Here is a 55,547-nt window from a genome sequence, read left to right as displayed (position 1 = left end):
CGGGGAGCCGCGGCCCGCCTTCACCTCGGAGTTGATCGCGCGGGCGACCTCGTCACGGGGGAGCAGCTCCGGTGGACGCCGGTTGTTGTCCGGGTCCTCGTACCAGCGGTCGCCCTCCTCCTCCGACTCCGCGTACTTCTCCTTGAAGACGTCCGGGATGTAGTCGAACATGAAACGTTTGCCCTCGGAGTTCCTGAGCACCCCGCCGTCGCCGCGGACCGACTCCGTGACGAGGATGCCCTTCACCGACGGCGGCCAGACCATGCCCGTCGGATGGAACTGCACGAACTCCATGTTCAGCAGCGGCGCCCCGGCCAGCAGCGCGAGCGCGTGCCCGTCGCCGGTGTACTCCCACGAGTTCGACGTGACCTTGAAGGACTTGCCGATACCGCCCGTCGCGATCACCACGGCAGGGGCTTCCAGGACGAAGAAACGGCCGCTCTCGCGCTCGTAGGCGAAGACACCGGAAACCCGGCTGCCTTCTTTGAGGACCCTGGTGACCGTGCACTCCTGGAACACCTTCAGCCGCGACTCGTAGTCTCCGGTCTCGCGGTGGTCCTCCTGCTGGAGGGAGACGATCTTCTGCTGGAGCGTGCGGATGAGTTCGAGGCCCGTACGGTCGCCGACGTGCGCGAGGCGCGGGTACTCGTGGCCGCCGAAGTTTCGCTGGGAGATCTTCCCCGACTTCGTACGGTCGAAGAGAGCGCCCCAGGTCTCCAGCTCCCAGACCCGGTCCGGGGCCTCCTGGGCGTGCAGTTCGGCCATCCGCCACTGGTTGAGGAACTTGCCGCCGCGCATGGTGTCGCGGAAGTGGACCTGCCAGTTGTCGTGCTCGTTGACATTGGCCATCGCCGCCGCGATGCCGCCCTCGGCCATCACCGTGTGCGCCTTGCCGAACAGCGACTTGCAGATCACGGCCGTACGGGCACCCCGCTCGCGCGCCTCGATGGCCGCACGCAGTCCGGCGCCCCCGGCGCCGACCACGACCACGTCCCATTCCTGGCGGTCGACCACGGACATCAGAAGGCACCCCTCATCAGAAGAATCGCGGATCGTCGAAGGCGCCGGACGCCACCAGATAGACGTAGAAGTCGGCGAGCGCCACGCTCACCAACGACGCCCAGGCGAGCAGCATGTGACGGGCATTCAGCTTCCCGACGAACTGCCACGCCTTGTAGCGCACGGGATGCTTGGAGAAGTGTTTGAGCTTGCCGCCGACGATGTGCCGGCAGGAGTGGCAGGAGATCGTGTACATCCAGATCAGCGTGATGTTGATCAGGAAGACGACCGTCCCGAGGCCCATGTGGCCCCAGTTCTCGTCCGTGTCGCGGAAGGACAGCACCGTGTCGTACGTCAGCACGCCCGCGACCAGGATCGCCGCGTAGAAGAAGTACCGGTGGATGTTCTGCAGGATCAGCGGGAAGCGGGTCTCACCGGAGTACTTCTTGTGCGGCTCGGCCACCGCGCAGGCCGGGGGTGAGGCCCAGAAGCCCCGGTAGTAGGCCTTGCGGTAGTAGTAGCAGGTCAGGCGGAAGCCCAGCGGGAAGATCAGGATGATGATCGCCGGGGAGATGCCCCACCAGCTGCCGAAGAGGTCGGCGTTCGGGCCCGAGGGCATGTTCTTGCAGTTCTCCGCCAGACACGGCGAGTAGAACGGGGAGACATACGGCGCCGAGTAGTAGTCCGCATTCGCGAAGGCCCGCCATGTCGAGTACACGATGAAGGCCAGCAACCCGGCCGCGGTGGCGGCCGGAGCCAGCCACCAGCGGTCGGTCCGCAGATGCGGGGCGTCGATCGCGGCGCGCGTACCGGTGCGTACACCGCCGCTGTTCAGATGTGGTTCCGTACCAGTGGCCAACTCATGACTCCGGTCGGGTTCAGGGGGCGTGGCGGTCGCGGGCGCCGAGTCCTTCGTCGTCCGTGTCGATCCACAGCGAGGGGTCGTACGGGGTGTCGGGGATGGTGACGAGTTCCGGCTTGCGCGGTGCGCTCGGACTCGACGCCGCCTCGCGCAGGAGCGCGAGGCTCTCCCGCAGGTGATCGGCGTCGGCGCGGACGCGGCGCATGTCCAGCCCGCCACTGCCCAGCTGCTTCTCCAGGCGGCCCACGGACCGGGACAGGTCGTCCAGGCAGCGCTGCATTGTCGTCAGGTCGTCTTGCACGGACATGACGTGACCTCACTTCCATGGGCCGTCAGGCCCCAGGTGGCAACGTTCATGCGCCTGCGAGTGTTGCGCGTCACACCAGCCGGTGGGAAGGGATGTGCAGCGATTGGCGGATTGCACGCCTCCAGTGCACGCCTGCAAGCGCTCTGTGTGCGCGGGGGGCGCACATTCGGCCACACGGGTGGGGCTCTCCGGCTGCGTCGCCGTGTCGCCCCCGGTGGGCGAACCCTTTCCTCTTCAGTGGGGCCGTACATCTGATCAACTCCAAAATACGCCCAAATGTGAACAGACCCCCACCCGTGTCACCGGCTGGAGCGGCCTCGGAGGTAGCGAAGATGTCCCACGACGGGAGACTGAGGGCCAGGCCCGGTGCGGTCGCGCGTTCGGTCGCCTTCCTCGCTGCGGGCGTGCTCGTGGTGCCCCTGCTCGCCGGCTGCGCGTCCGAGGACGAGGCAGGCAAGCCGCTCGCCGGGCCGGACATCGCGCCCGCCGGCCGCGACCTGGTGGCCGACGGCGGCACCCTGCGCTGGGCCGTGGACGACGTGCCGGAGACCCTGAACACGTTCCAGTCGGACGCCGACGCGGTCACGAACCGCGTCGCGCAGGCCGTCCTCCCGTCCATGTACCGGCTCGACCGCAGCGGGCGGCCGCAGCGCAACGCCGACTACCTGGAGTCCGCCAAGGTCGTCCAGACCGAGCCCAAGCAGGTCGTGCTCTACAAGCTCGCCCAGCAGGCCGTCTGGAGCGACGGCCGCGAGATCGGCGCCGCCGACTTCGCCGCCCAGTGGCGCGCCCTGTCCGGCAAGGACACCGCGTACTGGACCGCCCGCAACGCCGGCTACGACCGCATCGAGAAGATCGAGCGCGGCGCGAGCGACCTCGAGGTCAAGGTCACCTTCGCGCGGCCGTACGCCGACTGGCAGTCGCTGTTCTCGCCGCTGTACCCCAAGGACGTCATGGGGACCCCGGACTCCTTCAACGACGGGGCGCGCAGGACGCTCAAGGTCACCGCCGGTCCCTTCGCCCTGAAGGGGGTCGACCACAAGAACAACCAGGTCAGCCTGGTCCGCAACCCGCGCTGGTGGGGTCAGCCCGCCAAGCTGGCAGAGATCGACCTGCAGGCCGTACCGCTCGACAAGCGGCCCGCCGCGCTCGCCGACGGGAAGATCGACCTGGCCGAGATCGACCCGTCCGCCGCCCAGCGCATCGACCTGGCCGGCCGGGCCAAGGGCTCCGCCCCGCTGCAGGGCCCGGGCGCCGCGCGCGCCGCCGCGAAGGCCCTGCCCGCCGACGCCGAGGACCTGGGCGGTTTCGAGGTGCGCAAGTCGCTGGAGCCGGTCTACACCCAGCTCGCCCTCAACGGCGCCGAGGGTCCCCTCGCGGACGAGCGCGTCCGCCGGGCCGTCGCCCGCGCCCTCGACCGCAAGGCGCTCGCCGAGGCCGTCCTCAAGCCGCTCGGGCTGCCCGACATGCCCGTCGGCAGCCATCTCGCACTGTCCGGGCAGGCCGCCTACGCCGACAACAGCGGCGCGCTCGGCGGCCAGGACACCGCCGAGGCGCAGGCGCTGCTCGCGGACGCCGGGTGGGTGCACGGCGGTCCGGTCAAGGAGGAGAAGAAGCAGCAGAAGGGTGAGAAGGCCGCCGGAGCCGAGGGCCGGAAGGCCGACGAGTCCGAGGACGGCGACGACGGGACGTACATCGTCGGCGAGGACGACAACGGCGGGGACAGCAAGAGCGGCCACCACAAGGACCCCAAGGACCACACCAAGAAGGACGAGAAGGCCCACGGCGGCGGCACGCACCTCGCGGACGGCAAGCAGTACGCCGGACGGCAGCCTGTGCAGGGCGGCGCGCCCGGAGCCTACGCCCCCAAGGGCACCGCCGCCCCGGCCGGCGCCACCGCCGGGCTGCTGGCCAAGGACGGCAAGCCGCTCACTCTCCGCTTCGTGCTCCCCTCTGGCCCCGGCTCGCAGGCCCTGCGGACCGTGGCCGACCGGATCAGCGCCATGCTGCAGCGGGTCGGCATCGGCACCCGGATCACGAAGGTCTCCGACGAGAGCTACTTCAAGGACCACATCGCGTCCGGGGAGTTCGACCTCGCCCTGTACTCCTGGCCCGCCTCCGCCTTCCCGGCCACCGACGCCCGGCCCATCTACGCCAAGCCGGTACCGGCCGCGGACGGCTCCCTCGACGTCGAGCAGAACTACACCCGCGTCGGCACCGACCAGGTCGACCACCTCTTCGACCAGGCGGCCGCCACCCTCGACGCCGACGAGAACCTCTCCCTGATCCGCAAGGCCGACTCCCGCATCTGGGCAGCCGCGGGCTCCATCCCGCTGTACCAGCGCCCGCAACTGATGGCCGTGACGAAGAACCTGGTGAACGCGGGGGCCTTCGGGTTCCAGACGCCGGTCTACGAGGACATGGGCTTCCTGAAGAAGGGGGCGAAGCCGTCGGCGAGTGCGAAGTCGGACGGCTGACGGGGTGGTTGCTCAGAGGTAGCTCAAAACGCTTGTGGTGGGCGCCCGGCGCACGCAGCATGAATCGACCATTGATCATGTTGCGGGCGCCGGGCGCCCACGTGCGGGGAGACGGGGCGGCACATGCGGGGGATCACGCGGGGGTCGTGGGTTGCGGTGCTGACCGCGGTGACGGTGGCGGCGGGGCTTGCCGGGTGCACCGGTGGGGGGCACGGCGACAAGGCGGCCACGAGCAGCGCGCCGGCCGTGGCGAAGGCCTGCGCGAACGGGACCTTCAGCTGGTCGGGTGTGAAGAAGGCGGACCGGCTGACCGGCGTCTCGGCGCCGGAGCACAGCGGTGGCCGCACCATCACGACGACGAACCCGATCGAGCGGGTGTACACCCCGAAGCCGGTGGTGCGCACCGAGGGCCCCGCCCTGTCCACGGCTGAGATCCTCTTCTCGTTGGGCAAGAAGATCGGCGAGATCGACTCCGACGCCGCCACTTTGGCTGACGTGAACGGCGAGACCTGGGCATTTACCGACGTGCACCAGAAGGCTCCGGACCTGGACAACCGTCTCTCCAAGGTGTCCGGCCCGGGCGAAACCGTGCAGTACGCCGGGGTCCGGGAATGGGAGGGTGACTTCCGCTACACCTGTCCCGGCGGTGGGGCGACGACAGGCCACGCGCGGAACTGGACGGTCGACATGCAGGGCGTCCTGTCCTGCGACGAGTCCGTCGACAGCCGGATGGCCCGCCAGGCAGCCCGTCTCTCCTGCGACGCGGGTTCCCCGGCCACCCGGAACACCTGACCCCGTCGCCCGGCGAGCCGCCGCCGCAGCGGCCCCGTACCATGGTGTAAGGCCGTGGCGTGTTCAGCCCGGCAGGGTCCGCGTAACACAGACGTACGCGTCGGCCTTCCTCACACTCCAGGAGTACGCCTTCATGGCCACGCGCCACGACATCCGCAACGTCGCCATCGTCGCCCACGTCGACCACGGCAAGACGACCCTCGTCGACGCAATGCTGAAGCAGGCCGGTGCCTTCGCAGCGCACGCCGCCGAGTCGCTCGACGACCGAATGATGGACTCGAACGACCTGGAGCGTGAGAAGGGCATCACGATCCTGGCCAAGAACACGGCCGTGAAGTACCACCCGAAGGATGGCGGCGACGTCATCACCATCAACATCATCGACACCCCGGGCCACGCCGACTTCGGTGGCGAGGTCGAGCGTGGTCTGTCGATGGTGGACGCGGTGGTCCTGCTGGTCGACGCCTCCGAGGGCCCGCTGCCCCAGACCCGCTTCGTGCTGCGCAAGGCGCTGCAGGCCCGCCTGCCCGTCATCCTCTGCATCAACAAGACGGACCGCCCCGACTCGCGGATCGACGAGGTCGTGAACGAGGCGTACGACCTCTTCCTCGACCTCGACGCCGACGAGGACCAGATCGAGTTCCCCATCGTCTACGCCTGTGCGCGTGACGGTGTGGCCTCGCTGACCAAGCCCGAGGACGGCACCGTCCCGCAGGACAGCGACAGCCTGGAGCCGTTCTTCTCCACGATCCTGTCCCACGTCCCGGCTCCGGAGTACGACCCCGAGGCCCCGCTCCAGGCGCACGTCACCAACCTGGACGCCGACAACTTCCTCGGCCGTATCGCGCTGCTCCGCGTCGAGCAGGGCGAGCTGCGCAAGGGCCAGACCGTCACGTGGATCAAGCGTGACGGCACGATGTCCAACGTGCGCATCACCGAGCTGCTGATGACCGAGGCGCTCACCCGCAAGCCCGCCGAGAAGGCCGGCCCCGGTGACATCTGTGCCGTCGCCGGTATCTCGGACATCATGATCGGCGAGACGCTCGCCGACCCCGAGAACCCGATCCCGCTGCCGCTGATCACGGTCGACGAGCCGGCGATCTCGATGACCATCGGTACGAACACCTCGCCGCTGGTCGGCCGTGGTGGCACCGGCAAGGGCGCCGACAACAAGGCGGCTGTCAAGGACCGCAAGGTGACCGCCCGTCAGGTCAAGGACCGCCTCGACCGCGAGCTGATCGGTAACGTCTCCCTGCGCGTGCTCGACACCGAGCGTCCCGACGCCTGGGAGGTCCAGGGCCGCGGTGAGCTGGCGCTCGCCATCCTGGTCGAGCAGATGCGCCGCGAGGGCTTCGAGCTGACCATCGGCAAGCCGCAGGTCGTCACCAAGGACGTCGACGGCAAGGTCTACGAGCCGGTCGAGCGCATGACGATCGACGTGCCCGAGGAGCACATGGGCGCGGTCACGCAGCTCATGGGCGTCCGCAAGGGCCGCATGGACAACATGTCGAACCACGGCTCGGGCTGGGTCCGCATGGAGTTCGTCGTCCCGTCCCGCGGTCTCATCGGTTTCCGTACCGAGTTCCTCACCGGTACGCGCGGCACGGGCATCGCCCACTCCATCCACGAGGGCCACGAGCCCTGGTTCGGCCAGCTGCAGACCCGTAACAACGGCTCGCTGGTCGCCGACCGCGCCGGTGCCGTCACCGCCTTCGCGATGACGAACCTCCAGGAGCGCGGCGTGCTGTTCACCGAGCCGGGCACCGAGGTGTACGAGGGCATGATCGTCGGCGAGAACTCGCGCTCCGACGACATGGACGTGAACATCACCAAGGAGAAGAAGCTCACGAACATGCGGTCGTCCTCGGCCGACACGTTCGAGGCGATCGTCCCGCCGCGCAAGCTCTCCCTGGAGCAGTCGCTGGAGTTCTGCCGCGACGACGAGTGCGTGGAGGTCACCCCGGAGGCGGTCCGCATCCGCAAGGTGAACCTGGACGCCCGCGAGCGCGCCCGCGCGGCGAGCCGGGCGAAGCACGGCTGATATCAAGCCACTTGAGGCCCGGGTGCCCCCGACTTGGGGGTACCCGGGCTTTTCAGTTGGCTGTGGGGGCTGCCTGCTTGAGGGCTTCGATGAACGGGGTGAAGGCCCCGGTCGCGAACGTGAGCGTTGCCCCCGCCGGAGCCTTTGAGTCACGGATGGCTATGTGGGTGTCCAGGTTTGCGACTTCGACGCAGGCGTCGCCCTGGCCACCACCGGAGAAGGAGGACTTCTGCCAGGTGGCGGGGGTCAGCATGCTCACAGCTCCTTCGACAGCCGGTGGATGAAGTCACGCGAACGGCTGGGGTCGAGTGACACTGCCTCTACCCTACGGAAGAGCGTTCGATATCGGTTGAGCTGGGCTTCGGCATCGATGAAAACCGGGCCGTTGGGGCCGTCCCGGACAACGGTGTCCAGCTTCGGGACCGGTCCGCCCGCGTACACCATCGCGCTTCCCGCCCCGCCGAAGTCGTCCAGGTCGAAGGGGATGACTCGTACGGTGACGTGCTCGGACTCGGAGAGTTCCAGGACACGGGTGAGCTGAGCCCGTGACGTGGTTCGGTCGCCGACCCTGATGCGCAGTGCCCCTTCGTGGATCACCGCTTCGTACGGCACCGGAGCCGGGCGCTCGAGGATGACTCTGCGCCTCATCCGGTGATCGACCCACCGTTCGACATCGCTCTGCGGGAACTCCGGGTTCACGTACGAGAAGAGAGACCGAGCGTAATCCGCAGTCTGTAGAAGGCCCGGGACGTGCAGGAATTCCACATCCCACCGGAAGTGGGCGTGATGTTCCAGCTCGGGCAGGTCCATGAACGGCGTAGGCAACTGACCGCGGTACTCCTCCCACCAGCCACGGGTCCGGTCGGTCGTCATGGACACCAGCGCATCGATCAACTCGTCGTCCGAGCAGGCATAGTTGGCGGCAAGTCGGCGCACGCGCTGCCCGCTGACGCCGGAGATCCCTGATTCGGTCTGACTTATCTGAACCGAGGTCACGCCTAGCAGGCTTGCCGCTTCGGTCGCCTTCAGGCCGGCGGCTTCGCGTAGTTTCCGCAGTTCAAGACCCAGACGCAGTTGGCGTGCGGTGGGCTGCTGGCGACGCCCCATCGGGTTCCTCCCCACCTCCCAACTCCCGGGAGTGTGTGACTCGTTCGGCGTCAGATTACGGCAACAACTTGCGTGGTCCTAAATGTAGGTCCTACCGTCAGTGACGTGACGTGACGCGCACGGTGCGGAAGCGCACTGCTCCGTCCTTCCATGACGGCTGCGGCAATGCCACCGCACGTGAAATCCCCTCCCTCTGAACGGAGCTGACGCATGCCCGAAACCGAGTCCTGGGACTACACCCTCTACATCCCGAACGACCTCAGAGCCGTGACCGTCTGCCGCCGCACCCTGCGCCTGATCCTGACCATGCACGGACTCATCGGCCTCGTGGACACCGCCGAACTCCTCGCGACGGAGCTGGTCGCCAACGCCGTACGCCACACCAAGGGGCCCGCCGCTCTCAGAGTCCGCCGGTCCCCGGAGGGCGCGGTGTGGATCGGGGCGTGGGACACCGACCCCGAACCGCCGGAGCCGCCACGGCGGTTGGACCAGGTCGGGGACCTGGAGGAGGGGCGGGGGCTCGGGCTGGTCGCGGCCTGCGCTGACAACTGGGGCTGGCGGCCGTCGGCCCGGTTCGGGGACCGAGGCAAGTTCGTCTGGTGTGACCTGGCTGTCTCGTAGCTCGTTGATCACGCGGGAAAGATCAGAAAGAAAGGAGAGCCGGTGGTCAGCTCGACGCATGAGGCGATGCACCGGATCTTCCAGAAGGACCCGGCGCTGCTGACGCGGGCCCTGCAGCAGGTGCTGGGTGTCGCCTTCCCCGAGCCGCGGGAATTCGCCGGCCTGAACATCGACCTCACCGAGATCGAACCGGTCGAGCGGCGCGTGGACACGCTGTTACGTGCGGAGACGGACGAGGGCCCCTACCTTCTGGTCGTCGAGTCACAGCGGAGGAAGGACGAGGCCAAGCGCGGCAGCTGGCCGTACTACCTCTCGTACCTGTACGAGAAGTACCGCTGCGAGCCGGTGCTCATCGTCACCACGCAGTGCGGCTCCACGGCCCGCTGGGCGGCCGAGCCCATTCATCTCGGCGTGCCCGGCCGGCCTTCCCTGACGGTCCGGCCGTTCGTGCTCGGTCCGGACAACGTGCCCTTGATCGCCGATGCGCAGGACGCCGAACGGGACGTACCTCTTGCGGTGCTCTCGGCCATGACGCATGGGCGGGGATCGAAGGCGGCCGCCATACCGGAATCGCTGGCAGCCGCCCTCAAGACCATCGACGGGGACAGTGCCGCGGCCTTCGTGCAGTTCGTCGACTCATGCCTGGCCGACCCCCAGGTGAAACAGATGTGGAGGGATCTGATGACGGCGATGCAGTACTTCTGGCGGCATCCGCTGGCGGAGCAGGTGCGTGAGGAGGGCCGTATCCAGCACGGCGTCAAGACGATTCTGCACATCCTGGAATGGCGCAGCATCCCCGTGCCCGACGCCGTCCGGGAGCGGGTGGAAGCCTGCACTGACCTGGACCAGCTGGAGGTCTGGACTCAGCGGGCTGTGCATGCGACGGACGCGGCGGAGCTGTTCGTCGATGAGTGACCGGGGGCTGATGAGGCAAGCGGGTTCGGCAGTCGTAGTCCACTGCGAAAGGGCCTGATGATGGCGATCCAGTACTTCTGGCGGCACCCGTTGGCCGAGCAGGTGCGTGAAGAGGGCCGCGTAGAGGTGCGTACCGAGATGGTCCTGCGCATCCTCGAATGGCGCGGCATGCCCGTGCCTGCCGCCGTCCGTAAGCGGGTGATGGCCTGTTCGGACCCGGACCAGCTCACGGAATGGGCCCAGCGCGCGGTGCAAGCGACGGATGTCGCGGAGCTGTTCCTGGAGGGGTGACCCCGATGTGAGGAAGGCCCGCGCTCGGGAGGCGCGGGCCTTCCTGTGTGCCCGAGGGTAGGGAAAACCCTTGTTCTCGTTCTGGATCGGCAAAGGGGGATCGAACCGCACTATTCTTCGGCCAGCGTGCATCCCATCAGCCCCCTGTGAGAGGGGCGTGAACGGCCTTGCGGCGCGGACCCGTTGGCCCGCCGAAGGCCCATGCATAGCCGCGGTGGATCCGCAACTGAATTTTCATGCCCTTCGCGTTCGGTATACGGACATGCAGGTCCGATAGGTGTGTAACAAGTCCGTTTCGCAGGGATCTTTCGGCAAACCCTTTGTCCGGATTTTGGAAGATGTACGCGTCAGGTGTGATCGAACCGAGACCTTATGAGTGTGGTTCGGCCATGGCGCATGGCAGATAGTTAGGCGCGTAGAGCTCGGATCAACGGGTCAACACGCTGCAGGCGGCGTCGACTCACGAGCGCGGGGGCATCTGACCGTTTCAGGCACCGGTGACGGTGACGTGTCATGTGCCCCTCCATGCGGTGAACCAATGGACTCATGAGGAGGAGCCCCATGCGTGGTGCCAAGAGCGCCAAGTGGGTTGCGATAGCCGCCGTTGTGGCGCTGGGTGCGACGGCCTGTGGTGGCGGCGGGGACGACACCAGCTCGGGCAAGGGCAAGGGCAATGGCGTCGTGTCGGTGGAGATCGGTGAACCGCAGAACAGCCTGGTTCCCACCAACACGTACGAGACCGAGGGCGGCCAGGTCATCAACGCCCTCTTCACGGGTCTGACCAAGCTTGACGCCGACAACAAGGTCGTCAACGCCATGGCGCAGTCGATCGAGACCAAGGACAACAAGGTCTGGACGATCAAGCTGAAGTCCGGCTACACCTTCCACAACGGCGAGAAGGTCACCGCCCAGTCCTTCGTCGACGCCTGGAACTACGGCGCCAACCAGACCAACGCCCAGCAGACCAACCCGCTGTTCAGCCACATCCAGGGCTACAGCGACCTGAACCCGGGCGAGGGCAAGAAGCCCAAGACGGACAAGCTGTCCGGTCTGAAGGCCGTCGACGACAGCACCCTCCAGGTCACGCTGAGCGGCGCGTTCTCGGCGTTCCCGTCGCAGCTGTCCTTCACCGCGTTCGTCCCGCTGCCCAAGGCGTTCTTCAAGGACCCGAAGGGCTTCGGCGAGGCCCCGATCGGCAACGGCCCCTTCCAGATGAAGGGCAAGTTCAAGCACAACGAAGAGATCGACACCACGAAGTACGACAAGTACCCGGACGCCTCGAAGATCGAGGTCAAGGGTGTCAACTTCAAGGTCTACTCGAACCTCGACACCGCCTACAAGGACGTCGTCGCCGGCAACCTCGACACCCTGCTGACGATCCCCACCTCGGGTCTGCCGACGTACCACAAGGACCTGCCGGGCCGCTACATCGACGAGGCCGACTCGGCCGTCGGTTACATCGGGTTCCCGATCAAGTACAACAAGGCCTTCCAGAACGCGGACCTCCGCAAGGCCATCTCCATGGCGATCGACCGCAAGACGATCGCGTCGAAGATCTTCCTCGGCTCCCGTACGCCCGCGGACGACTACATCAGCCCGATCATCGACGGCTACCGCAAGGGCGCCTGCGGCGACGCCTGCACCTACAACCCGACCAAGGCCAAGGAGCTCTACAAGCAGAGCGGTGGTCTGCCGGGCAACACGCTGGAGATCGGCTACAACGCCGACGGCGGCCACAAGGAGTGGGTTGAGGCAGCGTCCAACCAGATCCAGCAGGCCCTCGGCGTCAAGGTGACGGCCAAGCCGTTCGAGCAGTTCCAGACGATCCTCAACGACCTGGACGCCAAGAAGTACCAGGGCGCGTTCCGGATGGCCTGGAGCATGGACTACCCGGATGCGGAGGACTACCTCCGTCCGGTCTTCTCCAAGGAAGCCATCGCCAACGGCTCCAACTACTCCGGCTACGTCAACGAGGACTTCGAGAAGCTCCTCGTCCAGGGCGACCAGGCCCCCACGCACGAGGAGGCCGTGAAGAAGTACCAGGCGGCGGACGACATCCTTCTCAAGGACATGCCGTACATCCCGGTGTACTTCTACACCCTGAACACCGGCTTCAGCGACAAGATCAAGTCCATGAAGATCGCCGGTCACCAGATCCTGTGGGACACGGTCAAGCTCAGCTGACCAGGTTCTGAGCAGTTCTGACACAGCATTACGGGGTGAGCAGGGGGAGGAATACCCTTCCCCTGCTCACTCCTGCTGCCGTCTCCCGTCCGACCGTGCCATCCCCTCGGCCACGGTCGGGTCGAGCACCCCCTCTGGAGTACCCATGGGCCGATACGTCGTGCGCCGCCTCCTGCAGGTGATCCCTGTGGTCATAGGCGTCACGTTCATCATCTTCTGCCTGGTCTTTGCTCTGCCCGGCGACCCGATCCAGGCACTGGCCGGCGACAAGCGCGCCGACCCCAACATCGCGGCGATCATCCGCGCGCACTACCACCTGAACGAACCGCTCTACCAGCAGTACTGGCACTACATCAGCGGCGTCTTCACCGGTGACCTCGGTGAGACGTACAACGGCCGTGCCATCTCGGACATCGTCTCGGAACGGTTCCCCGTCACGCTGAAGCTCGGTCTGACCTCGTTCGCCGTCGAGGCCGTGATCGGCATCGTCGCGGGTATCTTCTCCGCCCTGAAGAAGGGCAAGTTCATCGACAACGTCGTGCTGATCTCGACGTTGGTGCTGATCTCGATCCCGGTGTTCGTGCTCGGCAGCGTGCTCCAGCTGGAGTTCGGCGTGAACATGAAGATCACGCCGGTCGCCGGCATCGAGAAGGGCTGGCCGCAGAGCTACATCCTGCCCGCCATCGTGCTCGCCACGACCTCCATGGCCTATATCGCGCGTCTGGTGCGGGCGAGCATGGGCGAGTCGATCCGCGCCGACTACGTGCGTACGGCGATAGCCAAGGGCCTGCCGACCCGGCGGGTCATCGGTGTGCACGCGCTGCGCAACTCCCTGATCCCGGTGGTCACCTTCCTGGGCTTCGACCTCGGGGCCCTCATGGGCGGTGCCATCATCACCGAGCGCGTATTCAACATGCCAGGTATCGGCGGTCAGTTGGCCCAGTCGGTCTATCTGCGCGAACGGCCCGTCGTGGTCGGTCTGGTGACCCTGCTCGTACTGATCTACCTGGTCGCCAACCTCCTCGTAGACCTGATGTACGCCGTGCTCGACCCGAGGATTCGCTATGAGTGAGAAGACGATAGAGAGGCCCACCACCGACGAGGCCGCCCTCTCCAAGGAGATCGAGGCCGAGGAGAAGGCAGCGGCCCGGCAGGCGAGCCTGCTCAAGGACGGCTGGGTGGACCTGCGCAAGCGGCCCATGTTCATCGTCACCGGCCTCATCATCGTGTGCCTGCTCGCGCTGGCGATCGCGCCCAGCGTGTTCACGGGCCGCTCCCCGTTCTCCGACGGTTTCTGCCAGCTGCAGAACTCCATGAACGGGCCGTCGTCCGGGCACCTGTTCGGCTACGACGTCCAGGGCTGCGACATCTACACACGGACCGTGTACGGCACCCGTAACTCGATCGTCGTGGGTGTGGTGACCACCATCGTCACGACCCTGCTCGGCGGACTGCTGGGCATGCTGGCCGGTCTGGTCGGCGGCTGGATCGACGCGCTGCTGTCCCGTGTCACCGAGGTCTTCTCCGCGCTGCCGCTCATCGTCGGCGGCCTGCTGATCATGTCGATCTGGGGCGGCGGTGACGTCTGGTCGGTGTCGTTCATCATGGCGATCCTCGGCTGGCCCCAGGTCTTCCGGATCATGCGCGGCGAGGTCATCTCCAACAAGTACAACGACTACGTGATGGCTGCACGGGCGCTCGGCGCCGACTCCTGGCGGATCGCGTTCCGGCACATCCTGCCGAACACCCTCGCCCCCGTCATCGTCATCACCACGATGAACCTCGGCGTCTACATCTCCGCCGAGGCCGCCCTGTCCTACCTGGGCATCGGCATCCAGTATCCGAACATCTCCTGGGGCGTGATGATCAGTGACGCCCAGGACCGGTTCCTGACCTCGCCGCACGCGCTGCTGTTCCCGGCCGGCGCCCTGAGCATCACCGTGCTGGCGTTCATCATGCTCGGCGACGTGGTCCGCGACGCCTTCGACCCCAAGTCACGCTGAGGGAGGCGTACGTGACCATCATCGACCCGACGGACGCCGTCCCGGCCCCGCGCCCGGGCGACCCGGAGCGCACCGGCCCACTGCTCGAAGTGCGCGATCTGCACGTCGAGTTCCAGACCCGTGAGGGAGTGGTCCGCGCCGTCAACGGCGTCAACTACTCCGTGAACTCCGGGGAGACCCTCGCCGTGCTCGGCGAGTCCGGCTCCGGCAAGTCCGTGACCGCGCAGGCGATCATGGGCATCCTCGACATGCCGCCGGCCAGCATCCCCAAGGGTGAGATCCGCTTCTACGGTCAGGACATGCTCGCCATGTCGGCTGAGGAGCGGCGCAAGCTGCGGGGTGCCCGGATCGCAATGATCTTCCAGGACGCACTGTCCTCGCTCAACCCCGTGCTCAGCGTGGGATACCAGCTGGGCGAGATGTTCCGCGTCCACCAGGGACTCTCCAAGAAGCAGGCCAAGGCCAAGGCCATTGAGCTGATGGACCGGGTGAAGATCCCGGCCGCCGCGGCCCGCGTGAACGACTACCCGCACCAGTTCTCCGGCGGTATGCGCCAGCGCATCATGATCGCCATGGCGCTCGCCCTTGAGCCGGACCTGATCATCGCCGACGAGCCGACGACGGCTCTCGACGTGACGGTCCAGGCCCAGGTGATGGACCTGCTCGCGGAGTTGCAGCGCGAGTACCAGATGGGCCTGATCCTCATCACCCACGACCTCGGTGTCGTGGCGGACGTCGCCGACAAGATCGCCGTGATGTACGCGGGCCGGATCGTGGAGACGGCGCCGGTGCACGAGCTGTACAAGCGCCCCGCCCACCCCTACACCCGCGGCCTGCTCGACTCGATCCCGCGGCTGGACCAGAAGGGCCAGGACCTCTACGCGATCAAGGGGCTGCCGCCCAACCTGCTGAAGGTGCCGAGCGGTTGTGCCTTCAACCCGCGCTGCGAGAAGGCGCAGGACATCTGCCGCACCGACCGGCCCCCGCTGGTCCCGGTGACCGAGCAGGACGGAACGGAACTGCCGGGCCGCGCCAGTGCGTGCCACTTCTGGAAGGAGACGATCCATGGCTGAGTCGACCAAGACCGACGAGCCGACGGACGCGACGCCGAACGTCTCCGAGGTGGACGCCGTCGACGTGCACTCGGAGGAGGAGGCGGTCGCCGCCCTCGATGCACGTGTGGAGCGCGGCGAGCCGATTCTGCAGGTGCGCAACCTGGTGAAGCACTTCCCGCTGACCCTGGGCATCGTCTTCAAACGGCAGGTCGGCGCGGTGAAGGCCGTCGACGGCATCTCCTTCGACCTGTACCAGGGCGAGACTCTGGGCATCGTGGGCGAGTCCGGCTGCGGCAAGTCCACGGTGGCCAAGCTCCTGATGAACCTGGAGCAGGCGACGGCGGGCGAGATCTTCTACAAGGGCCAGGACATCACCAAGCTGTCCGGCCGGGCGCTCAAGGCCGTCCGCCGGAACATCCAGATGATCTTCCAGGACCCGTACACCTCGCTCAACCCCCGGATGACGGTGGGCGACATCATCGGCGAGCCCTTCGACATCCACCCGGAGGCGGCCCCGAAGGGTGACCGGCGCCGCAAGGTGAAGGAGCTGCTGGACGTCGTCGGCCTCAACCCCGAGTACATCAACCGCTACCCGCACCAGTTCTCGGGCGGTCAGCGTCAGCGCATCGGCATCGCCCGCGGCCTGGCCCTGAACCCCGAGGTCATCATCTGCGACGAGCCGGTGTCCGCACTGGACGTGTCCGTCCAGGCACAGGTCATCAACCTGATGGAGGGTCTGCAGAACGAGTTCAACCTCTCCTACCTCTTCATCGCGCACGACCTGTCCATCGTCCGGCACATCTCGGACCGGGTCGGCGTGATGTACCTCGGCAAGATGGCCGAGATCGGCACCGACGAGCAGATCTACGAGCACCCGACGCACCCCTACACCCAGGCGCTGCTGTCGGCGGTCCCGGTGCCGGACCCGGAGGCCCGCGAGCACCGCGAGCGGATCATCCTCACCGGCGACGTGCCGTCCCCGGCCAACCCGCCCTCGGGCTGCCGCTTCCGCACCCGCTGCTGGAAGGCCCAGGACAAGTGCGCCGAGGAGATCCCGCTGCTGGCGATTCCCGAGCGCTTCAAGGGCTTGGACTCCCCGGCGGCGCACGAGTCTGCGTGTCACTTCGCGGAGGAGAAGGACGTGGTGGGCGCGGCCTGACGCCTTTTCACGACTCGGCCGCTTCTCGCGCCTTTACTGGGCGCGGGAAGCGGCCTTTTCGTAGGCCCTCACGGGTAGGCCCTCACGGGTAGGGCCTATGTGCAGGGGCCTACTTGTATTCGAGGTTCCAGTAGTTGCTGTTCTTCGTCACCGGCGCCGTGAACCACTTGGTCCACACCGTCTGGGTCTTGCAGGCCCCGCCCTGGTTGACGACGATCCACTTCTGGGCCTTGAACTTCTTGGCCTCGTGGAACAGACGCATGCGGACCCACTTCTTGCCCGCCTTGTCCGTGGGGTGCAGCGTGTACGTCCAGCTCTGGGAGTGCGACCAGCTCTTGCCCACGGTGACGCTGAACGACGTGCTGGCCTTTGCGAAGATCGCCCCGGCCTCGGCCTCGACGCCGGCGGTGCCGCTGGCAGTCAAGGTTCCCGTTGCGCTGTGCTCGTAGCTGACGCTGGAGTTGGTGTCGGGGACCCAGTCGCTGAAGAGGTTGGTCCCCGGGTACACCGTGGACTTGTCGCTGATCGTGTAACCCTTGTGGCCTGCGTCCGTGCACCCCATGGGAGCGGCGGACGCGGACGAGGTCCCGACTGCCAGCCCGCCGACCAGAAGGGCGGATGTGAGGCCGGAGGCGATTGTGCGATTCATGTGAACTGTTTCCTTCACTAGGTGATTGTGGTTGATGTGCACCTGTCACTTGAATGCCTTTCGGGCATCAAGTCGCCTTTGGCAGGTGACGTTTCATCCAGCGGATTCCGCTGAAAAAGGCGAAAGCTTGATGGAAGAAGGTGAAATCTTCAGGGAGAGTTCACGCTTCAGGTCAGACGAGACCTGGCCAGTCTCGGGGTGCCGAAATGGCTGAACCACCGTGAGCCATGCGGGTCGCGTCCATTGGTCTCGCCCCCGTGTGGAGGCTCAACTGCCCTTGCGAACGGAGTGCCTTGCCTCGGGAGGAATGGCGCGAAGCCCCGTCATGAGGGTCGGTCGCCATGGTGGTGACCAGTGCATCGATCAATGCGTCGTCCGGAAGACGATGAGCTCGGGCCCTCACCTTCTCCGGAACCGGTCAGGCCGGGTCAGTTCCCCTGCGTCCCGCCGGATTCCTTCACCACCGAGAGCCATCGGTCGCCGTACTCGACAACGATCCGCGCCTGGCGATGGTCGATGGTGCCCGTGTACGTGTCGAGGGTTTGGCCCTCGGGGCCCGTGGAGGCACCCTGCGACGTCAGGCCGCAGCCGGAAAGCGCCTCGCGCAAGCCTGAGAGGGTGGTGGAGCGGTCGCTGGGGCCGTCGAATTCGGTGTACCGGTGATTTGCCTTGGCCCCCCGGTCTCCCCGGTAGTACATGTCGTAGCTCCACCCGCTCGCCTGGTACAGAACCAGGTCCACCGCCGAGCACCCTCCCACCTTGCTCTCGAACTTGCTCGCCCGCCAGTGCCACTGCCCGTACAGAGGCAGCGACTTGGGTGCTTTCAGATTCACCGTCCCGTTCTTCTCGTACGGCGTGTTTCCCACCGCGGCCGAGTGCGAGGCGGTCGGCGGCTTCGCCGGACGCGTCTTGTGCGTGCCGTTTCCCGGCAGGACGGCCAAGCTCACCGCTCCCGCCACCGCGACAACGACTGCGGCCACGGCGGCGGACCGCCGGCGGGCGAGCCTCCGGTCACCTTGAGCGCGCAGCTGAGCCGCGGAGGGCATGCGCACCGAGACCTCGTCGAGCAGTTCCTCGACCTCAGCCATGACTGGCCACCCCCTCGGTGATGAAAGTGGAATCGCTCTCGGCGAGCCGCTCGCCGAGGATCTTGCGGGCCCGGCTGAGCCGGGTGCGTACGGCACCGTTGGAGGCGCCGGTCTCCCGCGCGACCTGCTCCACCGGCAGGTCCAGGAGATGGTGCAGGACGACCGCCTGCCGCTGATCGGGGGTCAGTTCGCGCAGAGCGGCGACCAGCGCCACGCGGTCGCCCGAGAGTTCGGGCACATCCGTCTGCGGGCCGTGCCGGAACTGCGCTCGTAGCCGCCCTTTGGTCCGCCGCCAGGTGCTGATCGCCAGCCGCATCGCCACCGTGCGCACCCACGGCAGTGGATCACCCTCACGCGTGAGTCTTGCCCAGCGCTGCCATGCGCGTACGTATGCCTCCTGCACCGCGTCCTCGGCCTCCCCCAGATCACCGGTCATCGCATAGACCACGGCAACCATGCATTTGGCGGTGGCGGAGTAGAAGGCGTCGAATTCCTCCGGCTGCGCCGGCATCCCCGTCCCCCGTCTGTTGAGCACGTCCCCGTGCTGCCTGCTTGCTTCTGTCTTGGACACGCTCGGGGCCGGTGGGATGTTACGCGGAATCCGAACACATCTGAGTCCGCCTTCGACTCCCCGCACCGCGGCCGCCCTCCCAAAGCGGGCACCCGTAGCTCGACGCGATGCAGTGACTCCCGTACTCGGCCCGCTCACTTGCACGGGCAAGAGATTTGAGTGATCCCTGAGCTGTCGCACCGTTCAGCCGTCCGACGCGGCGCTCCCCGACGGCTTCGCCCCTTGGTTCAGGAAGCCCCGACCTACGTAGTCCGTCATGTGGCGGCCCGGCACGGTAGTGGCGCGTGCCGGCCCAAACAGCGGGTGGTCAGCTGGTTTCCGTCGTGGGGTCAGCCGCGGTGACGGTGCCGTACGACGTCGTGACCTTGCAGTTGGAGTAGGTGCGCTTGCTCGTCACCAGGAACTTGCGCTGCTTGACGCCGATCTTGTAGTGCACGGTGGAGTGGGGACCCACCACGATGGTGGTCTTCCGTCCCTTGGTGAAAGTGATGGTCTTGGTGACGCTGAACGAGGTCTTCGCGTTGATCTCGGCGACCACCGTGTCCACCTTCGCGCCGACCTCGGCCGCCACCGAGGTCGAGCGGGTACCGCTTGTGTCGAAAGTTACCTCTTCCCGTACTTCCTTGGCCTTGGGGTTCTCCACCGTCCCGCCAGCCGCGATGAGCCACCAACTGGAGCTCGTCTGGCTGTAGCTGCGCGTGACGTGGGGGTCGCACTGCTCGCTGGCAGATGCGGGTGCTGCCGTGGTCAGGGCGCCGCCCGAAAGGGCCAGAACGGTGATGAGTGCTGCCCCCGCTGCGCGCATTTTCTGCATTTTGAGCTGTTCCCTCCGTTTGGGTGGAGCTGAATACATGTGCGGACCTGTGGTCGACAGGTCAAAGTCGAAATGTCGCGCACATGACATGGAATCCTGCCTGCGCCGTGCCCGGAATCGAGCGCCTCCCTGGGCTGGCAGAGAGATCCTCTCCCAGCCCCTGTCCCGGATGCATAGTGTGCGCGTCCCGAATTTGTCCTGGTCAGGGAGTACGACTCCCCGTCATGGCCCAGCAGTCGTCAACCCACCAGGCCGAATCCCGCTTCTCGGGCGCGCACCACAGCCTGCGCCCGGTTGTCCGCGCCGATCTTGCTGAAGATGGCCGAGACGTGGTTGCGCACAGTCTTGTCGGCCAGCGTGAGCAGCCTTGCGATATGCCGGTTGTCGTGGCCCCGTGCGACAAGTTCGAGGATCTCCGACTCCCGCCGGGTCAGCACGGACGGCATGCCCTGTTCGAGATGTGAGGCCGGAGCCCTGAGCAACTCGGCCATGAGGCGCGCCGCCGTGGTGCCCACGACCACGGAGCCGCCTGCCACTGCACGCACCGCACCGACAATTTCCTCGGTCTCCGCGGACGTGGCCACGTACCCCCGGACGCCGGCCACGAGCGCGGAGCGCAGGAGCGTTCCGTCGTCAGAGCGCCGCGTCATGCCCAGAATTCCCCGCACTCCGACGTCCCGCACCAAGGGTCTGCATATCTCCAGCACTGCGGTGCCCGGACCGTCGAGATCCACGAGCACGACATCAGCACACGAGGACCTCACGAGCGGCAGCACGCGATCGGTCTCTTCGGCCTCCGCGACGACGTTGATGCCGTAGACGCCGAGTGCCGAGCGGACGTTTTCCCGCAGCAAGGGGGGCGGCCCTACGAGGGCGATACGCAGCCCAACTCGGTCGAACGCACGGTTGTTCATGAATACACCTCAAACATAGCCGTTGCATTGGTCAACTTGTGAAGGAGGCGCCGGCGAACGACTGGCGCCACTTTCCGTCAGCCCCGTCCATACGATTGATCACCGCAGGCGGAGGGATGGGCAGGGTGTTCGACTGCCGGATTCTGGGACCGCCGGATGTGCTCCAAGCAGGAGAATCGCTGTCGATCACTGCGCCCAGAGAGCGGGACCTCCTCGCGCTGCTCCTGCTCAAGGCCGAGCGGGCCGTACCTGCCGAGGAGCTGATCGACGGGTTGTGGCTGAACACGCCGCCTCCGACGGCCCGCACGACTTTGCACAACTACATCAAGCGGGTGCGGGCTGTCCTGTACGACGCCTGAAAGCCCTGTGCGCCGAGATCGCCAAAGCCGTGGTCGGCCAGGACCCATCGTGACCGGTCTCGTCGTCGCCCTCCTCTGCCGCGGACACGTACAACTAGAAGGAGTCCCCGAGGTCGCCAAAACGTTGCCCGTGCGCGCCCTCGCCGCCGAACCGGGGCGCGAGGTGCTCGCCACCCGGCCCGGCGGACAGCTGCCGTACCCGGACGACGGCTCGCTCGACCTGCGGGAGTTCGAGAGGCTCACCCGTAGCGCGGCCGAGGCGCGGGAACGCAGTGAGTACGCTGCGGCCTCGGCACGGCTGACGGCAGCGCCGGCAGTGTGGCGGGATGATGCGCTCGCCGACAGCCGTGCGGGGCACCTCGTGCACGTCGAGGCGCCCCGGCGGAACGATGCCCGTATGCCGGCCTTCGAGGAGGGGGCCGATGTGGAGCTGCGGCTCGACCACCCCAGCAGCCGTGTCAGTCCCCCGAGGGGCGCCCCTTCCACGTCTCCGGTGTAGTCGTCGCGATGACAGCCCCGTCCGGCCGCTCGGGCGTCGGCCGGGCCGCGTGCTCGACATGTGCCCACACCTGGCCACGACGAGCAGACCCGCGCCGCGGGCCATTTCACGCTCCCCTCAAGGCGAGCCGACCGTCGTCAGACGACAGTCCGAGCCCGCGCCCAGTGACAGGCCACCTGCCCCCCGCCACCCCCGTCCAGCACCTCCAGGTCCTCGGTGCGGCAGCGGTCCGCGACGCCCGCGCGCTCTGCCTCCCCGCTCGCCAGCACCTGGCACCGGGCATGGAACCGGCACCCGGCGGGAATGCGCGACGGATCCGGTGGCTCGCCGGTCAGGACCACCGGGTCGCCCTGGGCCTCCGGGAGGACCGACAGCAGCGCCTGGGTGTACGGGTGTCGGGGTGCCGTCAGGACCTGCTCCACCTCGCCCGTCTCCACGATCCGGCCCAGGTACATGACCGCCACCCGGTCGGCGATGTTCCAGGCCAGGCCCAGGTCGTGGGTGACCACCAGTGCGGACAGGCCCAGTTCGGTGCGCAGGCGGAGGAGGAGGGCGAGGATCTCGCCGCGTACGGAGGCGTCGAGCGAGGCCACCGGTTCGTCGGCGATGATCAGTTCGGGTTCGAGGACGAGTGCGCCTGCGATGACCACGCGTTGGCGCTGGCCGCCGGACAGCTCGTGCGGGTAGCGCAGGAAGAAGCGCTCCGGCGGGCGCAATCCCGCGTGGGCGAGGGCCTCGGCGACCGCCGCCCGCTCGTTCCCCGTACGGCCGTGGATCCGCAGGCCCTCGGCGACCGCGTCGTACACCGTGTGACGGGGGTTGAGCGAGCCGGTCGGATCCTGCAGCACCAGCTGGACGCGCCTGCGGTACGCCTTCAGGGCCCGCGATGAGTACTCCACGGGCTTCCCGTCGAACGTGATCCGGCCCGCGGCCGGCGTCACCAGGCCGAGCAGCGAACGCGCCAGCGTCGTCTTGCCGCAGCCCGACTCGCCGACCAGTGCCACGATCTCCCCGGCCCGGATGTCGAGTTCGACGCCGTCCACGGCCCGCGCCGCAGGGGCACCGTGCCGCCCGGGAAAGGTCACGTGCAGGCCCTGGGCGCTGAGCAAGGGCGGTGGTGGTGCGGTCGTCGTCATGTGGTGCTCCTCGCGTCTTCCATCGGGCCGGCCGACGGCGAGGCCGCAGTCCCCACGTGCACGCAGGCCGTCTGCCGTCCGGGTCCCACGTCTCGCGGTCCCGGAAAGGTCACCTGCAGGCCCTGAGCGCTGAGCAGGGGAGGCGAGGAAGGAGTCGTCGTCATGTGCTGCTGCTCCTCGCATCCTCCGTCGGACCGGCCGGCGGAGGTACCGCAGCCCCCACGTGCACACAGGCCGCCCACCGCCCCTGCCCCGCGTCCCGCAGCCGCTGGTCCTCGACGGAGCACTCCTCCAGGGCGACCGGGCAGCGCGGGTGGAAGGTGCAGCCGGAGGGCAGGGAGGAGGGGTCGGGCGGATCGCCGGCCAGGCCGCTCGGGGCGAACCGGGAGGCCCGGTCGCCGATGCGCGGGAAGGCCGCCGACAGGGCCGCCGCATACGGGTGCCGGGCGTCCTCGTAGACCTTGCGGGCGGGGCCCTCCTCGACGACGCGGCCCGCGTACATCACCGCGAGCCGGTCGCAGGTGTCGGCCAGCACCGCCAGATCGTGGCTGATCATGATCAGGCCGACGTCCTGCTCGGCGACGAGCTGTTCGATCAGCCGCAGGATCTGCGCCTGGATCATCACGTCCAGGGCCGTGGTCGGCTCGTCGGCGATGATCAGTTGGGGGTCGCAGGCGAGCGCCATGGCGATCATGACGCGCTGGCGCTGGCCGCCGGACAGCTCGTGCGGGTACGCCGACGCGCGTGCCGCGGGCAGGCCCACCTGCTCCAGCAGCTCACCGGTCCTCTTCCGCGCCGCGGCCGCCGTCGCCCCGCGGTGCAGCAGGATCGGCTCGGCGATCTGGTCGCCGATGCGGTGGACGGGGTTGAGGGAGTGCATCGCCCCCTGGAAGACGATCGAGGCGCCGGCCCAGCGCACGGCTCGCACCTGCCCCCAGCGCATGGTCAGGACGTCCTCGCCGTTCAGCAGGATCTGTCCGGATACGCGGGCACTTGCCGGCAGCAGTCTCAGCAGCGCGAGCGCCAGCGTGGACTTGCCGCAGCCCGACTCGCCCGCGATGCCGAGCTTCTGTCCCGCCGCCAGTGACAGGCTCACGCCCCGTACCGCGGCCGCGCCGCCGGCATAGGTCACTTCGAGGTCCCGCACCTCCAGCAGCGTCAACGGGCCACCCCCAGTCTGGGGTTGAGGACGGACTCCAAGGCGCGCCCGCGCAGCGTGAAGGTCAGCGCGAGGGCCGCGATCGCGATGCCGAGCTCTTCTCCGGCCGCCGGCGACAGGTCCACGCCCCGTACGGCGGCGGCCCCGCCGGCATAGGTCACTTCGAGGTCCCGCACCTCCAGCAGCGTCAACGGGCCACCCCCAGTCTGGGGTTGAGGACGGACTCCACCGCACGCCCGCACAGTGTGAACGTCAGTGCGACCACCGCGATCGCGATGCCCGGCGGCACCAGGTACCACCAGTCGCCGGAGCTGACGGCACCGGCCTCGCGTGCGTCCTGCAGCAGGCCGCCCCACGAGATGACCGTGGGATCGCCGAGGCCCAGGAAGGCCAGCGTCGCCTCGGCGAGCACGGAGGAGGAGATCATCAGGGTCGTCTGGGCCAGGACCAGCGGCATTACGTTGGGCAGGACGTGCCGGGTCATGACGTGCCAGTGGCCGCCACCGAGCGCCTTGGCCCGTTCGATGTACGGCCGGGACTCCACCGCCAGCGTCTGCGCGCGGACCAGCCGGGCCGTCGTCGGCCAGGAGGTGACGCCGATCGCGAGGATCACCGTGCCCAGGGAGCGGGACATCACGGTGGCCAGCGCGATGGCGAGCACCAGCGCCGGCATCACCAGGAACCAGTCGGTGACGCGCATCAGTACGGTCGCGTACGGCCCCCGGAAGTGCCCCGCGGTGATCCCGACGACCGTGCCGATCACCACCGACAGCACCGCCGCGAGCAGCCCGACCAGCAGCGAGACCCGGGAGCCCCACACCACCAGGCCCAGCAGATCGCGCCCGAACCGGTCGGTGCCCAGCGGGAATTCACCGCTCGGCGGCTGGAGAGGACTGCCCGGCGCGTCGGTGACTCCGGCCACGTCGGAGCCGACCGTCAGCGGCGCCGTCAGCGCGACCAGCGCGAACAGGGTGAGCGCGGCCAGACCGACCAGGCCTGCGCGGTGCGTGCGGTACTGCTGCCAGAACCGCACGGCGGAGCGGCGGCGGCGCTGCCAGGCCAGCCGGCGAGGGGTCTCCTGCACCGGTTCGGTCGTCATCGGCCCACCCGCGGGTCGAGCAGCGGATAGAGCAGGTCGGCCAGAGTGTTCATGACGATCACCGCCGAGGCGAAGAAGAGGAACAGGCCCTGGACGAGGGGCAGGTCGGGGACGCTCAGCGCCTGGTAGAACAGCCCGCCGAGGCCCGGCCAGGAGAAGACCGTCTCGACCAGGATGACGCCCGCGACCGTCCGCCCGAGGTTGACGAAGACCAGGGTGACCGTGGGCAGCAGCGCGTTCGGCACGGCATGCCGGCGCCGCACGAGGTCGTCCCTGAGGCCCTTGGCGCGGGCGGTCGTCAGATAGTCGCTGCCCATCTCGTCGAGCAGCGCCGAGCGCGTGACCAGCAGCGTCTGGCCGTACTCGACGGCGACCAGGGTGAGCACCGGCAGCACGAGGTGATGGGCGACGTCGAGGACGTAGGAGAAACCCTCCTTGCCGCCCGACTCCATGCCGCCGGTCGGGAAAAGCCCGGGGACCGGGCCGAGGCCCACGCCGAACACGATGATGATCAGCAGGCCCAGCCAGAAGGACGGGACGGAGTACAGGGTCAGCGCCAGACCGGTGTTGAGCTTGTCGCCGAGCTTGCCGTGCCGCCAGGCCGAGCGGGTGCCGAGGAACATGCCGAGCGCGGTGTAGAGCACGAAGGCCGTGCCGGTCAGCAGCAGCGTGTTCGGCAGCGCCTCGCCGATCTTGTCGACGACCGGGGTGCGGAACTGGTACGACGTGCCCAGGTCACCGGTGAGCGCCTTGCCGCAGTAGTCCGTGAACTGCCGCCACACGGGCAGGTCGAGCCCGAACTCCCTGCGGTAGGCAGCCAGTTGCTGCGCCGAGATGGGGCGGCCGCCGGTCATCGTCTTGACCGGGTCACCGGGGATCAGCCGGAACAGGAAGAACCCGGTGACCAGCACGGCGAGCAGCGACACGGCGGCGCCGCCCGCCTTGCCCGCCCCGTACCGCAGATAGGCGGTGGTGGTGCGGGCCCGTGGTCCGCGGACCGCCGGACCGGCCGGGACCGGTACGGCGGCCTTGTCGACCGCGGCGGACGCTGCGTCAGGTGCCGTTGGCTGCATGGGCTACTCGCGGTCGTCGGCGGTGGCGCGGCGGCGCCGCGCGAAGAGCACTCCGGCACCGGCGAGGACCACGACACCCGCGACGACCCCCACGACGACCCCGGTCGAGCTGCCCCCGGAGGAACTGCCGGAGTCGGCCGGGACCGCCGACCACCAGCTCCAGTAGCCGTCCTGGCCGTAGATGTTGCCGGCGGCCTTGGGCATCGTCTCGATCGACTTGATCTGGTCGGTGCGGTAGGCCTCGACGGCGTTCGGATACGCCATGACGTTCATGTACCCCAGGTCGTACAGCCGCGACTCCATCTGCTTGACGATGTCGGCCCGTTTGGCCGAGTCGTACTCGGCGAGCTGCCTGGCGTACAGGCCGTCGTAGGTCTTGTCGCAGATGAAGTTGTCGGTCTGGCCGGTGTCCTTGGGGGTGGCGGGCAGGGCGGCGCAGGTGTGGATGGACAGCACGAAGTCCGGGTCGGGGTTGACGGACCAGCCGTCGAAGGCGAGGTCGTACTTGCCCGCGAGCCAGGGGTCGGTGACGTTGTCCAGGCAGTCGAGCGTCATGCCGACGCCGAGCTTCGCCCACCACTCCTTGAGGTACTGGCCCACCGCCTTGTCGTTGGGGTCGGTGGCGTGGCACAGGACCCGGTAGTTCAGCGGTTTGCCGTCCTTGCCGACCCGTTTGCCGTCGGCGTTCTTCTTGTAGCCGGCCCGGTCGAGGAGCTGGGCGGCCTTTGTGGGGTCGTACGAGAGTTGCTGGCTCGCCGACGGTTTCCAGAAGTACGTAGAGAAGCGCGGCGGGATGTAGCCCTGGCCCTCGACGGCGTGCCCCTGGAACACCTTGTCGATGATGGCCTTGCGGTCGACCGCCATGAACAGGGCGTGCCGCACCCGCTGGTCGAGGAGTGACGGGTCGCCGTCGCCGAACTTCTTGCCGTTCTTGGCCTGTGCGCCCGGGTTGGTGGCGAGGGCGTAGAAACGGCGGCCGGGGGCGTCGTTGACCTTGATGTCCTTCTGGCCCTTGAGGGAGGCCGCCTGAGCCGGTGTCAGGGCCGGCGCCCCCGCGACGAAGGAGACCTCGCCCTTGCGGAGGGCGGCCACGGCCGCGTCCTGGTCCTTGTAGTACTTGAAGACCAGCTCGTCGAACTTGGGCGCCCCGCGCCAGAAGCTCTTGTTGGCCTTGAGCCGGACGTAGCTGTCCGCCTTGTAGTCGCTGAGGACGAACGGTCCGTCACCGACGACGGGGAAGGACTTGTCGTTGTTGAACTTCGAGAAGTCCTTGACGTCCTTCCAGATGTGCTCGGGCACGATCGGCACGTCGAGAGCCGTCATGGTGGCCTGGGGCTTCTTCAGTTCGACGACCAGCTTGGTGGGGCTGGGCGCCGTCACCTTGCGGAAGTTGGTGACGAAGCTGCCGTTCGCGGCGGCGGCCGCCTCGTCGGTCATCAGCTTGTTGAACGTCCAGGCGGCGTCCTCGGCGGTCACCTTCTGCCCGTCCGACCACTTCGCGTCGGGACGGATCGTGTACGTCCAGGTGAGCTTGTCGGCGGACGGCTGCCAGCTGGTGGCCAGGCCCGGGACCGGGTGCGCGTCCCCGGGGTCGTAGTCGGTCAGGTACTCGTACGTCAGCCGAAGGATGCTCGTGCTGAGCAGACGCACCGCCAGGAAGGGGCTCAGCGAGTCGACGCTCTGTGCCACCGCCACGGTGAGGGTTTTCTTGCCCTGGGCGGCCTCCGCCCGCTCGGGCGCCGGGTTGAGCGGAGTCGCGAGGCCCGCCGAGAAGATCAGAGCGGCGGCGCCGGCGGCCGCCACCAGCCGGGCCGTACGCGATCGCGGCCTTCTCGGATGTGAACGCCTTGTGCCGTGCTGGTCTTGTGTGCTCATGGATGGTGACCTCGCGTCATCGCTCGCACAGGGACGGCTTGTTCGGACTTCAGGAGCGGGTTCTGCCTGGTGACGGGCCAGCTGGGTGAAGAGTGTGTCTACCAGCGGCAGTCTGCGCACGTCAACGGCGCGTGAAACCATGGTGGCCTGCGAAAACGGCGAGTTGATGTTCGCTCGGGCCGCTATTGGTCAAGACCTGTGAAGGGGGCCTGGTAGAGCGCTGACGCCGTCGACGGAGGGAATCAGCCACCGTGATGATGTCGTGACTGTCTCGCCGCGGGGCGCGCCGACAGCAAAACGGCCCGCCGGGAAACCGGCGGGCCGTGCTGCGGGGCTTCTTGTGCCTACTTGTACTCGAGTCCCCAGACGTTGTTGTTCCTCTTCACCGGCGCCGTGAACTGCTTGCGCCACTTGGTCGTGCTGTGGAACTTGCAGTGGCCGTCGTAGTAGTACGTGTACTTGCGGACCTTGAACTTCTTGGCCTCGTGGAACAGCCGCATGCGGACCTGGGTCTTGCCCGCCTTGTCCTTGGCGTGCAGCGAGTAGTTCCAGCTGTCGGAGTGCGACCACGACTTGCCCACGGTCACGCTGAAAGACGTGCTGGCCTTTGCGAAGATCACCCCGGCCTCGGCCTCGACGCCCGCGGTGCCGCTGGCGGTCCAGGTTCCCGTCTTGCTCTGGTTGTAGCTGACGGTGGGGTCGGTGTTGTCGAAGACCCACGTGCTGGCGAGGTTGGTCCCCGGGTACACCGTGTGCTTGTCGTAGATCTCGTAGCCGGTCCCCGGGCTGGGTGCGCAAGCGGCGGAAGCCGGCGCGGCGGCGACTCCCACCATGCCGCCGGCGACGACGGCAGACGCGATGACAGAGCTTACGATTTTCCTCACGGAAGTGAATTCCCTTCGGTCGGGCAATTCCCGACGGACGAATCGGTGCTGGTTCGTGGAGGTATTCGCGCCAAGGCGCGCCAATGCATGGCGACACCTGCGACCGTGATGAAAATCAGCACTCATCAGAACCCCCGTTCTGCTGGTCAACTGGCCTTCTGTCGACGGCTGTCGAGCGGTCGATCAAGACGCAGCGACTGAAGATTGGCCGTGTTCCGTCGAGTTGGCAACCGCCATTCCGCACCGCAATGTGATCTTCCTTGAATTCACGCTCGGCGCCCTGACGGCAAAGCGGTCACAAGGGAGAAAAGGGGGTGGCCGTTCGTCACTTTCCGGGGGATTTGGCTTGATCTCTGCATCGCATAATGTGATGTGGGTCACGCGGGATGGGAATTCTCAAATTCCCATCAAGCGCGGAACCTGTGCGCGCGTTCTGGCGTCTTGGATCCCTCCTTCGGGCTATCCGTCCTGCAGATGGGTGCACCGAATGTGCACTGTGTGTCATTTGCTCGGATATTGACCGGTAACGGTTGGTATTCCCGAGGAGGCACCCCATGCGTGGAGCCACGCACGCCACATGGGCCGCAGGCGCGGCGGCACTCGCACTTGCCGCGACGGCCTGCGGCGGCAGCAGCGGCAGCGGCGGCGGTGACAGCAGTGCGGTACTCAGCTCCTCCTGGGGAGACCCGCAGAACCCGCTGGAGCCGGCCAACACCAATGAGGTGCAGGGCGGCAAGGTCCTCGACATGATCTTCCGGGGGCTGAAGAAATACGACCCGAAGACCGGCGCCGCCAAGAACATGCTCGCCGAGAAGATCGACACCACGGACTCGCAGAACTTCACCGTCACCGTCAAGAGCGGCTGGAAGTTCAGCAACGGCGAGGCCGTCACCGCCAAGTCCTTCGTGGACGCCTGGAACTACGGTGCCAGCCTCAAGAACAACCAGAAGAACGCGATCTTCTTCGGGTACATCGACGGCTACGACAAGGTCCACCCGGAAGCCGGCGCGCAGACCGCCGACACGCTCTCCGGCCTCAAGGTCACCGGCCCCAGGACCTTCACCATCAAGCTCACCCAGAAGTTCTCGACGTTCCCGGACACCCTCGGCTACTCGGCCTTCTATCCGCTGCCGGGGGCCTTCTTCTCCGACCACGCCACGTGGATCAAGAAGCCGGTCGGCAACGGGCCGTACACGGTGGAGTCGTACACCAAGGGCTCGAAGATGTCCCTCAGGAAGTGGGACGCGTACCCCGGGACTGACAAGGCGCAGAACGGCGGCGTGGACCTCAAGGTCTACACCGACAACAACACCGCCTACACCGACCTGCTGGCCGGCAACCTCGACCTGGTCGACGACGTCCCGGCCGCGCAGCTCAAGAACGTGAAGGCCGACCTCGGTGACCGGTATCTGAACACCCCCGCCGGCATCATCCAGACGCTCGCCTTCCCCTTCTACGACCCCAACTGGAACAAGAGCGGCTCGGAGAAGGTCCGCAAGGGCCTGTCCATGGCGATCAACCGCAAGCAGATCACCGACACGATCTTCCAGAAGACCCGCACCCCGGCCACCGACTGGACCTCCCCGGTCCTCGGCACGAAGGGCGGTTTCCAGGACGGCCTGTGCGGGAGCAGTTGCGAGTACAACCCCAGCGAGGCGAAGAAGCTGGTCAAGGAAGGCGGCGGGCTGCCCGGCGGCCAGGTCAAGATCACGTACAACGCGGACACCGGCTCCCACAAGGAGTGGGTGGACGCCGTCTGCAACTCCATCAACAATGCGCTCGGCAACGACAAGGCCTGCGTCGGCAACCCGGTCGGCACCTTCGCCGACTTCCGCAACCGGATCACGCAGAAGAAGATGTCCGGTCCGTTCCGGGCCGGTTGGCAGATGGACTACCCGCTCATCCAGGACTTCCTGCAGCCGCTCTACTACACCAACGCCTCGTCCAACGACGGCCACTGGTCCAACAAGGACTTCGACAAGCTCGTCAACCAGGCCAATGCCGAGACCGACACAACCAAGGCGATCTCGCTCTTCCAGGACGCCGAGAAGGTCGTCCGCGACAACATGGCGGCCATCCCGCTCTGGTACCAGAACGGCAGTGCAGGCTGGTCCGACCGGCTGTCGAACGTCGCGCTGAACCCGTTCAGCGTCCCGGTCTACAACGAGATCAAGGTCGGCTGACCGCGCATGGGCAGGTACGTGGTCCGGCGTCTGCTCCAGATGATCCCGGTGTTCATCGGGGCCACGCTGCTGATCTTCCTGATGGTGAACGTGATGGGCGACCCCATCGCGGGACTGTGCGGCGAGCGGCAGTGCGACCCGGCCACGGCCGCCCAGCTGAAGAAGGAGTTCGGCCTCGACAAGCCGGTGTGGCAGCAATACCTGACCTACATGGGGAACGTCTTCACCGGCGACTTCGGTACGGCGTTCAACGGCCAGAAGGTCACCGAGCTGATGTCGACGGCGTTCCCGGTCACTATCCGACTCACCATCGTGGCGATCCTCTTCGAGATCGTCATCGGCATCACGCTGGGTGTCGTCACCGGCCTGCGGCGCGGCCGACCGGTCGACACCTCGGTCCTCCTGGGCACCCTCGTCGTCATCTCCGTGCCCACCTTCGTGACCGGTCTGCTGCTCCAGCTCCTCCTCGGTGTCGAGTGGGGCTGGATCAAACCGTCGGTCTCCACCGACGCCACCTTCAGCGAACTGATCGTTCCGGGCCTGGTCCTCGCGTCCGTCTCCCTCGCCTACGTCACCCGGCTGACCCGTACCTCCATCGCGGAGAACCGGCGCTCCGACTACGTCCGCACCGCCATCGCCAAGGGCCTGCCCCGGCAGCGGGTCGTCATCCGCCACCTGCTGCGCAACTCGCTGATCCCGGTGGTCACCTTCATCGGCACGGACATCGGCGCGCTGATGGGCGGCGCGATCGTCACCGAGCGGATCTTCAACATCCACGGCGTCGGCTACCAGCTCTACCAGGGCATCCTGCGCCAGAACACCCAGACCGTCGTCGGCTTCGTGACCGTACTCGTCCTCGTCTTCCTGGTGGCCAACCTGCTGGTCGACCTGCTGTACGCCGTACTCGACCCGAGGATCCGCTATGCCTGAGCAGTACGAGTCCGAGGGCGCCATCTCCTCCACGGGCATGGGCGGTGCGATGGACCTCGCCGTGAGCGAGGGGGAGACGCTGGAGGGGACCCCCCGCGGCCCGGGCGGCACCGGCCCGGCGGGCAGGCCGCGCTCCCTGTGGTCGGACGCCTGGCGCGACCTGCGCCGCAACCCCGTCTTCATCGTCTCGGCGCTGGTGATCCTGTTCCTGGTCGTGATCTCCCTGTGGCCGTCCCTGATCGCCTCCGGCAACCCCCTCAAGTGCGACCTCGCCAAGGCCCAGGAGGGCTCCCAGCCCGGCCACCCCTTCGGCTACGACGGCCAGGGCTGCGACGTTTACACGCGCACGGTGTACGGGACCCGCATCTCCATCAGCGTCGGCGTCCTGGCCACGCTCGGCGTTGCGCTCCTCGGCTCGGTCCTCGGCGGACTCGCCGGGTACTTCGGCGGGGGCTGGGACTCGCTGATGTCCCGGATCACCGACATCTTCTTCGCGATCCCGGTCGTGCTCGGCGGTCTCGTCCTGCTGTCCGTGGTGACCAGCAACACGATCTGGCCGGTCATCGGGTTCATCGTGCTGCTCGGCTGGACGCAGGTCTACCGCATCGCCCGCGGCTCGGTCATCACCGCCAAACAGAACGACTACGTGCAGGCCGCCCGCGCGCTCGGTGCCTCCGACTCCCGCATCCTGCTGCGGCACATCACGCCGAACGCGGTCGCCCCGGTGATCGTCGTGTCGACCATCGCGCTCGGCACGTACATCGCGCTGGAGGCGACCCTGTCGTACCTCGGCGTCGGTCTGAAGCCGCCCACGGTCAGCTGGGGCATCGACATCTCGGCGGCCTCCCCGTACATCCGCAACGCCCCCCACATGCTCCTGTGGCCGGCCGGCGCGCTGGCGGTCACCGTGCTGGCGTTCATCATGCTCGGCGACGCGGTGCGCGACGCCCTCGACCCGAAGCTGAGGTGAGCCGCCGTCATGCTGCTCGAAGTGCGGGACCTGCACGTGGAGTTCCGGACCCGGGACGGGGTCGCCAAGGCCGTCAACGGGGTCGACTACGGCGTGGACGCCGGGGAGACCCTCGCCGTGCTCGGCGAGTCCGGGTCGGGCAAGTCCGTCACCGCACAGGCGGTCATGGGCATTCTCGACATGCCGCCCGGGAGGATCACGGGCGGCGAGATCCTCTTCCAGGGCAGGGACCTGCTGAAGCTGAAGGAGGAGGAGCGCAGGAAGGTCCGCGGCGCCGAGATGGCCATGATCTTCCAGGACGCGCTGTCCTCCCTGAACCCCGTGCTGTCCGTGGGCGACCAGCTCGGTGAGATGTTCGTCGTGCACCGGGGGATGTCGCGGAAGGACGCGCGGGCGAAGGCCGTGGAGCTGATGGAGCGGGTGCGGATCCCGGCCGCCAAGGAGCGGGTCAAGGACTATCCCCACCAGTTCTCCGGAGGCATGCGCCAGCGCATCATGATCGCGATGGCGCTGGCACTGGAGCCGGCGCTGATCATCGCCGACGAACCGACGACGGCGCTGGACGTCACCGTCCAGGCCCAGGTGATGGACCTGCTCGCCGAGTTGCAGCGCGAGTACAACATGGGGCTCATCCTGATCACCCATGACCTGGGCGTGGTCGCCGACGTCGCCGACAGGATCGCCGTGATGTACGCGGGCCGGATCGTCGAGTCGGCCCCGGTGCACGACATCTACAAGGTGCCCGCCCACCCGTACACCAAGGGTCTGCTGGAGTCGATCCCGCGGCTCGACCAGAAGGGCCAGGAGCTCTACGCCATCCAGGGCCTGCCGCCGAACCTCATGCACATCCCGCCGGGCTGCGCCTTCCACCCCCGCTGCCCGATGGCCCAGGACGTGTGCCGGACCGACGTACCGCCGTTGTACGAAGTCGACGAAGACCGGCGCAGCGCCTGCCACTTCTGGAGGGAGTGCATGAATGGCTGAGTCGATTCTGCAGGTCAGAGGGCTCTTCAAGCACTATCCCCTCACTCAGGGGATTCTCTTCAAGAAACAGGTCGGCTCGGTCAAGGCCATCGACGGCGTGGACTTCGAACTCGCCCGAGGTGAAACCCTCGGCATCGTCGGGGAGTCCGGCTGCGGCAAGTCGACGGTCGCCAAGATGCTGGTCAACCTGGAGAAGCCGACGGCAGGGGAGATCCGCTACAAGGGCGAGGACATCGGCAAGCTGTCCGGCAAGGCCCTGCGAGCCGTGCGGCGCAACATCCAGATGGTCTTCCAGGACCCGTACACCTCCCTCAACCCCCGGATGACCGTGGGCGACATCATCGGGGAGCCGTACGAGATCCATCCCGAGGTGGCACCCAAGGGCGACCGGCGGGGGAAGGTCCAGGAGCTGCTGGACGTGGTCGGGCTCAACCCCGAGTACATCAACCGCTATCCGCACCAGTTCTCCGGCGGCCAGCGCCAACGCATCGGCATCGCACGGGGGCTGGCGCTGCGCCCCGAGATCATCGTCGCCGACGAGCCGGTCTCCGCGCTGGACGTGTCCGTGCAGGCCCAGGTGATCAACCTGATGGACCGGCTGCAGAGCGAGTTCGAGCTGTCGTACGTCTTCATCGCGCACGACCTGTCGATCGTCCGGCACATCTCGGACCGGGTCGGAGTGATGTACCTCGGGCGGATCGTGGAGACCGGCAAGGACGCCGAGATCTACGACCATCCGACACATCCCTACACACAGGCGCTGCTGTCCGCCGTCCCCGTGCCCGACCCGGTGGCGAGGGAGCGCCGGGAGCGGATCATCCTCTCGGGAGATGTGCCGTCACCGACGAACATTCCCTCGGGGTGCCGCTTCCGCACCCGGTGCTGGAAGGCGCAGGAGCGGTGCGCGCTGGAGGTGCCGCTGCTGGCGGTGCCGGCCGAGTTCCGGCATGTGAGCGGTCCGGCCGCCCATGACTCGGCCTGCCACTTCGCGGAGGAGACGCTGAAAAATGGGCGCTCCGCGCCGGGCATCGCGCCGCCCGAGGAGTAACACGCAGGCAACTTGGCCGACCCGGTTCCGATATACGGACGCGTCAGTCTCTAGAGCGTACGGCCGTGCGGGTGCCGTAAACGGGCCGGGGCTCGCCATGTAGCCCCGGCCCGTTGCCGTGCCCGGGCCTACCCCAGCGACCGCTTCAGGAAGTCGAGTTGGAGCCGCAGCAGGTTCTCGGCGACCGACTCCTGCGGGGTCATGTGCGTGACGCCGGACAGCGGCAGCACCTCGTGCGGACGGCCGGCGGCCAGCAGGGCCGAGGACAGCCGCAGGGAGTGGGCGACCACCACGTTGTCGTCGGCGAAGCCATGGATGATCATCATCGGACGGTGCGGCTCGGCCGCGTCGACCAGGCCCGCGTCGTCGATGAGCGAGTTGCGGCGGTAGACCTCCGGCTGCTCGTCCGGGTGGCCGAGGTAGCGCTCCTGGTAGTGGGTGTCGTACAGCCGCAGATCGGTGACCGGGGCGCCCACCACGGCCGCGTGGAAGACGTCCGGGCGGCGCAGCACCGCGAGCGCCGCCAGGTAACCGCCGAAGGACCAGCCGCGGATGCCGACCCGGGTCAGGTCCAGGGGGAAGCGGGCGGCGAGCGCCTGGAGCGCGTCCACCTGGTCCTCGACCGTGGCCCCCGCGAGGTCGTCGCGGACGGCCTTCTCCCAGGCCGGGGAGCGGCCCGGGGTGCCGCGGCCGTCGGCGACCACGACCGCGAACCCCTGGTCGGCGAACCACTGCGAGGTCAGATGCGGATTGTGCGCGGCGACCACCCGCTGGCCGTGCGGACCGCCGTAGGGATCCATGAGGACCGGGAGCGGGGTCTCGCCGTCGTGATCGCGAGGAAGCAGCACGGCGCACGGGATGCGCCGTGCGCCCCCCTCGGTGAGGGTCACGCGGGGTGTCATACCGGGGTCTTCCGCATGCGAGGCGATGGTCGCGGCATTCCCCCAGCCTCCGGCCGGGGGGACCCCCATCTCCCTTCGGTCGCCGTCGCGAAGTACCCGTACGCGGGCGCCCGGCCGGTCCAGTGCGGCGGACACCAGCACGGTCACGCCCCCGGAGCGCACCGCCGAGTGCACGCCGGGCTCCTGCGACACACGTTCCAGACCGAGTTCGTTGACGCGGTAGACATGCACCTCGCCGGTCTCGGGGGCCTCGGCCTCCTCTCCGGCCGACGCAGCGATCAGCACGTTGTCGTCCGAGACGTCCAGCACCGCCCGCACATGCAACTGCGGTCCTGTCAGCGGGCGTTCACCCACCGCCAGGACCCGCGCGCCGCCCTCGTCGACGATGCGCACGAGCTGCCCGGACGGGCTCCAGCAGGGCACCCCGGGGAAAAGATCAAGCCAAACCTGATCTTCGTCCGCGTGCACCAGCCGGGTCGCGCCCGTCTGAGGGGTCACGGCCAGGAACAACTGGCTGCGCTGGTCGCGCGCTTGTACGAGAAGCAGGGGTGTGCCCGCTTCTGACCAGTGCACATGCGCCAGGTACGGATAGCGCACCCGGTCCCAGACGACCTCCGTGCGCGCCCCGTCCAGACCGATCACGAACAGCCGTACGTCCGCGTTGTCCGTGCCCGCCGCCGGATAGGCGACGTGCTGTGGCTCACGTTCCGGCTGGGCCGGGTCGGAGATCCACCAGCGCCGTACCGGCGTGTCGTCCACGCGCGCGACCAGCAGCCGGTCCGAGTCCGGGGACCACCAGAAGCCACGCAGGCGTTGCATTTCCTCGGCTGCGATGAACTCGGCCAGGCCATAGGTGACGTTCGCCGACTCCGGCTCTGCAAGGGCCCGTTCGTCCTTGCCCTCGGCGCCGACGACCCGCAGCGCACCCTGCGCGACGTAGGCGACGTGCCGGCCGTCGGGGGAGGGGCGGGGGTCGATCACCGGTCCGGGGGTGGGGAGTTCACGTGCCGTACCGGCCCGTAGTTCCGCCGTGAAAAGCCGCCCTGACAAGGCGAAAGACACCAACTCCACGGCTGCGTCGGTGGCGTAGCCGACGATGCCGGCGCCGCCCTCGCGGCTGCGTTCGCGGCGCGCCCGCTCCTCGGGCGGGAGCTCCTCCGAGCCGCCGCCGAGCAGGGCGCGCGGGTCCGCGGCCACGCGCTCCCCGCTGTCCCGTACGTCGAGAACCCACAGGGAACTCGCCCTGTCCGTACCGGAGGTGGAGCGCAGGAACACGACACGGGAGCCGTCGGGCGCCACGGTGAAGGCGCGCGGCGCGCCCAGGGTGAACCGCTGGGTGCGGGCGTGCCTGCGGGGGAAGGAGTCGGACGTCGTCGTCATGCCCTGACCATATTGGCCATGCGCCCCCTTGTGCGGCCGTGCGCCGATCGATGCGCGCGGTCGGATAGTTATGATCACTAGCGCATAGTGGGTATCAACCTGCTGGTTGTTGTGTGGTTTTGTCCGGCCCCTAAGTCCGACCCCCGCGCTCTTGGGACCTTTGGAGGTGAGCCGCCGTGGCACTCTCGATTTCGGCGGTGGTGCTGCTGGCGATCATCGTCTTCCTTCTGATCAAGAAGTCAGGACTGAAGGCGGGGCATGCGATCGTCTGCATGCTGCTCGGGTTCTATCTGGCCTCCTCGACCGTCGCTCCCACCATCAGCGAGCTGACGACGAACATCGCGGGGATGATCGGCAGCATCAAGTTCTGACCCCGGGCTGCACTGCACTGTCGGTGCCGCCTCGTAGGGTGGCTCCATGACGGAACAGCCCTCCCGGCGTCTGCTGCTGGTGCATGCGCACCCGGACGACGAGTCGATCAACAACGGCGCGACCATGGCCGCGTACGCGTCCGGGGGTGCCCGCGTGACGCTGGTCACCTGCACCCTGGGCGAGCTCGGCGAGGTCATTCCGCCTCAGCTGCAGCACCTCACCGGCACCGCCCTCGGCGAGTACCGGCTGCAGGAGCTCACGGCCGCCATGGGTGAGCTCGGCGTCGAGGACTTCCGTCAGCTCGGCGGCCCGGGCCGCTACCGCGACTCCGGGATGATGGGCCTGGCCGACAACGAGGACCCGGCCTGCTTCTGGCAGGCGGACGTCGACGAGGCGGCCACCCACCTCGTCGAGGTGATCCTGGAGGTACGCCCCCAGGTCCTCGTCACGTATGACGACAACGGCGGATACGGCCACCCCGACCACATCCAGGCCCACCGCGTCGCCATGCGCGCCGCCGAACTGGCCGCGGGGGCGGGGTGGGAGATCCCCAAGATCTACTGGAACCGCGTGCCGCGGTCCGTGGCCGAGGGTGCCTTCGCCCGACTTGCGGACGACTTGCCCGGTCTGCCCTTCTCCAAGGCCGCCGCGATCGACGACGTACCGGGTGTCGTGCCCGACGACCGGATCACCGCCGAGATCGACGGCACAGCGCACGCCGCCGCCAAGGCCGCCGCGATGCGCGCACACGCCACCCAGATCGAGGTCGCTCAGCCGTACTTCGCGCTCTCCAACGAACAGGCACAACCCCTCTTCACCACCGAGTACTACGAATTGGTGCGCGGGGCAGGCGGAGAGCAGAGAGAGACCGATCTCTTCGCCGGGATCGAGCTCGCCGCTGTCGAGGAGGCGTCATGACGGAGCGCGGTTCCCTGCTCGCCCAGCCACTGCAGCGGCCCTCCGCCGGACGGACGCTCCTGTACGTGGGCCTCTTCGTGCTCGGCGCGGTCGTCGGCGCGGCCGGTTCGCTGGTGCAGGCCGGCTGGTTCCCCGGCGGGCTGCTGCTCGCGCTCGCGGGCGAGGCCGGGCTCTGCCTCGGCGGCGGACGGGCCACGGGCAGCCGCGGCGGGGCGATCGCACCTGCCGCCGGATGGATGATCTCCGTCATCCTGCTCACCGCCAGCAGACCCGAAGGAGACTTCCTCTTCGGCGCAGGAGGCGGCTCCTATCTCTTCCTCCTCGGAGGGATGGCCGTCGCTGTGATCTGCGCCACCCTTGGACAGGGGCGGCAACCAGGTGGCCGTGACGTCCGACTTGGCAAGTGACGTACCACTTCGCCATTAACCGCGCGTGGGAGTCCCGTGTGGGTTTCCCCGGCGGTCATGGGATACGCGCCAGAAGTGGCCAGTATGGTGGTGCGCGCCGCCGAGCCGCCCGTGAGGTTGTGTCGGGCGGCGGAGCCAACCGGGAGAACCTGCCTTGAGTCGTGAAACTGACACTCCGTCCTCCGGGCCCAACGGGCGCGGCGGAGCCGCATACCCGTCGGGCACGCCGCCGTACGGGACACCCACGGCTTCCGACGCCGGTACGGATGCGGGCCGTTCGGCCGCGCAGCCGGAGGACCGCAAGACCGAGACCACACTGACGACCCGGATCCGGATCAACATCCCAGGGTCGCGGCCCATTCCGCCGGTCGTCGTGCGTACGCCCGTCGCGGACGCCGAGGGCTACGACGACACCGGGGAGACCGAGGCTCCGGCGCCGGGTGCCACCCAGGCCATGAGCACCGTCGAGCCCCCGGCCGAGCCCGCTCAGCCCGCCGAGGACAAGACGAGCGGGTGGTTCGCGCCCCGCAAGTCGGCGCCCGCCAAGGGCGGTCAGGGCGGCGGCTCCACCAACGGGGCCGGGCTGCCGGGCGGTTCGGGCGCGGGTGCGCCGGCCGCCCCGGGTGCCGGGCCCTTCGGCGGGGGCGCCCCTTCCGGCGGCTCCCGTCCGGGCACCGGACGCCCCGGGGGCGTGGTCGGCTCCATGAGCGTGCCGGGTGGCTCCCGGCCCGGCGGCGGCCCCCGCCCCGGCGGGACGAACGGCGCCGGGCTCCCCGGAGCGACCGGCGGGCCCGTGGCCCCCGGGCACGGCGGCGGCACCGGTTCCTTCGACGTCACCGAGGCGCTGGCCGCGGGACCGCTCGGCAACGGCGCGCGCCCCGGCAGCGGTGGCAGCGAGCCCCGCCGTGACGAGCTCCCGTATTTCTCGGACGGCGAGCGCAACACCCAGGCCGGGCAGAACGGCCAGGGCGGTTACGGCGGCCCAGGCGGCGCGAGCGACTTCAGCGGGCCGAACGGCCGCGGCGGCCAGGGCCCCACGGGCCCGACCGTCGGTCCGGTCACCGGTGACGGCCTCGTGACCTCGCCCTTCGGCGCTGGGCCGACCGGACCCCCGGGACCGGCCGGGCCCAAGGGACGTGGCGGCCCCGGCGCACCTGCCGGCCTCGGCGGACCCGCGGGCATCGGCGGCCCCGGCGGCCCCGGCGGCCCCGGCACCATCGGCGGTACGCACGGCGCGGGCCTCGGCCCCGGTGGCGGCCTCAGCGACGACACCGCGATCCTCACCCCGCAGAAGCCGGCCCCCGAGCCGGGCCAGCAGGGCTTCCCGGCGCCCGACAACATCTCCGGACACACCGTCACCAGCGGCGTCCCGGTCGGGTCGCCCGGCGCGAACTCACCGTTCGGCCCCGGCTCCCACACCGACGGCCCGCTGCCGCACACGCCGCCGAAGCTGCCCGAGCCGGCCGGCCAGAACACCTCGGCAGCCGCCGCGCCCAAGAAAAAGAAGAAGGGGCGCAACAAGCTGGTGCTGCTCGGCACCGGCGTGGTCATCGTCGGCGGTCTCGCCTACGGCGCCGGACTGCTCATGAACCACTCCGACGTGCCCAAGGGCACCACCGTGCTCGGCGTCGACATCGGCGGCGGCACCCGCGACGAGGCCGTCAAGAAGCTCGACGCGTCCTTCGGCGACCGTGTGAACAAGCCGCTGAAGCTGTCCGTCGGCGGCAAGACGGTCGAGCTGAAGCCGGACCAGGCGGGCCTGCAGTTCGACGAGCAGGCCACGGTCGCGGCGGCCGCGCAGGCCGACTACAACCCGATCTCCGTCATCGGCTCCCTCTTCGGCAACCACCGGGTCGTCGACCCGGTCATGCCCGTCGACGAGGAGAAGCTGGCGGCCGCCCTGAGGTCCACGGCGGGCGGCTCCGGCTCGATGACCGAGGGCACGATCGAGTTCAAGTCCGGCAAGGCCGTCGCCGTCTACGGCAAGGCGGGCAAGGGCATCGCCGCCGCAAAGTCGGCCCAGGCGGTCGAGGAGGCGTACCGCAGTCAGGTGGAGACCAACTCCACCGACCCGGTCGCGGTCGTGACCACGACCCAGCAGCCGACGATCACGAACGCCGAGGTCGACCGGGAGATGAAGGCCTTCGCCGAGCCCGCGATGTCGGGGCTCGTCACGGTCAAGACGGACACGGGCATCTCGCTGCAGATGAGCCCGCAGAAATCCCTGTGGAAGTTCCTCAGGGTCGCGCCCGTGGGCGGCAAGCTCGTCGACAAGCCGGACCTCGCCGCGCTCAAGCAGCTCTACGGCGGCCAGTTCGACAGCGTCCTGATCACCCGGGGCACCGGCAAGAAGACGGCGGTCACCCCGCAGGACGTCTACGTCGCCCTGCGCCAGGCCCTGCTGAGCAAGACCGACCGGGTGGGGATCATCCAGACGAAACCCAGCTGACGTCAGGCCCGGAAGGGGGCACCCGGCAGGCGCCGGGTGCCCCCTTCGCCGTATGTCACGGCCTGCCGTATGACATCTGTCATCCGGCAGTCAGGACCGCCGACACTGCCGTGACCAGGGCCTGGGCGGCCACGATGGATCCCATGACGACGACAGCGACAGCGACCGCCGCCCCGGTGGTCGGCTTCGACCAGGTGAGCAAGACGTACGGGTCCGTACGGGCCGTCGACGGGCTGACCCTCGCCCTGCACCCGGGGGAGACCGTGGCCCTGCTGGGGCCGAACGGGGCGGGCAAGTCGACCACCCTCGACCTGCTGCTCGGCCTCAAGAACGCCGACAGCGGCACGGTCCGCGTCTTCGGCACCAGCCCGCGCGAGGCCATCGTCGCCGGGCGCGTGGGCGCCATGCTGCAGAGCGGCGGGCTGATGGACGAGGTCACGGTCGCCGAGCTGGTGAAGCTCGCCTGCGACCTGCACCCCAAGCCGTACCAGGCGAAGGACGTGCTCGCCCGCGCCGGCATCTCCCAGATCGCCGACCGCAAGGTCAACAAGCTCTCCGGCGGCCAGGCACAGCGCGTCCGCTTCGCCCTCGCCACCGCGGGCGACAGCGATCTGATCGTCCTCGACGAGCCGACCACCGGCATGGACGTCTCCGCCCGCCAGGCCTTCTGGGCCACCATGCGCGAGCAGGCCGACCAGGGCCGGACGGTCCTGTTCGCCACGCACTACCTGGAGGAGGCGGACGCCATCGCCGACCGGGTGCTGGTCCTGCACCGCGGCCGGCTGCTGGCGGACGGCACGGCGGCCGAGATCAAGGCGAAGGCAGGGGCACGGAGGGTGTCGTTCGACCTCGAAGGCGCCATCGACGAGGCTCCTCTGCGCGGCCTCCCCTTCCTGACGGCAATAGACATCTCCGGCCAGACCGTCCGCATCCAGTCCACCGACGCCGACGCGACCGTGCACGCCCTCTACGGTCTCGGCGTCTACCCCCGCAACCTCGAAGTCGCCGGGCTCGGTCTGGAGCAGGCCTTCGTCGCCATCACCGCCGCCGAGGAGGCCAAGCACTCATGAACAGCCTCATCAAGCTCGAACTCACCCGCGCCCTGCGCAACCGCAAGTTCCTCTTCTTCTCGGTGATCTACCCGTCGGTCATCTTCCTGCTCGTCTCCAACCAGACGGGGAAGGTCGACGGCAGCGGTCTGAGCGTCGCCTCGTACGTCATGGTCTCCATGGCCTCCTTCGGCGCCCTGACCGCGGTCCTCATGGGCAACAGCGAGCGCATCGCCAAGGAGCGGGAGGGCGGCTGGGTACGGCAGCTGCGGCTGACCACGCTGCCCGGGCGCGGCTATGTCCTCGCCAAGACCGCCAGCGCCGCCGTCGTCAGCCTGCCGTCCATCGTGGTCGTCTTCCTGGTCGCCGCGGCCGTGCGGGACGTACGGCTGGACGCCTGGCAGTGGTTCGCGCTCACCGGGGCGATCTGGGCCGGCAGTCTGGTCTTCGCCGCGCTCGGCGTCGCCATCGGCTACCTGGCCACCGGGGACGCGGTCCGCCCGATCACGATGATCACGTATTTCGGCCTGTCGATCCTCGGCGGCCTGTGGATGCCGTCCTCGACCTTCCCGCAGTGGCTGCAGGACATCGCCAAGTGGCTGCCCACGCACGCGTACGCTGCCCTCGGACGGGCCATCGAACAGAGCCAGGCCCCCCATGCCCAGGACATCGCCATCCTCGTCGCCTTCTTCCTGATCTTCGCGGGCGGCGCGGCGTGGCTGTACCGGAAGGACACGCTGAAGGCGTGAGCACGATGACGGACGACGGGCTGCCCGCGGAACTCCGGGCCGAGAACGCGATCCGGGTCGGCCAGCCGCCCCGCAACCGGGCCGAGGCGGCACGCAAGATCGTCTGGATCCTGCCGTGGCTGATCTTCCTTGGTTCGCCGGTGAAGGACCTCACCTCCGGCCACCACTCGACCGCCGCGACCGCGGCGGGCTGGGTGGCCCTGGCCTCCTTCACCGGCCTCTACCTCACCCTGGTCTTCCGGAACATGGGCCGGCCGTTCTCCGGACCGACCGTCGGCGCCCTGGTCGCCCTGCTCGGCACGCTCGCCGTCGTCCTGTCCCTCACCCTCGGCAACCAGTGGATCGGGCTCTTCGTGTACGTCTCCGTCACGTGCGGCGCCACTCTGCCGCAGCGGGTCGCGTACTGGGCGGTGGGGGCTAACACCCTGGCGATGGTCCTGGTCGGCCTGCGCGTCGGCGAGGACGACTGGAGCCTGGTCCTGGTCGTGCTGCTCCTGGGCTTCGCGATGATGGGGGTCAAGCAACTGGTCCGCACGACGATCGAGTTGCGCAAGGCCAGGGCGACGGTGGCCCAACTGGCCGCGAACGAGGAGCGGTTGCGTCTCGCCCGGGATCTGCACGACCTGCTGGGGCATTCGCTGTCGTTGATCACGCTGAAGAGCGAACTCGCAGGCCGTATGCTCCCCGACCACCCCGACAAGGCGGCCGCCCAGGTCGCCGACATCGAACAGGTCAGCCGACAGGCCCTCGTCGACGTCCGCGCGGCCGTCTCCGGCTACCGGCGCACCCGCCTGCCCGACGAACTGGCGGGCGCGCAGGTCGCGTTGAAGGCGGCCGGCGTCACCGCCGAGGTGCCCGGCGAGCCCGACCTCACCGGCGTCCCGGAGGAGAGCGAGTCGGCCCTCGCCTGGGCGCTGCGCGAGGCGGTCACCAACGTCGTACGGCACAGCGGCGCCACCCGCTGCACGGTGGAGGTGCTGCGCCGCCAGACCCTGGACGGCGCGGTCCTCGAACTCGCCGTGGAGGACAATGGCTCGGGCGGCTCCGGCAAGGGCCCGGGCAACGGACTTACGGGCCTGACGGAACGCCTGCAGAAGGTCGGCGGCACCCTGGAGGCCGGCCGCATCAAGAAGGGCTTCCGCCTGGTCGCCCGCGTCCCCGTCGACACCCCGTCGGCCGTAGGATCCGGGGCATGAGCTCTACGATCAAGGTGCTCCTCGCCGAGGACCAGTCGATGGTCCGCGAGGCGCTGGCCGCGCTCCTCGGCCTCGAGGACGACATCGAGGTCGTGGCCCAAGTGGCCCGCGGCGACGAGGTGCTGGCGGCCGCCCGTGAGCACGCCGTGGACGTGGCCCTCCTCGACATCGAGATGCCGGGCTGCACCGGCATCGAGGCGGCGGCCCAGGTCCACAAGGCCCTGCCCGGCGTAAAACTGGTCGTCCTCACCACCTTCGGCCGCCCCGGCTACCTCCGCAGCGCCATGGAAGCAGGCGCCGACGCCTTCCTGGTCAAGGACGCCCCCGCAGCCCAACTCGCAGAAGCGGTACGCAAGGTACTGGCGGGGGAGCGCGTCATCGACCCCACCCTCGCCGCAGCGGCCCTGGCAGAGGGCGCCAATCCCCTGACGGACCGCGAACGCGAGGTGCTCCGCGCGGCGGCCGACGGCTCCACGAACGCGGAGCTGGCAGCAGCACTGCATTTGTCGCAGGGAACGGTCCGCAATTACTTGTCGACGGCAATCCAAAAACTGGCGGTACGAAACAGAGCCGAAGCGGTGCGGATAGCCCGAGAAAAGGGCTGGCTGTAAGGCTTTTGGATTTTAGGTTTTTAGGGGCGCGGGGCTGTATCGATATGCGGCTCCGCCGCGTGGGCGCGACCAGCCACGACGCTCCCGCAGTCGCGCAATTACAGAACGCCCTGGCGATCAGGCGAACTCAGTTGAGCAACGCCCGAGCAGCCAGGGCTTGCCCCCGCACCCGCTCCGCGGCCCCCTCATCGACCGCGCTGATCAACTCCGCGTACTGCTCCAACTCCACGGCGCCATCGACGAAGTCACCCCGCTGAACCAGCAACTGAGCCCGCTCATACCGCAACCGCGCCGGATGCGAGGGCAACAGCAGCGACAGATCGACCGCCCACAACGAAACATCCGACCGCTCGGGCCGCGCCGCAGCCCATACCCGGATGTTGTTGAGGATCCGCAGAACGACGTCCAGCGGATCCGCCGGCGTCAACATCGACGAATCCAGCGCAGCGCCCGTCGCACCGGCCACCAACAGCTCCGCGTCGCCGACACCCAGCACCCGCCCCCCGTCGAACGGGTCCACCAGCACCTGCTTCTCCCGAGGCCCGAACCCGACCACGAAGTGTCCCGGCAGCGCGACCCCGTACACCGGCGCCCCTGCCCGCCGGGCGACCTCCATCCACACGACCGACAGCAGGATCGGCAGCCCGCGCCGCCGCCGCAGCACCTCGTGCAGCAGCGAGGACTCCAGGCGCTGGTAGTCGGCGGGGGAGCCACGGAAGCCGTCCTGCACCCCGAGCAGGTGGTGCAGCGCCGTCGCCCACGCCATCGGACCGCCCGGCCGGAACGGCACCCGCCCCGCCAGCCGGTCCAGCTCCATCTGGGCGGCGTCCAGCCCCGCCTCGTCCAGGGCCCCGTCCGCCTCCGCGCCCACCAGCAGACACAGCGTCGACAGGTCGGGCCGCTCGGACCGCGCCTCCTCGGCGAACCGCCGCCGCAGTTCGGCGGACCGCTCGGGCGGTGGGGGGTATGGGGGACGCATAGCAGGCTGGTGCCCTCTCCCGGCGATCGGTACTACTGTCCGCTGCCGGGAGCCGCCGGTTCCCGGTAGTGGTGGTACGCGTGGTGCGCGGCGAAGCCCATCCCGGCGTACAGCGCCCGCGCCCCCGCGTTGTCCTCCTCGACCTGGAGCCACGCTGCGGAGGCGCCCTCGTCGAGCGCCCGCCCGGCCAGTGCGGCCATGACGGTGGTGGCCAGCCCGCGTCGCCGCAGCGCCGGATCCACCTCGACGGCGGCGAAGGACGCCCACCGCCCGTCCACGACACACCGTCCGATCGCAGCAGGATCCTGCTCCCCGGGCACCGTCGCGAACCACACCGACGGCCCTCCCCCACTCTCGGCTTCGCTCGAGCGGGGGGACCCCCATCCCAGCACCTTCAGCGCCACCTCGCTCACCCCCTTGCGCTGATACCGCGCAAGCCACGCCTCGTCCGCCTCCCGGGACAGCACGACCCCGGACGCCTCCGCCCGGTCGGCCACCGGCGCCAGCGCCCCGATCCACAGCTCGGCGGTCACCTCACGCATCCACCCGCGCCGCTCCAGCTCCGCACACAGCAGCTCCTGCGTGCCCTCGGCGCCGGTCGCGGTCTGGATGTACGCGGGCAGCCCACGGTCGCCGTACCACCGTCGTACGACGTCCAGCGCCTCGTCGAGCGGCACGCCCGGGTCGCCGAGCGGCAGTACCGAATTGGCGCGCCGGGTGAACCCGGCCGCGGCCCGCAGCTCCCACTCGCCGAGCCGCTCGCTCTCCAGCGGCCGCCACGCGCGCGAGGCGACGTGCGCGAGCTCCTCGTAGGAGGCGGCAGGACCCCTCCGGCGGGCCGGTGCGGCGGGCACGACCTTTCCCGCGACCAGCGCAGATTCCGGAATCCGGACGCTTTCGCCGCCCTTGCGTGTGATCAGCAGCACACCGTCGTCCCATGATGTGAGAACACCCACCGTGTCGGTGAACTTCTCTTCCGGGACCCCAGGTTCGATCAAGCGTCGTACCGAGACCCGTTTCCCCACGTCAGCAGCGGTGATACGAACCTCGAGACGTCCGCCGGCCGAGATTTCCACAGGTCAGTTCACCCCTCCTGTTCGGATCATGCCCAAGAACGGAGATACTAGGGGCGGGCATCGACGACGCCGCGCTCCCGCGCGCCAGGCGGCGGAGCCTGAGGAGGCCCGCCGGCGCCCTATCGAGGAGGAACGACAGCGTGACCTACGTCATCGCGCAGCCTTGTGTCGACGTCAAGGACAAGGCGTGCATCGAGGAGTGCCCGGTCGACTGCATCTACGAGGGCCAGCGGTCCTTGTACATCCACCCGGACGAATGCGTCGACTGTGGTGCCTGTGAGCCGGTATGCCCGGTCGAGGCGATCTTCTACGAGGACGACACTCCGGAGGAGTGGAAGGACTACTACAAGGCGAACGTCGAGTTCTTCGACGAGCTCGGCTCCCCCGGCGGCGCCAGCAAGCTGGGCCTGATCGAGCGGGACCACCCCTTCATCGCCGCGCTGCCGCCGCAGGCCGAGTAATCACGTAAGCGGCCCGCAGATCGTGCCGCCTCGGTCCCGTACGGCCGGATCGCCCTGGTGATCGCCGTACGGGACCGAGGCGTTTGCCGTACCAGGGCCCTTGGGCCGTCTGCCGTACCAGAAAGTGAGCCAGATCCCGTGTCCGCAGTCTCCGACCGCCTGCCCACCTTCCCCTGGGACAAGCTGGAGCCGTACAAGAAAACGGCCGCCTCGCACCCGGACGGCATCGTCGACCTCTCCGTCGGCACCCCGGTCGACCCGGTCCCCGAGCTGGTCCAGAAGGCCCTCATCGACGCGGCGGACTCCCCGGGCTATCCGACGGTCTGGGGCACCCCGGCCCTGCGCGACGCGATCACCGGCTGGGTCGAGCGCCGCCTCGGCGCCCGCGAGGTCACGCACAAGCACGTCCTGCCGATCGTCGGCTCCAAGGAACTCGTCGCCTGGCTCCCCACCCAGCTGGGCCTCGGCCCCGGCGACAAGGTGGCGTACCCGCGCCTCGCGTACCCGACGTACGAGGTCGGCGCCCGCCTGGCCCGCGCGGACTACGAGGTCTACGACGACCCGACGGACCTGGATCCGACGAACCTGAAGCTCCTCTGGCTCAACTCGCCCTCCAACCCGACGGGCAAGGTGCTGGACAAGCAGGAGCTGACGCGGATCGTCGCGTGGGCGCGCGAGCACGGGATCCTGGTCTTCTCCGACGAGTGCTACCTGGAACTGGGCTGGGAGGCGGACCCGGTCTCGGTCCTGCACCCCGACGTGAACGGCGGCTCGTACGAGGGCATCGTGTCCGTCCACTCCCTCTCCAAGCGATCCAACCTGGCGGGCTACCGGGCGGCCTTCCTGGCCGGTGACCCGGCCGTCCTCGGCCCCCTCCTGGAGATCCGCAAGCACGGCGGCATGATGACGCCGGCGCCCACGCAGGCGGCCGTGGTGGCGGCCCTGGGCGACGACGCCCATGTCCAGGAGCAGCGGGAGCGGTACGCGGCCCGGCGCACGGTCCTGCGCGCGGCGCTGCTCGGCCACGGCTTCCGCATCGAGCACAGCGAGGCCAGCCTCTACCTGTGGGCGACACGGGACGAGTCCTGCTGGGACACCGTGGCCCACCTGGCCGAGCTCGGCATCCTGGTCGCGCCGGGCGACTTCTACGGCACGGCGGGCGAGAAGTTCGTACGGGTGGCGCTGACGGCGACGGACGAGCGGGTGCGGGCGGCCGTGGAGCGCCTGTAGCCGCCGGAGACGTGACGAGGGGGTCCGGGACAGTGTCCCGGACCCCCTCCGCGCTACAGGTGGCTCAGCCGCCGATCGGGAGGCCCTTCACCGGCAGGTTGCCGGTGCTCGGCAGGCCGCCCTTGGCCAGCGAGCCCGCCGGCAGGGCGCCGCCGTTCTGGCTCGCGGTCTGCGTGGTGACGCCGACGATCTCCCCGACGGAGCCCGCCGCGGCGCCCGCCGCGCGCTGCGCAGCCGGAGCCGCCTTCTTCGCCACGCTGCCACCGGTCTTGCCCGCGTTCGGCACGGCCTTCTTGACCGCGTTGCTGCCGGCGGCGCCCGCAAGCCCGGTCACGTTCTGCGCCGCACCGTCGACGGTGTTGCCGACGCTCGCCCCGTCCAGCGAGGTCAGACCTGCGGTGGTCGGGGCGGCGGGCAGTTCGGGGGCCGCGCTCGCGGAGCCGGCCGCACCGACCCCGGCAGCCGCTCCCGCTGCGACGAGCAGCGCGGCACGGGCGATCCGACGGGTCAGGGGGAGGGACATGATGCTCCTTCGATGGATGTTGATCGTCCGGGCTCGGACGATGTGACTACCGCTCGAAGGCCCCGAAGGTTGCGGCGTCCCAACGTAAAGAGTTGGCAATGCGTCGCATTATCGGCTGCGGATAAAAACGGGCAAAAAGCGCCCGCTCGGAAAGCGTGCCGAATCCTTACATCCCTTTGTTGTCAAGGGCTTTGTCGGTTGCAGGGGTGACGGTGCGAAAACCTGCCCACACCGTGGATCAAGTATGCCGGGCATAACCCGTGCGAGTGAAGGACCGTACTACTGCGCAGTGACGATTCGGACCGCGTCGGCGGCCTTTTCGACCCCGCCGAGGCCTTCCGCGGCGGCCGTGTGCCACGGGTTGTCGGCGTTTCCGGCGGTCCACTCCCGCCCCCCGTAGGAGACGCGCTCGATGTGCAGGGCGGAGGAGTTGGCCACGGCCCAGTGGGCGAGCTGCCAGCCGCGCTGGCGGACGCTGCGGCCCTTGGCGGGGCTCTTGCCTGCGGCGACGGGGAGCGTGACGGTCCGGGCGCTCGTCCCCGTGCTCCCGGTCGGCGAGGGGGCCGATGTCGACACGGCGTTCACTTCCGCGGCGGCCGGCTGCAGTGCGTCGCGCCCGAAGTCCCGTACGAGAGCGGCCCGCACGGCGTCCGGCCCCGCCGCCTGCGTGGTGGCCGGGAGGCCGGCGCAGGTCAGCGTGGCCGCCGAGTTCCCGGTGAGGGCGGCGGCGAGCAGGGTGGCGTCCGGCTCGTGCTTGGCGTACGCCTCGGGATATCCGCTGCGCTGCACACGCTGCGCGGCGACCGTGAGGGGGAGCGCCGCGTAGTCGTGCACCTTGGCCAGGTGCTGGTAGAACTTGCCCGCCGCGTACGTCGGGTCCAGGATCTGCTTCCTGGTGCCCCAGCCCTGCGACGGCCGCTGCTGGAACAGGCCGAGCGAATCCCGGTCGCCGTGCTCGATGTTGCGCAGCTGCGATTCCTGCAGCGCAGTCGCGATCGCGATGGTCACCGCCCGCTCGGGCATGCCGCGCCCGGTGCCCACCGCGGCGATCGTCGCCGCGTTCACCGCCTGCTCCGGCGTGAACTCGTACGCCGCCCCGTCGGCCTCGCCCGAGACCACCCTGCAGCCCGATCCGCCTCTGCCCCCGGTGACGTACTGCACCGCGAGATAGCCCGCGACGGCGAACAGGACCACGAAGGCCGCCCCGATACGGAAGAGGCGGCCACGGCGTTTGAGGGTGGATGACGGCTCTGGCACGTCGTACAAGGTAGCGGAGGGCTCTGTGACCCACGTGCCGGATGTGGACAGTGGGCCGAGGAGGCGGCGGGTTAGGGTCGAAGGCATGGCCGACACCCCACTTGACCTCACCCTGGACGCCGCCGAGCTCACCGCGCAGCTCGTCGACTTCCCGTCCGAGAGCGGCACCGAGAAGCCCCTCGCCGACGCGATCGAGTCCGCCCTGCGCGCCCTGCCGCACCTGACGGTCGAGCGGTACGGCAACAACGTCGTCGCGCGGACGAACCTCGGGCGGCAGGAGCGGGTGATCCTGGCCGGCCACATCGACACCGTGCCGATCGCCGGCAACGTCCCGTCCCGGCTGGACGCGGACGGCGTCCTGTGGGGCTGCGGCACCTGCGACATGAAGTCGGGCGTGGCCGTGCAGCTGCGCATCGCGGCCACGGTCCCGACCCCCAACCGCGACCTGACCTTCGTCTTCTACGACAACGAAGAGGTGGCGGCCGACCTCAACGGCCTCAAGCACGTGGCCGAGGCGCACCCCGAGTGGCTGCAGGGCGACTTCGCGGTGCTGCTGGAGCCGTCGGACGGCGAGGTCGAGGGCGGCTGCCAGGGCACCCTCAGGGTCCTGCTGAAGACCACGGGCGAGCGGGCCCACTCGGCGCGCAGCTGGATGGGCTCCAACGCCATCCACGCGGCCGCGCCGATCCTGGCCCGCCTGGCCTCGTACGAACCGCGCTACCCGGTGATCGACGGCCTGGAGTACCGCGAGGGACTGAACGCGGTGGGCATCTCGGGCGGCGTGGCGGGCAATGTCATCCCCGACGAATGCGTCGTGGCCGTCAACTTCCGCTATGCGCCCGACCGCACTGAGGAAGAGGCGATCGCCCACGTCAGGGAGGTCTTCGCGGACTGCGGGGTGCAGGAGTTCGTGGTGGACGACCACAGCGGCGCGGCGCTGCCCGGCCTCTCGCACCCGGCCGCGGCGGCCTTCATCGAGGCGGTCGGCGGAACCCCGCAGCCGAAGTACGGCTGGACGGACGTCTCGCGCTTCTCCTCCCTCGGCATCCCCGCGGTCAACTACGGCCCCGGCAACCCGCACTTGGCGCACAAGCGGGACGAACGGGTCGAGACCGCGAAGATCCTGGCGGGTGAGCAGCGTCTGCGGGCCTGGCTGACGGCATAGCCCGTACACCGCTTCACGGCGGACATGCTCACGTCCCCCGTCCGTAACCCGCGTAGATCTACTCTGAGGTGGATACACCTGCAAGCGGAGGGAGCGCACATGGCTACCGGGAACCCCGAGGGCAAGAAGGTGCCGCCGGATGAGCAGCGTCTCGGACCGGTCCTCCGGAGGCGCGGCCAGGTGACGGAGAGCACGACGGACCAGCGGCTGCTGGACGAGCGCGCTCCCACGGACTGGGTCCACACGGACCCCTGGCGGGTGCTGCGCATCCAGTCGGAGTTCATCGAGGGCTTCGGCACCCTCGCCGAACTCCCGCCCGCGATCAGCGTGTTCGGCTCGGCGCGCACGCCCGTCGACTCCCCGGAGTACGAGGCGGGCGTCCGGCTCGGCCGCGGCCTGGTGGAGGCGGGCTGGGCGGTGATCACCGGCGGCGGCCCGGGCGCCATGGAGGCGGCCAACAAGGGCGCCTGCGAGGCGAAGGGCATCTCGGTCGGCCTCGGCATCGAGCTGCCCTTCGAGCAGGGCCTCAACGCCTACGTCGACATCGGCCTGAACTTCCGCTACTTCTTCGTCCGCAAGATGATGTTCGTGAAGTACGCGCAGGGCTTCGTGGTCCTGCCCGGCGGCCTGGGCACCCTGGACGAGCTCTTCGAGGCCCTGACCCTGGTGCAGACCCAGAAGGTGACCCGCTTCCCGATCGTCCTGTTCGGGAGCGAGTACTGGGGCGGCCTGGTCGACTGGCTCAAGAACACGCTGATCGCCCAGGGCAAGGCATCGGAGAAGGACCTGCTCCTCTTCCACGTCACGGACGACGTGGAAGAGGCGGTCGCGCTGGTCTCGAAGGAGGCCGCCCGGTAGGAAACCCAGCCCCTCCGGCGTCAAATTCAGCCTCTCCGGCGTTTGAGGAGCGGGGGTCCGGGGGGCTGGCCCCCGGTACGGGACGGGTAGGGGCGGCGGGGGCGAAAAAGGGCCCTACGCCAGCCCCCGCCGCGCCACAGCCGGAGGCCGATGCCCGGCGATGGACGCCACCATGTCCAGCACCTGACGGGTCTCGGCGACCTCGTGCACCCGATACACCTGCGCCCCCAGCCACGCCGACACGGCCGTGGTGGCGAGCGTCCCCACCACCCGCTCCTTCAGCGGGGTGTCCAGGGTCTCGCCCACGAAGTCCTTGTTGGACAGGGAGACCAGGACGGGCCACCCCGTGTCGACCATCTCCCCGAGCCGCCGCGTCGCCTCCAGGCTGTGCCGGGTGTTCTTCCCGAAGTCGTGCCCGGGATCGATCAGCACGGACTCCCGGGGCACCCCCAGCGCCACCGCCCGCTCGGCCAGCCCCAGCGTCACCCGCAGAATGTCGGCCACGACATCGTCGTACGTCACCCGATGCGGACGAGTACGTGGCTGAGCGCCCCCCGCGTGCGTGCACACCAGCCCGACGCCGTACCTCGCCGCGACCTCCGCCAGCCCCGGGTCGACGCCGCCCCAGGCGTCGTTCAGCAGATCCGCGCCGGCCTCGCACACGGCCTCGCCGACCTCGGCCCGCCAGGTGTCCACACTGATGACCACGTCCGGGAAGCGCCGCCGCACCTCCGCGACGAACCCCACCGTCCGCCGCGCCTCCTCCTCGGCCGACACCTCGTCGCCCGGACCGGCCTTGACCCCGCCGATGTCGATGATGGCAGCCCCCTCCGACACCGCCTCCTCCACGCGCGCGAGGGCGGGCTCGTCCCGGAAGGTCGCTCCCTGGTCGTAGAAGGAGTCCGGGGTCCGGTTCACGATCGCCATGATCACCGGCTCGTGCGCCTCGAATGCGCGCCTGCCCAGCCTGAGCATCCGCTGTGACCTCTCGTCGTACGACCTGGGTAAGACCGGTTCCTCGGCCGCCTGCGACCCTAACTGTCAGACTCGCATGGCACGATCGGACCCTGACACATTCAGCTTCATCGTCAGTTTCATCCAGCTTCCGAACATCGAGCGTGGGGACCACAGCGATGGTTATGTTCTTGTTCCTGGTCGTCGCTCTCGCCGTCGTGGTCGCCGCCGTGACACTGGCCGTGGTGGGTGGCGGGGAGGGCGAGGGCCCGTTGCCCGAGGTCGCCCCCGAGCGGCTGCAGGACCCGCTGCCGCTGGACCGGCCCGTCGGCCGCGCCGACGTCGACAGCCTCCGCTTCCCGCTCGCCGCCCGCGGCTACCGCATGTCGGACGTCGACGACGCCCTCAACCGTCTCGGCGCCGAACTCGCCGAGCGCGACGCCCGCATCGCCGACCTGGAATCCGCACTGGCGGGCGCCCAGGCCGCCGCGCACCACGTCTCCATGGACAAGCCGATGCACGGCCAGGAGGAGCAGCAGTGAGCGACGGCACCGCCATCGCCGGGCCGGACGGCGCCCTGCGCTGCCCCTGGGCCCTGTCCACCGAGGACTACGTGGCGTACCACGACGAGGAGTGGGGCCGCCCGGTCCACGGCGACGACGCCCTCTTCGAGCGCCTCAGCCTGGAGGCCTTCCAGTCCGGCCTGTCCTGGATCACGATCCTGCGCCGCCGCCCCGGCTTCCGGGCGGCCTTCGCCGACTTCAGGATCGCCAAGGTGGCCGCCTTCACGGAAACGGACCGGGCCCGCCTCCTCACCGACCCCGGCATCATCCGAAACCGAGCCAAGATCGACGCGACGCTCGCCAACGCGCGCGTGCTGGCGGAGTGGGGGCCGGGGGAGCTGGACGAGTTCATCTGGTCCTACGCGCCACCCGCGGGCCCGGCCCCGAAAACCCTGGGAGACGTCCCGGCGGTCACACCCGAGTCGACGGCCCTTTCGAAGGCGCTGAAGAAGCGGGGCCTACGCTTCGTCGGCCCGACAACGGCGTATGCGTTGATGCAGGCGTGCGGCTTGGTGGACGATCACTTGGAAACCTGTGTGGCCAGGAGCGCCCCGTAAGGGGCGCGGGGCTGTATCCATCTGCGGCTCCGCCGCGGGGGCGCGATCAACCACGACGGACCCGCAGCCCCCGACGGCGCTCGAGCCCCGAGCTCACCGGCCCAAGTACTTCGGCTTCTCCTTGTTCACAAACGCCTGCACGGCAATCACATGGTCCTCCGAGGACCCGGCACGGGTCTGCAGCTCGTCCTCCTTGTCCAACGTCTCGGACAAGGTGTGCGAGAACCCGTAAGCCACCGCTTCCTTGATCGCCGCATAAGCCACGGTCGGCCCCTCGGCCAGCGCCCGGGCAACCTTCTCCGCCTCGGCATGCAGCTCGCCGACCGGCACCAGCCGGTTGGCGATCCCCAGCTCGTACGCCTCCTGCGCCTTGATGCTCCGCGGGAAGAGCAGCAGGTCGGCGGCGCGCCCCGGCCCGACGACCCGCGGCAGGGTCCAGGACATGCCGGAGTCGGCGGTCAGCGCAACCCCCGCGAAGGACGTGTTGAAGGCAGCGGTGTCCGCGACGACGCGGTAGTCCGCGGCGAGGGCGAGCCCGAAGCCGGCCCCGGCGGCCACCCCGTTCACCCCCGCCACCACCGGCTTCGGCATCCCGGCGATCGCCCGCACCACGGGGTTGTAGTGCTCCTTCACCGTGCTCATCGTCTGCCCGGACCCCGTCTCCCGGTCCTGCGCCAGCAGCCCGATGTGCTCCTTGAGGTCCTGCCCCACACAGAACGCCCGCTCCCCGGCGGCGGTCAGCAGCACCGCCCGTACGGCATCGTCCTCGGCCGCGGAGCGAACCGCCTCCCGCAGGGCGACCTTCGTCGCGATGTTCAGCGCGTTCATCGCCTCGGGGCGGTT

General features: G+C 68.9%; 56 protein-coding genes and 1 pseudogene (2 of these 57 running past the window's edge). 33 read left to right on the top strand and 24 right to left on the bottom strand.

Annotated features, from left to right (window positions below):
* The 3 genes in view from IH68_RS0105960 to IH68_RS0105950 are tightly spaced (at most 19 nt apart) and all read right to left on the bottom strand, a layout consistent with a single transcriptional unit that may run on beyond the window.
* Positions 1 to 1,020 carry the 5' portion of a fumarate reductase/succinate dehydrogenase flavoprotein subunit gene (locus tag IH68_RS0105960; protein ID WP_030929445.1) on the bottom strand. It extends 924 nt beyond the left edge of the window, so the window shows 1,020 of its 1,944 coding nt (coding positions 1-1,020); it begins with the start codon at positions 1,018 to 1,020; the stop codon falls past the left edge of the window.
* Positions 1,021 to 1,036: 16 nt separating this feature from the next.
* On the bottom strand, positions 1,037 to 1,858 hold the full coding sequence (locus tag IH68_RS0105955) for a hypothetical protein (RefSeq protein WP_030929442.1): 822 nt from the start codon (positions 1,856 to 1,858) through the stop codon (positions 1,037 to 1,039).
* A gap of 19 nt (positions 1,859 to 1,877) precedes the next feature.
* A complete protein-coding gene (locus IH68_RS0105950) occupies positions 1,878 to 2,168 on the bottom strand; it encodes a hypothetical protein (protein WP_030929439.1) in 291 nt (96 codons plus the stop codon).
* Between the two features lie 332 nt (positions 2,169 to 2,500).
* On the opposite strand from IH68_RS0105950, the gene IH68_RS0105945 reads away from it, so the two are divergent.
* The 3 genes from IH68_RS0105945 (at position 2,501) to typA (ending at position 7,478) form a co-directional block, all read left to right on the top strand.
* Positions 2,501 to 4,645, top strand: coding sequence for an ABC transporter family substrate-binding protein (locus IH68_RS0105945; protein ID WP_030929436.1), 2,145 nt, complete (start codon positions 2,501 to 2,503; stop codon positions 4,643 to 4,645).
* Positions 4,646 to 4,768: 123 nt separating this feature from the next.
* On the top strand, positions 4,769 to 5,437 hold the full coding sequence (locus tag IH68_RS51670; RefSeq protein WP_051833227.1) for a hypothetical protein: 669 nt from the start codon (positions 4,769 to 4,771) through the stop codon (positions 5,435 to 5,437).
* A 133-nt stretch (positions 5,438 to 5,570) separates the two neighbouring features.
* On the top strand, positions 5,571 to 7,478 hold the full coding sequence (gene typA, locus IH68_RS0105935; protein ID WP_030929430.1) for a translational GTPase TypA: 1,908 nt from the start codon (positions 5,571 to 5,573) through the stop codon (positions 7,476 to 7,478).
* A gap of 52 nt (positions 7,479 to 7,530) precedes the next feature.
* On the opposite strand, the gene IH68_RS0105930 is transcribed toward typA, so the two are convergent.
* A complete protein-coding gene (locus IH68_RS0105930) occupies positions 7,531 to 7,731 on the bottom strand; it encodes a DUF397 domain-containing protein (RefSeq protein ID WP_030929427.1) in 201 nt (66 codons plus the stop codon).
* Positions 7,732 to 7,733: 2 nt separating this feature from the next.
* On the bottom strand, positions 7,734 to 8,585 hold the full coding sequence (locus IH68_RS0105925) for a helix-turn-helix domain-containing protein (protein WP_030929424.1): 852 nt from the start codon (positions 8,583 to 8,585) through the stop codon (positions 7,734 to 7,736).
* Positions 8,586 to 8,795: 210 nt separating this feature from the next.
* Between IH68_RS0105925 and IH68_RS0105920 the strand changes: the two genes are divergently transcribed.
* The 8 genes from IH68_RS0105920 (at position 8,796) to IH68_RS0105885 (ending at position 16,813) form a co-directional block, all read left to right on the top strand.
* Entirely contained in the window at positions 8,796 to 9,206 is a 411-nt protein-coding gene (locus IH68_RS0105920; RefSeq protein ID WP_030929420.1) for an ATP-binding protein, read from the top strand.
* 42 nt (positions 9,207 to 9,248) lie between these two features.
* Positions 9,249 to 10,121, top strand: coding sequence for a hypothetical protein (locus tag IH68_RS0105915; protein WP_030929417.1), 873 nt, complete (start codon positions 9,249 to 9,251; stop codon positions 10,119 to 10,121).
* Between the two features lie 57 nt (positions 10,122 to 10,178).
* Positions 10,179 to 10,412, top strand: a complete 234-nt coding sequence (locus IH68_RS0105910) for a hypothetical protein (RefSeq protein ID WP_030929413.1) — start codon at positions 10,179 to 10,181, stop codon at positions 10,410 to 10,412.
* Between the two features lie 561 nt (positions 10,413 to 10,973).
* Positions 10,974 to 12,596 (top strand): peptide ABC transporter substrate-binding protein, encoded by a 1,623-nt coding sequence (locus tag IH68_RS0105905; protein WP_030929410.1) that lies wholly within the window; start codon positions 10,974 to 10,976, stop codon positions 12,594 to 12,596.
* Positions 12,597 to 12,741: 145 nt separating this feature from the next.
* Positions 12,742 to 13,668 (top strand): ABC transporter permease, encoded by a 927-nt coding sequence (locus IH68_RS0105900; RefSeq protein WP_030929407.1) that lies wholly within the window; start codon positions 12,742 to 12,744, stop codon positions 13,666 to 13,668.
* Complete coding sequence (locus tag IH68_RS0105895) at positions 13,661 to 14,599, top strand: ABC transporter permease (RefSeq protein ID WP_030929404.1); 939 nt, start codon at positions 13,661 to 13,663, stop codon at positions 14,597 to 14,599. Before IH68_RS0105900 ends, IH68_RS0105895 begins: the two co-directional genes overlap by 8 nt.
* Before the next feature lie 11 nt (positions 14,600 to 14,610).
* Positions 14,611 to 15,672 (top strand): ABC transporter ATP-binding protein, encoded by a 1,062-nt coding sequence (locus IH68_RS0105890; protein ID WP_030929400.1) that lies wholly within the window; start codon positions 14,611 to 14,613, stop codon positions 15,670 to 15,672.
* A complete protein-coding gene (locus tag IH68_RS0105885) occupies positions 15,665 to 16,813 on the top strand; it encodes an ABC transporter ATP-binding protein (RefSeq protein ID WP_030929397.1) in 1,149 nt (382 codons plus the stop codon). The genes IH68_RS0105890 and IH68_RS0105885 overlap by 8 nt, the downstream gene beginning before the upstream one ends.
* A gap of 109 nt (positions 16,814 to 16,922) precedes the next feature.
* Here IH68_RS0105885 and IH68_RS0105880 read toward each other — a convergent pair whose 3' ends face one another.
* The 5 genes from IH68_RS0105880 to IH68_RS0105860 form a co-directional block, all read right to left on the bottom strand.
* Positions 16,923 to 17,462: a hypothetical protein gene (locus tag IH68_RS0105880; protein ID WP_030929394.1), complete on the bottom strand. Its 540-nt coding sequence runs from the start codon at positions 17,460 to 17,462 to the stop codon at positions 16,923 to 16,925.
* 428 nt (positions 17,463 to 17,890) lie between these two features.
* Entirely contained in the window at positions 17,891 to 18,550 is a 660-nt protein-coding gene (locus tag IH68_RS0105875) for a hypothetical protein (protein ID WP_030929391.1), read from the bottom strand.
* Positions 18,543 to 19,061 (bottom strand): SigE family RNA polymerase sigma factor, encoded by a 519-nt coding sequence (locus IH68_RS0105870; protein WP_037884579.1) that lies wholly within the window; start codon positions 19,059 to 19,061, stop codon positions 18,543 to 18,545. The genes IH68_RS0105875 and IH68_RS0105870 overlap by 8 nt, the downstream gene beginning before the upstream one ends.
* A 367-nt stretch (positions 19,062 to 19,428) precedes the next feature.
* Positions 19,429 to 19,926 (bottom strand): hypothetical protein, encoded by a 498-nt coding sequence (locus IH68_RS0105865; protein ID WP_234341235.1) that lies wholly within the window; start codon positions 19,924 to 19,926, stop codon positions 19,429 to 19,431.
* A gap of 248 nt (positions 19,927 to 20,174) precedes the next feature.
* A complete protein-coding gene (locus tag IH68_RS0105860) occupies positions 20,175 to 20,849 on the bottom strand; it encodes a LuxR C-terminal-related transcriptional regulator (RefSeq protein ID WP_030929382.1) in 675 nt (224 codons plus the stop codon).
* Positions 20,850 to 20,965: 116 nt separating this feature from the next.
* Here IH68_RS0105860 and IH68_RS0105855 point away from each other — a divergent pair, with 116 nt between their 5' ends.
* From IH68_RS0105855 to IH68_RS57840, 3 genes and pseudogenes are all read left to right on the top strand, one after another.
* Positions 20,966 to 21,208, top strand: a complete 243-nt coding sequence (locus IH68_RS0105855; protein WP_030929379.1) for an AfsR/SARP family transcriptional regulator — start codon at positions 20,966 to 20,968, stop codon at positions 21,206 to 21,208.
* Positions 21,205 to 21,356, top strand: a pseudogene (locus tag IH68_RS57845) (AAA family ATPase); the annotation flags it as partial. The gene IH68_RS0105855 and the pseudogene IH68_RS57845, both read left to right, overlap by 4 nt.
* On the top strand, positions 21,339 to 21,707 hold the full coding sequence (locus IH68_RS57840; RefSeq protein ID WP_030929376.1) for a BTAD domain-containing putative transcriptional regulator: 369 nt from the start codon (positions 21,339 to 21,341) through the stop codon (positions 21,705 to 21,707). The pseudogene IH68_RS57845 and the gene IH68_RS57840, both read left to right, overlap by 18 nt.
* Before the next feature lie 137 nt (positions 21,708 to 21,844).
* Here the strand turns inward: IH68_RS57840 and IH68_RS0105845 are convergent, their stop codons facing one another.
* From IH68_RS0105845 to IH68_RS0105815, 7 genes are all read right to left on the bottom strand, one after another.
* The gene (locus IH68_RS0105845; protein ID WP_030929373.1) at positions 21,845 to 22,843 is read right to left on the bottom strand and encodes an oligopeptide/dipeptide ABC transporter ATP-binding protein; all 999 of its coding nucleotides are present in this window, start codon (positions 22,841 to 22,843) and stop codon (positions 21,845 to 21,847) included.
* A gap of 160 nt (positions 22,844 to 23,003) precedes the next feature.
* Entirely contained in the window at positions 23,004 to 24,005 is a 1,002-nt protein-coding gene (locus IH68_RS0105840; RefSeq protein WP_030929369.1) for an ABC transporter ATP-binding protein, read from the bottom strand.
* A complete protein-coding gene (locus tag IH68_RS59690) occupies positions 24,002 to 24,193 on the bottom strand; it encodes a hypothetical protein (protein WP_030929365.1) in 192 nt (63 codons plus the stop codon). The genes IH68_RS0105840 and IH68_RS59690 overlap by 4 nt, the downstream gene beginning before the upstream one ends.
* Positions 24,190 to 25,101, bottom strand: a complete 912-nt coding sequence (locus IH68_RS0105830) for an ABC transporter permease (protein WP_030929362.1) — start codon at positions 25,099 to 25,101, stop codon at positions 24,190 to 24,192. The genes IH68_RS59690 and IH68_RS0105830 overlap by 4 nt, the downstream gene beginning before the upstream one ends.
* Positions 25,098 to 26,174: an ABC transporter permease gene (locus tag IH68_RS0105825; RefSeq protein ID WP_030929360.1), complete on the bottom strand. Its 1,077-nt coding sequence runs from the start codon at positions 26,172 to 26,174 to the stop codon at positions 25,098 to 25,100. Before IH68_RS0105825 ends, IH68_RS0105830 begins: the two co-directional genes overlap by 4 nt.
* A gap of 3 nt (positions 26,175 to 26,177) precedes the next feature.
* Entirely contained in the window at positions 26,178 to 28,049 is a 1,872-nt protein-coding gene (locus IH68_RS0105820) for an ABC transporter substrate-binding protein (RefSeq protein WP_030929357.1), read from the bottom strand.
* A gap of 344 nt (positions 28,050 to 28,393) precedes the next feature.
* Complete coding sequence (locus IH68_RS0105815; protein ID WP_030929354.1) at positions 28,394 to 28,933, bottom strand: hypothetical protein; 540 nt, start codon at positions 28,931 to 28,933, stop codon at positions 28,394 to 28,396.
* A 554-nt stretch (positions 28,934 to 29,487) separates the two neighbouring features.
* Here IH68_RS0105815 and IH68_RS0105810 point away from each other — a divergent pair.
* The 5 genes from IH68_RS0105810 to IH68_RS0105790 are packed head-to-tail and all read left to right on the top strand — an operon-like array spanning position 29,488 to position 35,048.
* Positions 29,488 to 31,116, top strand: a complete 1,629-nt coding sequence (locus tag IH68_RS0105810; RefSeq protein ID WP_030929351.1) for a peptide ABC transporter substrate-binding protein — start codon at positions 29,488 to 29,490, stop codon at positions 31,114 to 31,116.
* A 6-nt stretch (positions 31,117 to 31,122) separates the two neighbouring features.
* The gene (locus IH68_RS0105805) at positions 31,123 to 32,046 is read left to right on the top strand and encodes an ABC transporter permease (protein ID WP_030929348.1); all 924 of its coding nucleotides are present in this window, start codon (positions 31,123 to 31,125) and stop codon (positions 32,044 to 32,046) included.
* Positions 32,039 to 33,016, top strand: a complete 978-nt coding sequence (locus IH68_RS0105800) for an ABC transporter permease (RefSeq protein ID WP_030929345.1) — start codon at positions 32,039 to 32,041, stop codon at positions 33,014 to 33,016. The genes IH68_RS0105805 and IH68_RS0105800 overlap by 8 nt, the downstream gene beginning before the upstream one ends.
* Before the next feature lie 9 nt (positions 33,017 to 33,025).
* Positions 33,026 to 34,000 (top strand): ABC transporter ATP-binding protein, encoded by a 975-nt coding sequence (locus IH68_RS0105795; protein WP_030929342.1) that lies wholly within the window; start codon positions 33,026 to 33,028, stop codon positions 33,998 to 34,000.
* Positions 33,993 to 35,048, top strand: a complete 1,056-nt coding sequence (locus tag IH68_RS0105790; protein ID WP_030929340.1) for an ABC transporter ATP-binding protein — start codon at positions 33,993 to 33,995, stop codon at positions 35,046 to 35,048. The genes IH68_RS0105795 and IH68_RS0105790 overlap by 8 nt, the downstream gene beginning before the upstream one ends.
* A gap of 128 nt (positions 35,049 to 35,176) precedes the next feature.
* Here the strand turns inward: IH68_RS0105790 and IH68_RS0105785 are convergent, their stop codons facing one another.
* A complete protein-coding gene (locus IH68_RS0105785; RefSeq protein ID WP_030929337.1) occupies positions 35,177 to 37,330 on the bottom strand; it encodes a S9 family peptidase in 2,154 nt (717 codons plus the stop codon).
* A 176-nt stretch (positions 37,331 to 37,506) separates the two neighbouring features.
* On the opposite strand from IH68_RS0105785, the gene IH68_RS0105780 reads away from it, so the two are divergent.
* From IH68_RS0105780 to IH68_RS0105745, 8 genes are all read left to right on the top strand, one after another.
* Entirely contained in the window at positions 37,507 to 37,701 is a 195-nt protein-coding gene (locus IH68_RS0105780; RefSeq protein WP_003992731.1) for a hypothetical protein, read from the top strand.
* A gap of 46 nt (positions 37,702 to 37,747) precedes the next feature.
* Positions 37,748 to 38,620, top strand: coding sequence for an N-acetyl-1-D-myo-inositol-2-amino-2-deoxy-alpha-D-glucopyranoside deacetylase (gene mshB / locus IH68_RS0105775; protein WP_030929335.1), 873 nt, complete (start codon positions 37,748 to 37,750; stop codon positions 38,618 to 38,620).
* On the top strand, positions 38,617 to 39,027 hold the full coding sequence (locus IH68_RS0105770) for a DUF6113 family protein (RefSeq protein ID WP_030929333.1): 411 nt from the start codon (positions 38,617 to 38,619) through the stop codon (positions 39,025 to 39,027). Before mshB ends, IH68_RS0105770 begins: the two co-directional genes overlap by 4 nt.
* Positions 39,028 to 39,181: 154 nt before the next feature.
* Positions 39,182 to 41,476 (top strand): hypothetical protein, encoded by a 2,295-nt coding sequence (locus IH68_RS0105765; RefSeq protein ID WP_030929331.1) that lies wholly within the window; start codon positions 39,182 to 39,184, stop codon positions 41,474 to 41,476.
* 143 nt (positions 41,477 to 41,619) lie between these two features.
* A complete protein-coding gene (locus IH68_RS0105760) occupies positions 41,620 to 42,546 on the top strand; it encodes an ABC transporter ATP-binding protein (RefSeq protein WP_030929328.1) in 927 nt (308 codons plus the stop codon).
* Positions 42,543 to 43,274: an ABC transporter permease gene (locus IH68_RS0105755; RefSeq protein ID WP_030929326.1), complete on the top strand. Its 732-nt coding sequence runs from the start codon at positions 42,543 to 42,545 to the stop codon at positions 43,272 to 43,274. The genes IH68_RS0105760 and IH68_RS0105755 overlap by 4 nt, the downstream gene beginning before the upstream one ends.
* Before the next feature lie 5 nt (positions 43,275 to 43,279).
* The gene (locus IH68_RS0105750; RefSeq protein ID WP_037884625.1) at positions 43,280 to 44,470 is read left to right on the top strand and encodes a sensor histidine kinase; all 1,191 of its coding nucleotides are present in this window, start codon (positions 43,280 to 43,282) and stop codon (positions 44,468 to 44,470) included.
* Complete coding sequence (locus IH68_RS0105745; RefSeq protein ID WP_030929322.1) at positions 44,467 to 45,081, top strand: response regulator transcription factor; 615 nt, start codon at positions 44,467 to 44,469, stop codon at positions 45,079 to 45,081. Before IH68_RS0105750 ends, IH68_RS0105745 begins: the two co-directional genes overlap by 4 nt.
* A gap of 127 nt (positions 45,082 to 45,208) precedes the next feature.
* Here the strand turns inward: IH68_RS0105745 and IH68_RS0105740 are convergent, their stop codons facing one another.
* Together IH68_RS0105740 and IH68_RS0105735 are read right to left on the bottom strand one after the other, a co-directional pair.
* On the bottom strand, positions 45,209 to 46,060 hold the full coding sequence (locus IH68_RS0105740; protein ID WP_030929320.1) for a transglutaminase-like domain-containing protein: 852 nt from the start codon (positions 46,058 to 46,060) through the stop codon (positions 45,209 to 45,211).
* Between the two features lie 32 nt (positions 46,061 to 46,092).
* Positions 46,093 to 47,136, bottom strand: a complete 1,044-nt coding sequence (locus tag IH68_RS0105735) for a GNAT family N-acetyltransferase (RefSeq protein WP_030929318.1) — start codon at positions 47,134 to 47,136, stop codon at positions 46,093 to 46,095.
* Positions 47,137 to 47,276: 140 nt separating this feature from the next.
* Between IH68_RS0105735 and fdxA the strand changes: the two genes are divergently transcribed.
* Together fdxA and IH68_RS0105725 are read left to right on the top strand one after the other, a co-directional pair.
* Positions 47,277 to 47,597, top strand: coding sequence for a ferredoxin (gene fdxA, locus IH68_RS0105730; RefSeq protein ID WP_030929316.1), 321 nt, complete (start codon positions 47,277 to 47,279; stop codon positions 47,595 to 47,597).
* Positions 47,598 to 47,735: 138 nt separating this feature from the next.
* Positions 47,736 to 48,827 (top strand): bifunctional succinyldiaminopimelate transaminase/glutamate-prephenate aminotransferase, encoded by a 1,092-nt coding sequence (locus IH68_RS0105725; RefSeq protein ID WP_030929301.1) that lies wholly within the window; start codon positions 47,736 to 47,738, stop codon positions 48,825 to 48,827.
* 64 nt (positions 48,828 to 48,891) lie between these two features.
* Here the strand turns inward: IH68_RS0105725 and IH68_RS0105720 are convergent, their stop codons facing one another.
* Positions 48,892 to 49,350 (bottom strand): hypothetical protein, encoded by a 459-nt coding sequence (locus IH68_RS0105720; RefSeq protein ID WP_030929298.1) that lies wholly within the window; start codon positions 49,348 to 49,350, stop codon positions 48,892 to 48,894.
* Between the two features lie 279 nt (positions 49,351 to 49,629).
* The gene (locus tag IH68_RS0105715; protein WP_030929295.1) at positions 49,630 to 50,607 is read right to left on the bottom strand and encodes a hypothetical protein; all 978 of its coding nucleotides are present in this window, start codon (positions 50,605 to 50,607) and stop codon (positions 49,630 to 49,632) included.
* Positions 50,608 to 50,692: 85 nt separating this feature from the next.
* Here IH68_RS0105715 and dapE point away from each other — a divergent pair, with 85 nt between their 5' ends.
* Positions 50,693 to 51,772: a succinyl-diaminopimelate desuccinylase gene (dapE, locus tag IH68_RS0105710; RefSeq protein WP_030929292.1), complete on the top strand. Its 1,080-nt coding sequence runs from the start codon at positions 50,693 to 50,695 to the stop codon at positions 51,770 to 51,772.
* Positions 51,773 to 51,871: 99 nt separating this feature from the next.
* Entirely contained in the window at positions 51,872 to 52,630 is a 759-nt protein-coding gene (locus IH68_RS0105705) for a TIGR00730 family Rossman fold protein (protein WP_030929289.1), read from the top strand.
* Positions 52,631 to 52,744: 114 nt separating this feature from the next.
* Here IH68_RS0105705 and folP read toward each other — a convergent pair whose 3' ends face one another.
* On the bottom strand, positions 52,745 to 53,605 hold the full coding sequence (gene folP / locus IH68_RS0105700; protein ID WP_030929286.1) for a dihydropteroate synthase: 861 nt from the start codon (positions 53,603 to 53,605) through the stop codon (positions 52,745 to 52,747).
* Between the two features lie 164 nt (positions 53,606 to 53,769).
* On the opposite strand from folP, the gene IH68_RS0105695 reads away from it, so the two are divergent.
* Both IH68_RS0105695 and IH68_RS0105690 read left to right on the top strand, forming a co-directional pair.
* The gene (locus IH68_RS0105695) at positions 53,770 to 54,126 is read left to right on the top strand and encodes a DivIVA domain-containing protein (protein ID WP_030929283.1); all 357 of its coding nucleotides are present in this window, start codon (positions 53,770 to 53,772) and stop codon (positions 54,124 to 54,126) included.
* On the top strand, positions 54,123 to 54,704 hold the full coding sequence (locus IH68_RS0105690; protein ID WP_030929280.1) for a DNA-3-methyladenine glycosylase I: 582 nt from the start codon (positions 54,123 to 54,125) through the stop codon (positions 54,702 to 54,704). The genes IH68_RS0105695 and IH68_RS0105690 overlap by 4 nt, the downstream gene beginning before the upstream one ends.
* Positions 54,705 to 54,797: 93 nt before the next feature.
* On the opposite strand, the gene IH68_RS0105685 is transcribed toward IH68_RS0105690, so the two are convergent.
* On the bottom strand, positions 54,798 to 55,547 hold the 3' portion of the coding sequence (locus IH68_RS0105685) for an enoyl-CoA hydratase/isomerase family protein (protein WP_030929277.1). Its footprint extends 54 nt past the window's final position; only the last 750 of its 804 coding nucleotides appear in the window; the start codon falls outside the window, past its right edge — the gene reads right to left on this strand; its stop codon occupies positions 54,798 to 54,800.

It is taken from the genome of Streptomyces sp. NRRL S-646, assembly GCF_000720765.1.
In the GTDB taxonomy this organism is placed as follows: Bacteria; Actinomycetota; Actinomycetes; order Streptomycetales; family Streptomycetaceae; genus Streptomyces.
This window is presented reverse-complemented; position numbering and strand designations above follow the sequence as displayed.

Coding starts and splice junctions, on each gene's coding strand:
- IH68_RS0105950 (WP_030929439.1), bottom strand. CDS start 2,168: ATGTCCGTGCAAGACGACCTGACGACAATGCAGCGCTGCCTGGACGAC.
- IH68_RS0105945 (WP_030929436.1), top strand. CDS start 2,501: ATGTCCCACGACGGGAGACTGAGGGCCAGGCCCGGTGCGGTCGCGCGT.
- IH68_RS51670 (WP_051833227.1), top strand. CDS start 4,769: ATGCGGGGGATCACGCGGGGGTCGTGGGTTGCGGTGCTGACCGCGGTG.
- typA (WP_030929430.1), top strand. CDS start 5,571: ATGGCCACGCGCCACGACATCCGCAACGTCGCCATCGTCGCCCACGTC.
- IH68_RS0105930 (WP_030929427.1), bottom strand. CDS start 7,731: ATGCTGACCCCCGCCACCTGGCAGAAGTCCTCCTTCTCCGGTGGTGGC.
- IH68_RS0105925 (WP_030929424.1), bottom strand. CDS start 8,585: ATGGGGCGTCGCCAGCAGCCCACCGCACGCCAACTGCGTCTGGGTCTT.
- IH68_RS0105920 (WP_030929420.1), top strand. CDS start 8,796: ATGCCCGAAACCGAGTCCTGGGACTACACCCTCTACATCCCGAACGAC.
- IH68_RS0105910 (WP_030929413.1), top strand. CDS start 10,179: ATGATGGCGATCCAGTACTTCTGGCGGCACCCGTTGGCCGAGCAGGTG.
- IH68_RS0105905 (WP_030929410.1), top strand. CDS start 10,974: ATGCGTGGTGCCAAGAGCGCCAAGTGGGTTGCGATAGCCGCCGTTGTG.
- IH68_RS0105900 (WP_030929407.1), top strand. CDS start 12,742: ATGGGCCGATACGTCGTGCGCCGCCTCCTGCAGGTGATCCCTGTGGTC.
- IH68_RS0105895 (WP_030929404.1), top strand. CDS start 13,661: ATGAGTGAGAAGACGATAGAGAGGCCCACCACCGACGAGGCCGCCCTC.
- IH68_RS0105885 (WP_030929397.1), top strand. CDS start 15,665: ATGGCTGAGTCGACCAAGACCGACGAGCCGACGGACGCGACGCCGAAC.
- IH68_RS0105880 (WP_030929394.1), bottom strand. CDS start 17,462: ATGAATCGCACAATCGCCTCCGGCCTCACATCCGCCCTTCTGGTCGGC.
- IH68_RS0105875 (WP_030929391.1), bottom strand. CDS start 18,550: ATGGCTGAGGTCGAGGAACTGCTCGACGAGGTCTCGGTGCGCATGCCC.
- IH68_RS0105870 (WP_037884579.1), bottom strand. CDS start 19,061: ATGCCGGCGCAGCCGGAGGAATTCGACGCCTTCTACTCCGCCACCGCC.
- IH68_RS0105865 (WP_234341235.1), bottom strand. CDS start 19,926: ATGCGCGCAGCGGGGGCAGCACTCATCACCGTTCTGGCCCTTTCGGGC.
- IH68_RS0105860 (WP_030929382.1), bottom strand. CDS start 20,849: ATGAACAACCGTGCGTTCGACCGAGTTGGGCTGCGTATCGCCCTCGTA.
- IH68_RS0105855 (WP_030929379.1), top strand. CDS start 20,966: ATGGGCAGGGTGTTCGACTGCCGGATTCTGGGACCGCCGGATGTGCTC.
- IH68_RS0105845 (WP_030929373.1), bottom strand. CDS start 22,843: ATGACGACGACCGCACCACCACCGCCCTTGCTCAGCGCCCAGGGCCTG.
- IH68_RS0105830 (WP_030929362.1), bottom strand. CDS start 25,101: ATGACGACCGAACCGGTGCAGGAGACCCCTCGCCGGCTGGCCTGGCAG.
- IH68_RS0105825 (WP_030929360.1), bottom strand. CDS start 26,174: ATGCAGCCAACGGCACCTGACGCAGCGTCCGCCGCGGTCGACAAGGCC.
- IH68_RS0105820 (WP_030929357.1), bottom strand. CDS start 28,049: ATGAGCACACAAGACCAGCACGGCACAAGGCGTTCACATCCGAGAAGG.
- IH68_RS0105810 (WP_030929351.1), top strand. CDS start 29,488: ATGCGTGGAGCCACGCACGCCACATGGGCCGCAGGCGCGGCGGCACTC.
- IH68_RS0105805 (WP_030929348.1), top strand. CDS start 31,123: ATGGGCAGGTACGTGGTCCGGCGTCTGCTCCAGATGATCCCGGTGTTC.
- IH68_RS0105800 (WP_030929345.1), top strand. CDS start 32,039: ATGCCTGAGCAGTACGAGTCCGAGGGCGCCATCTCCTCCACGGGCATG.
- IH68_RS0105795 (WP_030929342.1), top strand. CDS start 33,026: ATGCTGCTCGAAGTGCGGGACCTGCACGTGGAGTTCCGGACCCGGGAC.
- IH68_RS0105790 (WP_030929340.1), top strand. CDS start 33,993: ATGGCTGAGTCGATTCTGCAGGTCAGAGGGCTCTTCAAGCACTATCCC.
- IH68_RS0105785 (WP_030929337.1), bottom strand. CDS start 37,330: ATGACGACGACGTCCGACTCCTTCCCCCGCAGGCACGCCCGCACCCAG.
- mshB (WP_030929335.1), top strand. CDS start 37,748: ATGACGGAACAGCCCTCCCGGCGTCTGCTGCTGGTGCATGCGCACCCG.
- IH68_RS0105770 (WP_030929333.1), top strand. CDS start 38,617: ATGACGGAGCGCGGTTCCCTGCTCGCCCAGCCACTGCAGCGGCCCTCC.
- IH68_RS0105760 (WP_030929328.1), top strand. CDS start 41,620: ATGACGACGACAGCGACAGCGACCGCCGCCCCGGTGGTCGGCTTCGAC.
- IH68_RS0105755 (WP_030929326.1), top strand. CDS start 42,543: ATGAACAGCCTCATCAAGCTCGAACTCACCCGCGCCCTGCGCAACCGC.
- IH68_RS0105750 (WP_037884625.1), top strand. CDS start 43,280: ATGACGGACGACGGGCTGCCCGCGGAACTCCGGGCCGAGAACGCGATC.
- IH68_RS0105745 (WP_030929322.1), top strand. CDS start 44,467: ATGAGCTCTACGATCAAGGTGCTCCTCGCCGAGGACCAGTCGATGGTC.
- IH68_RS0105740 (WP_030929320.1), bottom strand. CDS start 46,060: ATGCGTCCCCCATACCCCCCACCGCCCGAGCGGTCCGCCGAACTGCGG.
- IH68_RS0105720 (WP_030929298.1), bottom strand. CDS start 49,350: ATGTCCCTCCCCCTGACCCGTCGGATCGCCCGTGCCGCGCTGCTCGTC.
- dapE (WP_030929292.1), top strand. CDS start 50,693: ATGGCCGACACCCCACTTGACCTCACCCTGGACGCCGCCGAGCTCACC.
- IH68_RS0105705 (WP_030929289.1), top strand. CDS start 51,872: ATGGCTACCGGGAACCCCGAGGGCAAGAAGGTGCCGCCGGATGAGCAG.
- folP (WP_030929286.1), bottom strand. CDS start 53,605: ATGCTCAGGCTGGGCAGGCGCGCATTCGAGGCGCACGAGCCGGTGATC.
- IH68_RS0105695 (WP_030929283.1), top strand. CDS start 53,770: ATGTTCTTGTTCCTGGTCGTCGCTCTCGCCGTCGTGGTCGCCGCCGTG.